Origin of the sequence: Citrobacter sp. S39 (assembly GCF_009495675.1) — a bacterium.
In the GTDB taxonomy this organism is placed as follows: domain Bacteria; phylum Pseudomonadota; class Gammaproteobacteria; order Enterobacterales; family Enterobacteriaceae; genus Citrobacter; species Citrobacter freundii.
Genome location: NZ_CP045556.1, coordinates 169058 through 223170, shown reverse-complemented (window position 1 = coordinate 223170; position 54113 = coordinate 169058). Strand labels below are relative to the sequence as shown.

The window sequence follows — 54113 nt, the reverse complement described above, 5'->3', positions numbered from 1 at the left end:
CTGCATGGTTTCTTCAGCAAGCGGAGTGCCAACCTGCTCAAGAACATACTCCGCGACATGCGGGGTGAGAATGAAGTCGATAAACTCCGGCAAGGACATGCTGTTCAGGCTCGGTAGCTGTCTGGACAGTGCATTCTGGTAATTTTCCACTTCACCCAGTTTGCGCTCGGGCCAGCCCACCAGCTCAGGGTGCTTTTCCTTAAGTGCGAGGCCGCGCTCCGGGAAACTGTTACTGATGGGGTGTCTGGCGAGGGTGGGGATCAGGAGATTCGCCAGAAAATCCACTTTCTCGTAATCAAGACAGACAGAATTCATATAGGTTTACCTCTTGCCACTGGCTATGATGTTCGCTTGCTATCTGGAAAACTCTACCAAAGCGGCTGGCGATATCTCATTGAAAACGCCAGCAGAATGCGGTCATTTCCAGCAGGAGTTACCCCATCTGATAACTGTCATAAGATGCCCCGCAGGCTTCCACCAGCGCATCCAGATCACCGGTAAACTCTCTGGCCCGCTTCATCAATGCACGGTGTAATTCCGCTGGTGGAATGTCATCGCTACTCTTCGCCGGGTATTCAACACTGAACGCGATGGTAAACGCATGGCTATACCACGGCCCGGCATTCTGGTTTTCAAAGCGGGCCATCAGCTGGCTTTCGGTTGTATCGGTAGCAAATGTATCGAGGTGGACGACATCGACCGGCACGTTGAGTGCCCCGGCAGTGGTTGATGCCAGCTGCCGGGCTTCGTCTCCTCGCTCTGGTGGTGCGCAGTAGAGACATTTCCCGTTCAGTACCACCAGCGTCTGACCGTAGGTCGTACTGACGATACTCACGGTGTTAGCCGGTTGCGGGTGTGTGGTTGCAGTGTGCTGCATGGTGTTCTCCATTAGGTCACTCACATGGCAACCAGCTTACCCGGCACAATTCAGCTGACGAAATCAGGACGGACTGGTGTATATCGTTCGCAAAATAAAGATATTTTTTATCATCAGCACCGGTAGTTACGGGGCAAATTGCAGGTATCCGGTACAATGGTGATATGAAGGGCATTACATGCAGAATCGTGTGGCCCGGCAGACGGATACCGAATATCAGCAGAAGGAACCAGGACAATGCAGGAACTCGACTTTGACCATATCCAGATAAACCTGAACCCGCGAGCGTGTGCTGTCACACCTATCCCGGAAGACCTGAAAAGGGAGCTGGCTTATCTGGGCGCTATCGCAGAGAGAAAGAAATTCGCGGCAAGCCTGATTGTTAATCTCTACAACCCGGACGTTTGCGGGGCGAATATGTACAAACTCACGGCCTATTGCCGTAACGAGTCATGCGATACCCTTCGCGATGGCATGATGACCCTGATACAGCTTTGTGCATACATGGAGTCACATGAGATCTATGGCGAGACGTTTGTCAAAAAGCTGATTAAACAATGGGAGTTTCGTAAGTAGTCTGCTGCTTCAAAATACCTTTCTGACAGGGCGCTATGTGCGCCCTTTTATTTTAAAAAAACGGGAAGGTCTTGCCCGGGTATTACCTGCTATTTTCAACTACCAAACCACAACGGCAGAAGAAAATTGACCAGTCGAAGCAATTCGACCAGGAGTTCGACATACAGGAAATGGAAGTCTTTCATAACAGTCTCTTCATATAATTGGCTCGACAAAATCGTTGCATCACGACGATCGCAGGTGTGAGGTTTGTTTTCTTCGTGGGGGTTGTCAGCTATCACGACATTGAGGCAGGCAAGCGCAGGTGTCACAGTTTCGGGTATATTTTATGCTGGTGGGGTGACCACCAGCTGCGGGTATAGTTACTTAATGGTTTTCAGGAGGGTGAACTTGGTTTTGCACCGGGTGCATTGCGCTTTCAGAGACCCGGAGCGCACCTGTTTCAGTTTCCCGGCGCACTGGGTACAGGCTACGTCCTTCACACGTTGTGCCATTCGCTCATCCACAGCGAGTGTTTTGGTCGGGTTATGCTTACGCTTGGGAGCCTTCAAAAGCCCCAGCGCCCGCAACGTGGCTTTGTACTCCCGGGTGATCCATTGACCGTCGCGCTCATAGTGCAGGCCATCCCCCATCATATCGCCAAGCTGTATCAGCCGCTGATGCAGCACTTTTTCTTCTTCAGGACTCATATACCGTGCTCTCTTTAAATTATTGAGACGGAACCGAGCCGATTGATACCTCATATGAGGCCACCAGCGTCTTTACTGGCGTTTCAACGAAGCTGACGCTCTGCTGAGTAGAGTCGAATGAGAATCGCGTCCAGCGCCCCACAGAGCGCGATCCTGAAGCTTTCGCTATGACCGTCCCGTTCGCGCATCTCCAGAAGGGCATCCAGCTCGTTATCGTCAATCGGCAGTGGCCCGGAACAGAAGGTTTTCACCATGTCAGAGGTGTCAGGGTTTATACCTGCAATGCGCAGGATATCGGGAACCTCAGACCGGTAGATCACCGGTCGGCCTGATGGCGGTGTCCACGTTATCGGCTCTATCTTCAGTTGCGGTAAGCCAGCACCGGCGAGGGCGTTATTCAGATCGTCTATAAGCACGACATCCGCTCCTGAAGGAGGATGTACGCCGAGGGCCGCAGGGATTTCGACAGAGATATTGTGCATGGCGTTTACCTCAGTGAAGGACGTGATTAACCAGCGACGGGGGGATATCGAGTGACCCGACACTCCAGCCATTGGCAGTTGTCGCAATAAGATCTGGCCGGAACCCACCCCAACCCGTCACACGGCCCGAATCGTTGACCACCACCACCAGCGGCGCACCGGTATTTTGTGTCAGGCGAACGAGATCTGCGTTGTCCACCAGCGGGATCTCATTCACGTCCACCCCAGCCAGAGAAAAGCGGGTAAGCGTCATGCGACATTTCGGACAATCAGGGGCAGTAAACACAGTAATTTTCATTGGGATAGCCTGGTGTATACGGGATATATTCATTATCCCAGCTTTCCGCTTCTGACGAAGCGTTGCGCGGGTAATCAGAGCGTAAGCAGGTAAGATATTGTTGGGGCCATCCTGCAACATCAGTTGCGCCAGTTGCCTGGCTATTCGTCGCTCTCTCCATTAGAGAAAATAAACCAAATAAGCAGAACGCCTCCGACCCACATTCCAACAAAGAGGCAAATACCGATCAGGTCATAGACGTATTGTGGGATTTCATTCATAACGCATCCTCATTAATAATTTGTATTCAGCCTTAAACCGGTCATTTCATTAACCGAATCCGGTCTATCAAAGCGCTACCCTGCGTTGCATTCAGCCCCTCGTGCCGGTGAGTCAGGAACAGGGCAGGGCAGTCAGTTGGAAAGAGTCGAGCGGTATCGTCCACGAAGGTGTAATGCTGTAGGCCGAACCGTTTAACGACCGCCATGCATTCGTGATAACGCACGTGGTTATTCACCAGCCCATCCAGATCGGGATTGAGTCCAGCAATCCGATCGCGTATACCCGCAGGGAAATGACTCAGCACCATCTCCCGGGGTACGCCGGTACGCCAGTTTGTGGAAAGGATAATTCCCGTCTGCGGGCATTGCGTCAGCACGTGATCCAGCACAGGCATAAACTCCAGTGACCCGTTTTCCGCCCGGTGGAGTACACCGTCGATGTCCAGGAAAATCCAGTGACGACGGGCATCTATTTCCAGCCAGAACTCGCCCGCAGAGCGCCGGGTCGACATACAATCTATATCGTCCTGACAGGTAAACCTGACTAACCACTTCTGTAATAATCGGAACATAGAGGCCTCTCGCGGTAGTTGACTATATGCAGAACCGGCAACCATCAAAATCATACGGATTCTGTTGCCATGAAATACGGCCACACCCGGGGCAATTCCAGCGAGTCAGCCCCTTTGACTGTCGGCGATTTTGGCGTTTCAGCCAGGCAGGCATCAGCAGACCGGCCCCCTGCGTCATTTTACGGCGGTCTATCCGCTCAACACTGAAGGTAGGGCGCTTTGCAGCGTCAGGGATGTGATGGGGTAACCAGACGACATCAGGTCTATCTGCCTGTGGTGAGTCAAAAACTCTGGCAAGGGAAAAATCCGTGGTAGTACCCGCATCAGCCAGCCAGAACAGATCGTTTCCGTCCCATTGGCCATTAACGAAGCCGACATATTTGGTGGCGCTTTCGGAGAGAATGGTTTTTCCCGGTACAAACTGATGATCAACATGAAACACGAGATGGCGGTCGACTGCATCGGCATCAACCGGCAGGTCAAACTCCCGTCCCGTATTCCATGCGCGTTGTGCTTCCTCGCGGGTGTAAACCCGGGCATTACGCTGATCGGTGCTGTAACCTCTGCCGTGATGGCTATGAAAAGCGGTATTGCTACCAACGGTGTCACGCAAGCTGACCAGATAAAAACGGTCTTTCATGAAACACTCCAGAGGATGATGGCAGGAAAATAGCCCGGCGCGGCGGATACCGACACCGGGGAGGAGGGGTTAGCTTTCGATTTTGCTGACGTTTACGGTGTCATCGTCGTTACGCTTTACACCCAGCATGGTATCGCCATCGACTTCGATAATGCCGTCAAAGTAGTCGGTCATTTCGTCATAGCTGACTTCATCAAGGTCATCCAGCCGGTAGGAAGAGCCATCCGGCAGAACAAACTGACCATCCAGCGTGGCAAGGTCATACGCCAGCGGGGTAACCGTGAAGTAATACTCATCGGTGAACCAGACCGCGCCAACCACCAGTGGGTGAGAAATGTGGAATTCGACGGTGTTATAGCCCTGCGCTGCGATTGCATCCAGCAAATCAATGAAGCCGGGCATCGTATCGCCATCCCAGCCATCAGCCGATAAGGAAGGCTTGAGGTTATCCCAGTCGCTCAGACTGAAAAACACTGTGCCCTCACCGTCATCGCTGATATGGGATGAAATGTACGTCGCGCTTGCTTTTGAAGCCATTGCAAACAGGAAGTCCTCATCGAGCACGTGTTTGAGGGAGGTTTTAAAAACCTTGTCAGTGCCTGCTGCCGGGATAATCGCTAACATGAAACACCTCAGTGGTTGTGTTGGTCTGTTTTTATTATCGAACGACTGAGTCTGCTGACGAAGGAAAAAAGGGGACAAAAAGAGGCTGTTTTCTCAATAAAATCAGAAAGATTGTGACGGCCCGAATTCAGATGAAACGGGCGCAGACGGGGGGTTATTTGCTGGCGGATTCGGCTTCGTAAATGACTTCGTCGGCCCAGTCTCGATCAAATCCCGGCATCACCGGTAATGCTGCAACGACATCGGTAGGGAGGGCATCAATATAATCGCGCATGGCTTTTGCCACTTCCAGCAGTTCATTTTGCTTCATCATTTTCTCGCTCATTATCTCTGTCAGAAACCATCCAGCAGGAAGTCCACCGCACTTTTGATAGTGTGCCGGAACGGAGATGCGTCCATGACCGCCTGACCGAGCTGCTTCACGCGGACTGAAGCCATTTCATGCGTCATCAGGATAACGTCATTCCCTTCCACCTGTATGACCGGAGTTAATCGCGCAACCGGGGCCGAGGCTCCTTTTTTAAGCCGATGAAGGGGGATCACCAGGCGGGTATTTAACTCGCCAATGATGTCGCTCTGTATATCCAGCAGGTAAGGGTATGCCTGGCTGTTGCCGGGATTGCGGTAAACGGTATATTGCATTATCAGAACGTCCTGTATTCGTCAGACAGTAACCCATGCTCTTCAGTGATGCGGTTCAACTCCTGAATACCAGCACGATTCTGTCGTTTCCATTCTTCCGCTGCACTGGCCTTCAGTTTGCTCTGAAGCGCTTCTGCCAGCGTGGCGGACAAGTTAATCCCAGCGTCTTTTGCCTGCTGTACGAGCATTGGCTCAAGGGTGACACTGACGGTTTTTTTCTGGCGAGCAGCTGTAGCCTGCATGTGTCCTCCAATAAAAAAGCACGTGTCGATTACACGTGCTTTAAGTATGCGCCCATTTTATCCCACCAGCAAATTTGTTTGCCTCCGAGAGAGTCTACTGCGTCAGTTCAGCAGGTCAGATGGCCTAGACCGCAGAGGCTACGTTTTTCCAATCATGATAAGCAACACACGCCTGTTTGGCAGGTTGGCTGCAACTTTAGCTGCTTTATCAATGCTTTGTGCTGTATACACTACCCCTCTTTCTTTCAGGTTCTCCGCGTTCTGACGCAGCGTTTCCTCTGAAAAGCTGGACGACTCATCAATGCCAACTGGGCCGGGCTTTGCACCGCGCAAACTGAATGGCACAGGGCCATGCCAATCATTCTTTACCAGTAACAGTCGGGCATCAATGATCCGTCCTGGTAGCGTTCTTTCGATGAGGTAACTTTTTCCGGTTCCAGTGCTGCCAATCAGGCAAACGGTGTAACCGAAACGCAATGCCCATCGAATGATTAGAGCCCAATACCGCGCCCGGAACGCGGAAATGACAGGCATTTCACCTGGTCTAAATACCGCTGCGAAAAGACATGAATAGCTATATTTCTCAGCGTTACAATCTTTCATAAAACTTTATCCAGTGATGTGTTTTTGGGGAATTTTCTGCCCGCCCAGCAGGTAGCTGGTGTATCTGAAGTACATAACATCTTGTAGTTGCCTCTGACTATCTCTCTGGATATAGACTTATCAAATTCATTTCTATCCATATCAAATAGCCAGTAGAACCCATCAGCATAGATAATTGTGGTTCGATTGGGATCCGAAGCTACGACGCGAGCATCCGTAATCAAATTCTCCTCATAGCGCAAAGGCGAAGCGGAGAAAAAGAATATTATTAATACGAACCAACTCCCTATGAAACACGGTAAAACATGTTTTTTGCAATCCTTTAAACCATCTTTGTTGCCTTTCATTTTGTAGTCATAAAGACCAAGCAAAAAAAGTAAGAAAGAAAAAGCAAACCCCAGAAAAACGTGAGTATAAAACTGATGGATGCCGTCACTCCATGTAATACTGATACTTCCAGCATTTGTTCTTTTTGTTGTTATTTCTAATACGGAAATGAAAATGGCTGTTAACTGACTAAAACAAAATATTTTTATGCTTAATTCAGACTTAAACGCTTTGTTATATACTAATACAATCACAAAAAGTATTACGATTACAAAAGCTGTAATCATAAACTCACTCATCATCATGAGCACACTGTTATTAATACTGTAATTTATGTTCATCATCACTCCTTAATTTCACAACTTTTCATCATTTTATTTGAGAATTGACAGGCTTATCGAGTAGGGGGTTTAGCGTCCTTGAATATGTTCGCTCGTGTGGCGCTCACTAGACACCAGATAACAGAAGAAAGCAGAGCAAGCATTGCGTAAACCATTCGGAAGTTTGAATCCCACTTCGCGGTTACTATTGATTCATCGACCGCCTCGCGAACGCAGGGAGATTCGATAAGTGTCGGGGGAGTCGTGGATTGTGGCTCTTCGGTACATACCATTAGTTTGCCGACCGGAGCACCATCAATGACAGCCCTGGCTGCACTAACCAGATGCGCTGAAGGTGAACCTGAATAGTTCATGCAGATGAACGTGATAAATAAAGCAATCGCCGGGCCGGAGACCAGAGTGAAGAATGCGAAGCTGCGGCAGGCCGTAGTATGGCGATGCAAATTAGCGAGAAATGTCATCATGATTTGTCACTCTGGGTTTTAGTCGTATCCGACTCGGTGTCACATCGCTGGAAAGCTACTTGAGGAGGAATTTGATCAACCCCGGTAAAGCAATATTTCAGGGATAGTTGCTTTTTTCCCTCATCCAGTCCAACAAAAAAGATATCGACCGGATCTTCATGAAGTAGCTCTTTTGAGAGCCGGTTGTAGGCCATCCAGCTCCCAACCATATCGACCATTGGCTTAAATTTATCAGTTGCGTTATCTGTAGGTTTAAATGGAATTACACGGAAAACATTCCATCGTGAGCAACGAACCAGCAATTGAGCATCACTCTGAAAGACGTCCAGATCAGTGTTATTTGTCAGGACTTTACACAGCGACTTGAGATCGTTACCCCTGACCTCCAGTTGGCTGAAGCTTCTATAATACTTTTCACATCCAGTTAAGTGCTGAGCGTAGCACTGCTTCAACAGTGTTGTGTCGTTACTGGCCTGCAATTGAGTATCTTTCGCCACATAGGCATCACTGATAAGAAAATCGGGATAGAGGTGTCCCTCCCATAGCAGTTTCTCGGCGATAGCGCCCCCCAGCACCACCACCAATAAGATAAAAAAAATTGGGAACGTCTTACCCAGAGGTATTTTCATAAATCTCACCAGTCGTTAATTTGAGGTAAATTTGCTTTCCAGATTCAGAATGCATTTTTCATGTGCATACATGACGGCGGAATCATGGCCGTAATAGAGTTCGCCATTTTCACGCTGCCACTCACGCGCTTTTCGGGTACGGAATGCTTCTGACATATGTTTTCCACACAACTCACATGGCCCGAAAAAGTCGCTGCTGCGGCCTGTTGATTTTGTGAGTCTGACGATATTGCCTGTAGGTCTACCCATACTGCCCCCTGTGCTGCTGGCATTGACCGGCTGTCTGCCGTGCTAAATGAGTGGTTATTTATCCGCGTCATCATCGGATTCTTTCGGCACGAGTTTTGTATAGCTAAATGTCATATCAGAGGGACGGATCCCATAGCGCCACGGCTTTCTGCGGTAGTTAACTGCCTCGCTTACCATCCAGCAGATAAGAGCGATACCCGCCACTATCAGGTAGCCTTTGAGCAACAGCGAGTCCCATTGTTTAATGGCATCATCGGCATTCACCACGTGTCGCTGGCATTCTGAGGAGCGGAACGCGGCAAACACTGCTTTCTCTTCAGGGCAAACCATGACCGAGGTGCTGGTGGCATTTCCAACCAGACTACGGGCCTGATCGAGGAAGACCTTGGATGGTGAACTGGTAAGAACTGTGCAGAACAGAATGAGCAGTAACGCAACTGCCGGAGCAGTGACAAACGAGAAAATGAATGCCTGCCCGGATTTCCATAAAACGTCGCTGATGTAAAATTTCATGTCGGTGTTTCCTCTTATCGGTATTCAGGCCCAGAGCAGCCCGGGGCTTAATTTATGCTGACTGGAGTCCGCCAGATTGTTTCTCTTCAGCGCGGGTATTCCAGCGCGTCACAGCGGCTTGTTCGGAGTCCTGAAACGCCACCGTGGCCTCACAGGAATTGCAGCAGGCGCGAAAATTATTCGAAATCTCCCGAACCCGGATAGATGAACAACCGCAGAAAGGGCAGGGCTTGACGTTATCGTGTCTCATCGTATTTCCTCGCTGGTGGGCTTTATCCACCGAAGCTATTGAGCCGAATTTCAGGTTCATCACCGAGCTCGTACATGTGTCCCATTTCGTTCATGATGGTGCTACTGCCATTGAACCAGGTAACCATGCATCGCCAGTGCTGACTGCCGTTTTCACCCCAGCGGCTCACGCCCGCAGCATCCATTTCGTCTTCAGTGATAAAGAAATCCGCGCCCGGCAGTTTCTCGGCATCAAGGCAGATCTCAGGCTCAACGACGAAGCAGATACCGTTGCTGTTCATGACGTACATACGCCGCTCAAGGGTTTCAGTACTGACAATGACCTGCTTATCAGAAGTAAGGTGTGATTTAGTGACTTCCATGCGAATCAGGTTCTTTGCATTAGCCTGTCCACTCGCAAAAACCATTGACGCATTGCGAACCATTAACTCAGCAGCTTCTTCACCGAAGCTACGAAGGCCCATCAGTGCAAGCAACTCACTACATTCGGCTTTACCGAGGTTGCCAGTAGTCAGATTAACCACGCCTTGTAGAGTGCTCAGTTCAACCGGTTGTGACCGGAGGATGTCGCGAAGCAGTGTATTACCCGCCGTGCCCGGGTCGCTCCAACTGGAGGATTCGGGACGCTGATTTTCAAGAAATAGGGCGCTTTGCAGTAAAGCCGCTGGTGGCTTTCCGGCAAAACTCAGTTTTACTCTGACCGAATCGAATGGGTGCATGACGGCGGTTTCTCCATAATATCGTGAAGCTAAAAACTGTTTTAATCCTATTATCCCACCGGTCGACAATTGACGAAGTAATCGGGTATGAAATGGACACCCCTTCGATAATTCACATATAGCGAAGCCTTTACGCCTTTGTCTTATCCGCAGGCTGGGGAATGCAATAACTTAAGATGGTGATAGTTTCCCCACGCTTTGCTTTAGGCGCGGCACTCTGGCATTCATCATAGGTTTTGTAGTCAGGTATTTTCTGAGAGGTGACACCACTTGGATTAAGACCACTTGAATAAAGCCCAATCACGAGAACTAAAGTAAACATGTTATTACTCCAGAATGTATTGATGGAAAGTAAGTGAGAATGCCATTATCCATTTCTCCTAAAATCCCGAAAAAACTTTTCAAGAAAGGTACTTTTCGGTTACTTCAGCGTAAGCATACTTAGATCGCAAAATGAGTGAATAAATAACTTTGCTCTGCAATTGTTTTTGCTGAACTTCAAATTAATCAGTCATCGATTTCATCAGGCAAGTGAAAAGCTGAGACGTAAAGCTTGCCATCATGAAAATCCAAACCATCTTGGCAGTGATAATCGGAAATTCGAGAGTGCCAATATAATAAATAATAATTATCAATCCCCCCAAGGCCAGACATCCAAGGAGACCTGCTGCTGCCTTTAGGAAATCACTGCCTTCAGGATTCTGGAATGTGAATCCAGTTATAATCAGCGAGGAAAAACAAGCGAACAAACAAGTTCTATACAAAGGCCAGTCCCCGGATATAACATTTTCTCGAATAAGCACTGCCCATATCAAAAATTCAATGCTGAAAATAATCAGCGGAACTGCGAGCACACGAAATGAAAGTTTTTCATATAAAGTGGTAATAATTGATGTCATAGCAAACCCCGCTTGCAATATTCAAATTAATTTTCGTGGTTTTTACCTGCTTTTAACAAACGCGTTATTTCATCAGTAAGGCAGAAACTTTTCCCAGATGATGGTTTCCCGATAACCACAACGTGACCAGTACTTGGAGTTCCCTCTACTTTAAAAAATGCAAGTTTTGCATCGATAATTTTATTTTTCATTGCATCGGTAACCTTGTATGACGTGGGGGTAAATTTTGTGCGTTAATGTTCAATGATAATATTAATCGCGAAATACTGTATCTATAGGGTCTGTTGATTAAGACTATCCCTCTTGAAGTAAAATACAATCATCATTCCTATCTGTATGGAATAGGAAGCCAATTCAGCATATGTTACATAATTGCTTGTGATGAAGGAAAAACCTCGCGCGATTACAAGTAGGAGTATTGATGCAATAAACACTAAAACCCAAACGGTAAGCATTCCCAGCACTGAAAGAAAGTACTCATATTCATTTGGGTCGTAAAATACAAATGCTGTTGAGAATATTGCAATAATACATAACGGAAGTGATGTAGCGAGTTCCGACCATTGAAGGTCAATTTTTCCAACCACCAGCAATGTAGAAATGACAGCGTACTGTATAGCCGATAGAACTGTTACCGGAATCGCAGCTCGAATGAACTTAAAAACAGAATGTTGTGTTTTAGCCTGGTTTTTCATGTGTTACCACCTGTCATTTGTTTCGAAACCAATCATAACCAGAGTGATAGATTTCAGAGTGAATAAACCACTACAAAACGCCCCCATTTATTGCTGGACATCATCCGCAGGAGTGGCATAAAACTCACGACCTGACGCGCCGAGTTTTTTCTGAAGCTTCTTTGTTGCTTCAGCCTGACTTCGGGCCTTGAAATAGAACGTCCTGATAAAATCCCCATTGTTGTAGTTAACGTCCTCTGGATTTGCCCATTTCTGCATAGCAACAAACCGGATAGAAGGCTTCGGGATGGTTTTCACCTCGACATACCCCCGGCCCTTGCAGCGAAAACACACACCGCCTTGAACGTGCCGGAACGCTCGGATCTCACCCTTACCACCCAGACAGCGTGGGCATTCAATTTTATGCATAGCAACCTCTCGACTGTTGATTAACGAATTTCGCGCCTGAAAGGGGGCAGGGATGCGAGGATGTCTTTCCCGTAGGCTTTTGTCTTCAGGCGTTTATCCAGGATAGTCACCGCGCCGGTATCGCTCTCTGTGCGGATAAGCCGACCAACGGACTGGGTCAGTTTGAGGCAGGCCTCCGGTATCGAGATTTCCCGGAAAGCATCACGCCCGTTTTTCTCCAGCCACTCCGTCAGGGTCTGGCCCACCGGGTCGGTCGGAACGCTAAAAGGCAGCTTGGCAATGATGACGTTGTTGCAGTACACGCCAGGCAGATCCACCCCTTCACTGAAAGAAGCCATACCAAAGATAATGCTCGGCTCACCACGGTCGATTCTGAGCTTATGGCGCAGCAGTATTTCCCGTTTTGGAAGTGCCCCCTGTATCAGCAGAAGCGGTGAAATGTGTTGAGGCATCGCCTTGCTGACTTCTTCCATCTGCCTGCGGGAGGCGAACAGCACGAGGCAACCCTGAAGCCGAAGCACCAGTTTGGGAAGGAGTTCGATGATCTCCGCCGTATGTTCTTCATGATTGGTCGGAACCGAGCGCATACGGGGGATGAACAACACGCCGTTGTTCTGGTAATCAAACGGGCTGCGGGCCAGCAGGGTAGGTGTATCGACTGGAAGACCGGCCTGCTCCAGGAATGCGTCAAACTTGCTAAGGGAGCGGATTGTTGCCGAGGTCACAATGGTGGCATAAGCCTTCGACCAGAGCTCGGATTTCAGGTGTTCGCCCGCATAGACCGGACTGCAATTAATCACCACTTCGGTGCTGCGTTTAGTACGACGGACGTTAATCCACCGGGCCATAGGCATACCAGAGACGGTTTTATTCCCGCAGTATGAGGCCAGAGCCTGATGCATACCCGCCAGGCGATTTGCCAGCTCGCCGACAGCCATCTTTTGAAGGGCCAGTTCTTCCTCGCTGATATCCCGCCCGGCCTCATCTACAATCGCCGTCATTTTCACAACGATATTCTGCATCTCGTTTACTGTCTTTAACCCAGGCTTAAACAGGGCCGCAATATCTTCAGGAACGAAACCTTCCGGGAAGCGATAGATGTCCGATTCCGTGCCATTTGGCATTTCGTGATCGTTTCGCCAGTTCAGGGAGCGTAAAAGTGTCCCCCGCAGCTCACCGAGCTCATCACCGGCATGGCCCGCAAGCTCCACCAGCTGCTGCACGTGCTTTTCCATAGTCCCGCCGTAGGACTCTGGCATGGTCATTACCATGTCGAAGATTTCGCTCATGAAATGCCTGCTGGCATCGAGAGAGGCGGAGGTCGCAAAGTGGTTAATTGCTTTCTGCGGAACGTGGTGACCTTCGTCGAACACATAAATGGACTCTTCCTGCGGGGGAAGGATAATACCGCCTCCCAGTGACAGGTCAGACAATACGATGTCATGGTTGGCGATAACCACATCCACCGACTCCAGCAGGGCGCGGGCGAGGAAGAACGGACAACGGTGATAATGTGGGCAACGCTTTTTAGGGCACTGACTGCCAATAGCATTGACCCGACCCCATACCGCCTCATTGATCTCATCAGGATAGGAATCACGCTCTCCTGTCCAGTGACCACCAGCAAAGGCCTTGCTGATATCCTCCACATCATCGCGGATGTAGCCATAGGCATTCATCTCGCTTTCCATATGAACGTCACAGCGCATCTGGCAGAAGTAACGGCTACGGCCCTTCGCCATCGCATAGGAGAAGCTCAGGCCCGCTCTCGCCTGTATTTCTGGCAGATCCTTGGAGATGATTTGTTCCTGAAGCGCAACGGTTGCCGTGGAGATGATCAGCGTCTTATGCTTTTCCATCGCCAGGGGGATCAGCGGCAGACAATACCCGAGTGTTTTCCCTGTCCCCGTACCGGCCTCAATAACCCCGACGCGATACTGCTCCTCAGCGGGGGTAGCGTTAACGACTGCGCTGCAAAACGCCATCATGTCTACCTGCCCGGCACGAGGGGACAGACCCTTTGCGTCCAGGAAGAAGTGATAGGCTCGCTCAGTCATTTCAGCGGCAGTCATCCGGGGTTTATTGTCTGGCATATCCGTACCTTGTCCTCTGCTGCTCAGGAGGCACAGCCCGGCAGCGGCTATCGAAGTCAGGTACATCCTCATGCTGGTGGATGTACCGGGTTCATCAGTCTTCCAGTGAATGGCCTTTAAAGCGTCTCACATAGCGTTTAATTTCAGTTTCGGCCTGTTCCAGTACAGCTCGGTTGCAGTGCTCAAGAACACAGTAAGGCCCATGTGCTGGCCCGCCATCGCTGGTTTCGCAGGCATCAAGCTTGAGCCGAACGGAGGCATCGAAGATAAATTGGGTGATTTTCGCAATGGAGATCTGGTCTTTGTCTTCCTGCTCTTTGGTGTCGATGACATCGCCGTTATACACGTCGAAATCGAGCCGCAGGCGGTAAACTGTGTCGATTGCCATAATCGGATCCCTTCAGAGGATGTCGTAGATGACTGGGACGCGGCCACGTTCTACCTGTTGATTCAGGGTGCGGAAACCACCGTGATCAACGATGTAGAATTCACCCGCCACGGCGGAGCGATGGAAGTCGGCGAGCTCTTCAGTGCCAAAGACGAAAACCGGGGTTCCAGAGGGGACGGTCATGCAGGCAGTTTTTCCGCCATAGCCGCGAACCGTAAAGGTGATTACCCCATCCGCGCTGGTGGGCAGGAAATCGGCGAAAATCGAATGAAAGGCTTTATTCGCCTTATCGCTGAATACGTCGGTCAGTGTCTGCATGATGCGCCCCGTGATCTCGTTTTATGTTGTACTGATACCAGTACAACACGGGCCCGGCAGGTGACGAAGGCGATACGTCGGGTATTATCAGAATGAATATGTCGGTCTGAAATGGTTTATCAGTGAGCCATCAGCTCCGGCCCCGGGACGCGAATCAACGGTCGTTATGCTGTAGCACCTCCACGAACTGTCCGCAGCTGTCGCAGCAGTACTCATTGGCGAACCTGCCATCGTCTTTCCAGTTGTTTGCCCCGCAGCGGCAGAGCAGTACACGTACCTGAGAAGGGCGGATGCGAGCTTGACCGAATTTGGTTGTCCACTGAGGCTCGCCATCAAAGCGAAAAGAGTCAATGCGAAACCTGCTTTCGCGTTCGTAGGTGTTGAGGTATTTGAAGTACAGCTCTTCAGAGAGAATGGCATCGGTCATCGTGTATTCCCTGTCTGGCCCCGTGGAGGGTGATTTGCGGCAGAGTGTTGCGTTGCGAAAACTGCCAGGTTGTCGGAGCCATTACACCACGGGTCATACAGGTCACGAAGGGGGTTACTTACCAGCCAGCGCTTTCTCTTCCCTGGTAGCCAGGCGCATTTGCCCGAAACCTTCACGGATCAGCAACGGCTTTTCTTTCTTCCAGCCCTTAACGACGGACTCACCGAAACGACGCGGGGCGTTACCATTCCAGGTGGCTATGACGTGGTTATCATGGACTTCGACAATCACGACCGGGTGGACGACAACTGTTTTAAGTGTGGTGTTGCCCATATTTACCCGGCTAACCGACCAGACACTCATCCCGACTTCCAGCTGGCTTATTTTCATCTTCATTTCCTTCTAAACGAACGTAGTGCGCCACGGCGTAATGTCGTGACGCACATTACCATGCCCGGGGCTTATCAGAACATAAGCCAGGTGGCGTTACCGGCAGTATTTCTGGACTGGTAGGCTTTTGCCTGCGCGTGAAGCAGCTTCCACAGCTGACGAAGTGTAGCAGCATGATTTTCACCACCAGCATTAACCCGCAGTTCGCCGATCTCGCGGGTAACAGTGAAACAATTCCGGCTCTCATCCCAGCCTGAATGTTCACGCGCTTCCACCACCAGATCATTAGACGTATCAGGGCCGGTCTTTGCTGCATTCAGCACGAACTCCGTTTTAACAGTAATACGGCTGGCGTTATCCGGCGCATCCAGAAAGACGGTGAACCCCTCAGTTCGGCGGTCAGTTATACGACGGCTCCCCCAGGAGGTGATCCCCCTCTGGACACGCATCATTGAAAGAGCGTGGGACTCGGTTGCCTGCACTGTGCGATACAGGTCGGTCAGGGAAGAAAGGCTGAAGCTTTCAGGGGCAGTCTGGATAGCGTCGGTCATGGTAGATCCTCGGTTATATGGTGTGTTTTCTGGCTTCAGTAGCTGTCGTTTGCCACGTAATAGGACGTGCCTGGATAGAAGTAGCGGTAATCCGGCTGCATGTCATTGGTGATGACGGATGCTTCTTCCCAGACCCCGCTGGTGGACATAAACTCATCTGTCGTTTCATTCTCCAGCCGCATATAGCGTTCAGGAGCGCATTCCGCCCAGGCGCGTTTCACCGTATCCCAGTTAGCGTACTGGCTGATTTCAATATTCAGGGGCGCATTCTTCTCAGGCTGGTTACGGCGGGAACTCAGCACGAAATTCAGCTTCAGGACGATACGACTGTCGTTGTCAGGAGTATCCATCCAGATCTGGTATTCAGCCGTAGGCCGGGATGACTGGTTTTTGCGGCCCCACGAGGTGACACCGGTTTTAACCTGGACTATCGAGACTTTATGCGCATCAGTCTTGCCAACGCTGGTCATCAATTCAGACAGACTTTTAAACATGGTGCATCCCCAGTGATTATTGGTATGTTCGTTTTGTTTACTTATTAAATCACTGGTTACCCGGGTGACGAAGTCAGAGCCGGGTAAAAAAAGGACAAAATTTGCGGATTAGTGGCTGGTGGTGGTATTGGCCTGCGGGACAGGGCCATCGAACAATTTGTCAAAAAATTCCACGCCACGCTGGTACACATCGCGCAGCTCCATATCTTCACGCTCGGTCAGGCCCATCTTATTGAGCACGGCAAGGCCGGTACGAAGGCGAGGAATCAATACGGTTTCCAGATAGATCCTGCGGCCCGCAATAATTTCCGGGGATGCTTCATTGATGTAAAAATCAACGGTTTTCGTGATGCTGAAGTGCTTTACTTCGCTCATCGTCTGGTACTCCTCAGAATGATGTCATGATACTCGGTTTGATTCAGGGGAGGGGAGCAACCCGGGCAAACAAGCCCGGGCGCAGGCAGCAGTTATTCGAGACCCAGTGCAACGTGATCGCCATCATCAGAAAGGCGAATGAATAGCATCTGCGTACCGCCGCTCAAGCCGAACTGGAGATCCCAGCCTGGGACAGAAGATGTCTCGCATTCACGCACATCGATGACCTGGTCACGGTAGAGCAAGAAGCGTGTATCAGACTTGTCATCTTCAGCGACGTGGGCCATCTGATCAGCAAATTTGTCTTCGAGGTCGAACCAGCTTTCCAGCCAGACCTTATCAGAGACCAGGCTGATACCGCAGGCGGATTCCGCCGTGCCGGTCACAGCCTCAGCGACTGGTTCTACAGAAGTCATATTAAATACCGCATCAACTACCAGTGCCTGCTCTGAGGTCGCCGGGTAGATACCTTGCAGATAAACGCTATTGCCGTTCACTTCGAAGCCGTCTTCAAGACTGATGTCGTCATGATCAACGTCATAAACATCCGCGAGGTTGCGAAGACAGATCAGGTTGGCTTCATCTTCGTTCTCCGCTTCAATGCGCATCAGTGGCAGTTCGCCACCACTGGAGTCGGATTCATAGTAGTGAACGTAGAATACATTTTTCTCTTTGCTGGTGGTCATGGCGTTGCCCCGTGTTGTTCGTTTTGTTTACTTATAGTCTCACGGGGTATTCAGGTGACGAAGGAAATCGGGCATAAAAAAGCGGGGATTTAACCCCGCCAGTTTTGATATTTATAATTATGCCAACATGTAGTTCCAGCGCAGTTATTACTTAGGCCTTGGGCCTTTTCGTGTATTACTTTTTTCTGGCTCTTCCACCGACTCTTCTGCTGGTTTTTCCACCGACTCTTGTGTTGGCGTTGTAGTGGCTGCGGCTGCTGCTGCGGCAGTAGCGGTTGAATCGTCATAATCAGTGGTAGCAGTAACATCACCCGATTCAGTCATATGGAGAGTGACAGTGACAGGTTTGCCATCAACAGCAAAATTGAGACTAACTGAACCTTTCATCTTCAGTAAGAGTGCGGCCCGGGTATATCCATCGGAAAGTTTTAAACCAACAGAAGCTAAAGCATCAGCAATTTTGTTATGAATATCGTTGCTCATTTTCATTCCTTAATGTGTGTGTATTAGCGGAATATCAAATCATAAGACTTCAACTGAAAAAGGGTCAGAAGTGAAAAGTTATTTTCTATACGTATGATGGCACAGGAAGGTGGGGTGACGAAGAAGAATAAGCAAAAAAAAAGCGGGGTATTATCCCCGCAAAACTACACACAGCAATTCAATAAAACAACTTCCAGGGGGGCGATGCACACATCACAACTTCGGTCTGTCAGACGGGAACCGGCCTTGGGCGCTTGTATCCCATTTGACGAAAATTTGGTTTTAAAACCGGTAAATCGTTACTCTTTCTTCCTGCTACCCCGGTCTATCACCGGGGTAGCGGAGTCCGCCATTCTCGGCAGCGCCAGCTGATCAGATTACATAGACTCAGATTTAAAGTTACGCGTTCGCATATAACCTCCTTAGTGTGGGCCGGTTCACTGGATTGTGAATTGTCAGTAACGCTAAATTTGTAGACTTCAGGTCTACAGCCTGGCTTATATAGGCAGGCGCGGCAGTTTTTTAAGAGTTTGAACGTAACGAGAGCATTTACATAAATCCTCCTTTCTGTAGCTGACCAGATTTAACGTCTTTGTCTATTCAGTGAACCATACCCTATTCATGTGACGAAGGTTTCTGAGTGTAAAAATACGTAATAAGCAACGCTATTATCGCTAATTCTAAAAATAGGGCGAATTAAAATACCGGCAAAACGCGGACGTTTATACCGGTATTATTTCTGAGCTGCTGGTGCAATATCGCGAGGTAAGCTGTAGTCAGCGCGGCAGGTACTTAACGGCTAGGCTTGCTGGTGGTTAAGGCCTCATCCTGCGCCAGCAACGTGATCACATCCCCGGCAATCTCCGGGCGGATACCAGGCGATTTATGCGCGGCATGGGCCGCGACAGCCAGCGGTCTCCAGTTGAGTGATGCTGCAATACGTCTGATCTCTTCAATAACCCGGAATGTATCGCTCTCCAGCGCCAGACCCGCACGGGCGGTATCGAAAGATACGCGCTGCGCCGAAGTGAGCGGCGAGTGCTTCTTCAGTTCTGCGGTGATGATACGCTGCGCTTCAGCACCGATTGACGCGCCACCTTCGACGACCCCGGTTAAACCGACGAGCTTACCTCCATCACTGCGGCTATTATCGTCTTTAACCCTGGGTGGCGGGGCCAGGGCGGTCAGATCCACGTCCTGCTGTAAGAGCTCCAGCAGGTCAGCCAGCATATCGGGTTTAATCACACCTTTTAAACCCGCTGCGCGTTTCGCTAGGCTGACAGGAGAACGGCCCAGGCGGGCGGACATCGCAATAAGGCAATTAGCCAGAACAAAGAGGTCATCAACCCCAATCAGTGGCGCACACTCTTGCCTGAACGTCTGATCATCCCGGAATGCAGGAGCTGGTGGGGCCGGTTTAGGCGTTTTGGCCTTTGCCTGCGGCTTGTCATAACCACGTAGGGCTTTTTCTGCACTGTCTGAAACCTTACGGATGCTTTGCGCCAGATCATCACCACCTGCCAGGCCTGCGGTCAACTGAAGCATATAATCGAGCCTGCCGAGCATGTCAGGGGAAGCAAGCCCGGTCGCTATCTTCTGGCTGATGTCGTTAAGGTTGCTGAGTATACCACCGGCGATTTTAGACGGAGGAGTAACAACCGCCTGGACATTATGGCTGGTATGAATTTCCCGCGACACCAGGGTGAGGACTTTGCGCCAGTCAGGTTGTACACCAGCATCAAGCGTCTCAAGGTGGCTTATTGCATTTCTCAGGCTATCCCATCTGGATAGCTGTAGAGGGTCACCGTTCTGCTTTCCTGATTTCAGCCACTGAACGAGGTAGACGAAGTCAGATGTAGCTGAGGCCACCAGCCCGGCAATAACGCGCTCTCTTGCTTGAGGCGTTGTAGGGTTAGATCTTCGCACCGGCAGACGGTCATTTTTATGTGCCGTTGGTCTTTTCATTTCGAATATCTCAACTTGGTTCCATCAACGATAACTCCGCGCCCGGGAGCCAGACAGCATGAAACAATGTATTTACCATGTTTGATAAAAGCGCAACCGGCAGCGCCGTCAAAAAAATGCTATATGACAGCGCTGGTTAGAGCAGAAAGATTCAGGGAGGTTTTACATCTACTCTCGATCATCTGTGAGGAAGAGATGCAGTTGAGTCACAAAGGCATCGAGATAAGGGGTATTTCTGGCATTGTCTGCAAAGTTCATTTTGGCATTGGTGTCGTCGTATACATGCATCCAGCCGCTGTTTCTGGCAATACGACGTACATCAGTATTTGCCGGGTAGAGTTTCCCAATAGCTTCACGCAGACCTTCAATTTCTGAGATCAACTGCCGGGCATTCGCAGCAGGCTCAGGAGCCGATGGGACGAGAACCCGGAATTCAGCGGTTTCCGGCTGCATCTTAATCACTTCAATGACTTTGTCCCGGGCAACGGAATTCCATTCAGTAGTCATGCCGTTGTACTGGTTTCGGATGCGGAACTGGTAAACCGGCTGCTGTTCGTTAACAAGCAACCAGGCATCGGCAAGTGCAAGATAGAACGAGACAGGCCGGTTTATCATCTGGTGTTCCTGAAGGGCTTTTTTATAGCTATGGACATCTTCAGGAAGGACATCAGTGATACTGGAGGTGAATTTTAGCGGATCCAGTGGACAGACCGGGCCGATAACCCTAAGCACAGCAACAGGATTATTACCATCATCAGTAAACCAGAAGTCATTTTCTGGGCCGATATTGAGCCTTACATCTGCGGTCTGATTCTCTGCGAGAACGGCCTGCACCCGACGACCGTTCTGCCACCAGCGTGGTGTACCTTGCATACATACCTCGTACAGGAAATTAGCCCGAAGCCCACCTGCTGGTGGGCGGTCGGAACACAAGTCTACTGAAGGTACTGCTCTGCCTGAGCAATACGAGAAAGAGTACCGGCATTCGGTTCAATCATCTGGATACGTCGGCTGTCCTCCGGTAAACCGGCAATAAGGTGCTTGTCGGTATATGGGGCATCGTCATCCCCGAGCATACGGCGGATAGCAGATAAATCGCCGGATGGAACCGGGTATACCGACTCAATAAAGAGCTGGTCACCGTGAGGATTCTCCCACTCATATGGGGTTTGGGCGGAAGCAGCAAAACCCGAATCATTCAGACGTGCGAAATCTTCAAGCGCCTGGAGGCGGGCCGCAGATTCATCGGTAGCGTAGATTAGGATCATTCGCGCCGTCTCAGGCGATGAGCAGAACAGCAAAATGAGAAATGGCAGCATGTTATAGACTCCTTCAGTTTGCGACTTGTTGAGCTGGCGGTGTGGCTACGCTAGTGAGTTGCTTAAGGCGAATGTTCAGCTCATGAATTACATCATCGCGTTTGCGCCAGCTGGTGGATGGTAGAGCCAGGAGCGCTTCAGCTTCGGACACGGAGAGACCGGCCAGGTGAGCTTTCGATGAAATCTCTGCGTTATATAATTGCTTCAGCACAATCAATGAGTGCTGGGAGGATGCAGCCATCATCATGAAATGGCGAAGCACCGCACAATAGATTTGAGTAGACATATTAAGCCGCCTCGTTCAATGCGTGAGGTAATGATTAATGGCATGTTCAACATAGCCAACAGATTTACCCACCAGGTGTGCAAGCTGCTGCACATGATGATGGTGAACTTCACGGCACGGGCCAAATGAAGTGGTGTAGCGATACCAGAGGCTGCGGCCTACAGAAAAAAGTTCTTTCTCTGTCTGCGGGCGAACTGGATAACAAACAGGACGTGCAGATGTAGTGCGACGAACGTTATTTCGTACTTGATGAATTGCAGTATTCATAAATCACCCCGCGTATGTTTTTCGTTTTGTTTACTAACTTCAGTTAAACACACGCTGGGTGGCTGACGAATAGAAAATCCATAAATAAATGAGCTAAAGATTTAAGCTCTTTATGAAAGAATTATTCTGGGGTTGGAAACCAGATAATGTCCGAAATAGGCTTATTGCCCGTCAGTAAAGCGAGGCTGGAATGCAGTTCTTTAACGACCTGCTTATTATCCTGCGTTTGCTCAAGTGCGGTTATAGCCTTTAGCAGGGTATTTGCCACAGATGCTTTAGCATATGCCTGCGGTGAGCCGATTAGCACCTGACGCATTAGCTCCGCATTGTTAGAAGCCAAATAGCCTTGCTCCTCGGAAATTCTTTCTGCATCGGGTGCTGAAATAACCAATGCGGCAAGTTCGTGATCGTTTGCATAGTTGATAACATCAGATAGCATTTCGAGAGCTGTGGTATCTGTCATGATAAAGCCGTCAGCTACCCACTGAGGAGCAACATCGAAGCGAACTACCCAGGAATAAGGTTTAACGTTTGACATACAGAGACCTCATTAAAGAGAGATATAAGCGTCGGGATTTTCTTCAACAGAAAGAAACTCAATATCTTCGAGATGCATTCCTGCATTACGAATGCCTACCTCGGATAACCACGACAGTATTGTTTCATGATCCGGTTCACCAGAAAAATCAACAAAGGCTGGAAGAGCCCAGTCGGGTGTATAGCCAGCGCTATACATTACAGTGGCAGTAAAGCGCCCAATGTGGGGAATTTTGAAAAGGATGGATGCCTGCTCAGGGGTATTAATTACCATGCCGTGATGATAGACGACATCCCAGTTTACCCCATGCTCCCCTGTATTTCCTCGATAGAGATGGTGGCGGTCAACGGCCCAAAGGACACCTTCGCTATCCAACCAGCAGAAATAATTATTATCTGGGGATAACGTGATCCCAAGGTTCATTAACTCCGCCACCAGCAAGCAAGGGTTAATATCAGTTACAGTTTTAATAATCGTCAGCCCCATCTCGGTTCCGGTAGTAACTGTCAGTACCTTGGAGGCACTGATCCAGAATTGATAACCTGCTTCTTTAGCCTTCGCGATTAAATTAAACATTGTTGCTTCCCATTGAATGGCAGTTAGGTCAATAACAACATGAGGCTGGTGGGTGACAAACAGGGAATCTGACGATATTTCAAGAAAGAATTTAGCGATGAGAAATGCAGGGGGAACAATATGGTCTGTACTTGCCAGCGCTTCGCTCGGCCAACCCCTCGACAGCCCGAAAACAAGTTTCGGTCTGCCTCACGGTTATCTACTGACAAAGGCGGGGATTATTCGGGGTACTGTATGAACTACACAATTTCAATCGGAACAAAAGAAAGCAGCAACCCCTAAACAAATGATTGAGAGTAACCAGAAAAAGGCGAGTACTACTACAGCGCTTAAAGATAGTGGAACGGTTTTTGATAGCATAACGCCCATACCTACACCAAATGAACATAGTGCGATAGATCCTAATTTCAATTTGCTCTTATACGAAATTAACATTGGCTTCTCCTCAAAATAGGTGTGGTGCTTGCCAGCGCTTCGCTCGGCCAACCCCGAGACAACCCGAAAGCAAGTTTCGGTCTGTCCCGGGGTTCCGGGTAACGGCCAGACTTACCGCAGATCTTCTTTAGCGTTAATCATATGACATATGAATAAGAATTAATCACGATACAACTGGATAAAACTCTCCACACGGGTTCCATCACAATAGCTCGGCCAGGCGTTCATCACAGGTAGTTCTTCTGTTGTGAATCTTCCCAGTGCGAGAGCTACAGAATACCAGACCGGGAAAATCGTATTGGCTGATGTCATATTCCCATTGTTGATTAACTCATAGAGTCCGCGTCCATTAGCCCATGCACTTTCTGGTGTATCACCGGCAAGGTAGTTATCCACCCAGATGGATGGTGACAGAGCCTGACCTTTCGCCAGTCTCGCTAACAACTCGTACCACTTCAGATATTCCGTGGTTCGCAGTGAGAGAATCGGGATTCCGCCACGTCTTAACAGTGCTGCCGCAGAACGTGAGTCTACCGGTGCGGCAATTCTATCCAGGTGGTTACGGGCTTGCTTTATCCGTGCTGATATTCCCGCAGGGCTCACTCGGGAGATGTATTTCTCCACCGTCTCAGTAGCTTCAGCGATATCCGGGGCCAACGAACCATCAACATGGAGGGGACATAAAACAAGGCCGGTATCATCGTGAGTCACCCAGGCAGAATTGTCAGTCGGGTTCCTGACGATAGACAACGACTCACTTTGACCCAAGATCGTTAACCTGAATGACTTAAGCCTTTCGGCTATCCAGCTGCCTCCATCACCAAAAACCTCAATGCGCTCGTGACTCATACCGCATCACCTCTACAAGTGCTTTACATTCAGACCTAATCATAACGGCTTCCCCGTTCGGAACAAAATCAGGGCATAGCCAAACCATACTCAGGAAATTTACAGATATGTCGATCTACAAAACGCGCTCAAAACGCTCAGGCGCGTTTTAATCAATCCGATCGTGAAAATACCAGGGGGATAAGCTCAGAATCGTTCTGAGGCGATTCTGGCGTGGTTTTATCCCAATAACGGATCCTTTTGCGAATACAGATCGGTTTACAAGGGAATTTGGCTGGTATGAGACGGAGATGATCCACTTTGATAATCTGAGCGATAATTTGTTAATGGTTTCGTTTTGTTTACGCGTGTATCGGGAGGGAAGTTATTCCGAACGAGGGTATCGACTTCATATTGTCCGTTTCGATAGCCGATCACAATTTCTAAGCGGTACTCGCCGCGACAAAAACCCCCGGAGGAAAACCATGTTGGTTATTCACTTTTGGTTTTCCCCGGCGATTAAAACCAGGGCAACCTCCGGTTGCCCATAAAAACCCCCGGAGGAAATTCATCTTTCCTCCGACATCGTGCGGTTTGATTATTACCATGCTCAACCTCCCGATGTAAAAATAGAGAAAACCGACGCTATCGCTTCCGCTTTGTTTACCTTCCATATTCGCGCCCGCGAAATAGTCCGCTGCATTCCCACCCGATCATACCCGGGCGAAAACACTCGCGATCATATTGCGATCATCCTGATTCATTTCCGCCGCGATAAGTCCGCTATCGCCTGAAGGCTCACTAACAGATCGCCTGAAGGCTCACTAACAAAAATACCAGGTCATCGCCTGGTATTCATGTATATCCGTTATGTTTACTCCAGAGCGGTTTGTATTTCTAAAGCTGTTTTCTTAGGTGAGTTATTCGAAGTGAAAGTGCCTGCCGAATTGCACGGTTTTTTCGTAACTCATCACGCAACCAAATAAGCTGACCTTCATACAGTTCGATAAGCGCAAGTTCTCGCTGGCTTGCATCCTTAAATTTCGCTGGTGGATATGATTCGCCTTTGTTGAGAGGTAGGTATTTGGGAACGACACGATCAATGCCTCCACCAGCTTTGCGCAAAGGTGTCAATCTGGCCCAGCGGATCCTGATAGTTGTTCCTTGCCTGGTTACGTTAAAGCTGTACCGTGCCTTCTCGTCATCAGCAATAGCTTTGTCCCAGTATTCCTCCCGAAGACTATTGGCCTCGTTAAACAGAAGTTCTGCGGCTGAATCAACCGCATCACGAGCCTTTTCCAGATCATTGATGTACCCGACGAGTTGCATAAAACCACCTCGATGTTTTTTGATTAGGACTTAACCCCAAAAAAGAGAATCTCTATTATTACGCCAGAACTCTATGTTTCTGGAGAAAGAGAAAACTCCTTTTCAGGTTCGATTTTTAGTTTTCAGTTCCAAAACAGGAAAGATTGATTCTCCAGTTAAGTATCTTTCTGGGTGTTCTCATTTTTTGCATGTTTCTGGAGAATACAATGGCAATCTGGTGATTGAGCTATTAATATCTATCTGTACGGGTACTTTTATCAAGCCATTTTATTTTAATCAAGCAGTTTGCCAATCTCTATATGATATGGCAGAAAACTACGTTTCTGGGCATTTCTGATTTTTAATAGGTTTCTGGGGAATATAATGGAAACTTACTTCCCCTAATGTAGAGGCGATTAACGGGATGACGCCCACCGCTGCACAAACCTCTTAGTAAACGATTATGTAGAGTCGCTATATGATATGGCAGAAACTTATGTTTCTGGCTTTTCCACTTTTTGTTACCTTTCTGGAGAATACAATGGCAAACGCAGCTGAAACTTCCATCACCTCCCTCCGTCTTCAGGATCAATCCTAAATCACAGTAACTTCATAGTGATTTATGTCACATTTTGTAGGTATATATACTAGTTTGAGAGAGTTTTTTTGGGGGGGAAGTGAAGGGGAGATATGCATATTTAAGTGAAATTATAACTTGTGCTTAAGTAAAATTTTCACGAAGTGTACCCTTGAGTAATCGCCACAACATACCTTAATTCACCTCACCGAAGCATGTGTTTTTAGTATATATACTCCGCGAAATCCCCAGGCGGAAAGCCAATCTAAATGTGTTGCCCTCATACATTACCACCTAATTTCCTCAGTCTGATTTAGGTTAGGGGTTAAGGTTTTTAGGGCCGGATTTAGCCATATATGACGTCCAGTTTCATGCAGCATTTATGTACATATCTGACATTTTAAACGTCCGTATCTAGCCATTATTAATGTCAAAAATGGGGACGTTTTGCCGATAAAAAAAATGGTAATCGATGATCGTTTGAATACCATGTTACAACTTGTTAACGGTTAATTCCCGACGTTGACAGAGGGAGGCCACCTTTCTTTACGTTAGTGCGAACCCCTTTTTGGCGCTCAAATGTTATCGGAGTGGCAGTAATTCATTTTTAACTTGCAGGGTTAACGAATGAGCAATGACAAATTGGTTGTCTGCGGAATTGATATTGGATACAGCAATGTAAAAATTGCTGTAGGGGATTCAGCGGATGACAAACCCACAGTCAGTATTTATCCGGCCTACGCTACGAATGAGCCAGTAGATGATGTGCGGCTGGTAAAGCGTAGCTGCGAACATGAAGTGTTGGTGTACCCAGGAGGTAAAGAATGGCGGGCTTTTACCGAACGCCCCGATGCGCGTGAGCTGCATGACCGTTACCACATGACAGAAATGTACCTGGCACTATATCTGGCCTCACTGGATAAAATCACTGCTAAAGCAGGCAATGAAATCGACCTGGTAGTAACTGGTTTACCTGTCCGTCTTGCTAATGAAAGTGAACGCGCGAAACTGACTGCGAGGCTCACCGGTACGTTTACTATTGCGCCAGGAAAAACAGTGACTGTTAAAAAATGCCTCGTTCTTCAGCAGGGCGTTGGTGTCATCAATGACATCGTTAACAGACCGGGCCTTATCAGTCAGGAAGAATTAGAGAAGTCGACCATTCTCGTGGTTGACCCTGGCTTCTTCTCGATGGACTACATCGCCTTTAAGAGCGGAAGCAGGGTATCAGGCTCTTCAGGTTCATCATTAAAAGCAACCAGTGCAATTATCGAAAGCATTGTGAACCGCCTTAATGCCGATAACCCGGAAGAGCGAATTGATGATCTACCAGAAATTATTGAAATCGCTCTCCGTAACAATGAGCAGTCTTTCTTTAATGGGTTCCGCCACATTTCCCTACGTCCTCTGCTTGAAGAAGCTATTCCCTCCATCGCCAGTGATGTAGTCAAAGAGTTGCGAAAATCGACAAGGGTTCTCGGGCCAGTCCATATCATTGCAGCTGCCGGTGGTGGGACAAGGTTCTACGAACAGACCATACGAGAAGAATTCCCCCGAGCCAGGATCGTATCGAGCCCGTTGCCTGTTGCCAGTAATGCCATTGGTTTCTGGAACTATGGCGTTGACTTGATGCTTTACGGCGATGATTGAGCAAAGGGGGTTTCATGCAAGTTCGAGTGACGATTAATCCAATACTGTTTCCAGAGCTGATTAATTATCTGGAATCAAAACAGTCTGGCCAGCGCAGCAGTTCACTATTGGCGCTGGCAAACCGAGCATTGCTAGCAGGTGACAGTTTTATACCCGGTATCGTCCGTGAGACTTCAAAAAAACGTAAATCAGAACAGAAGAAATCAGTCCGTGGGCCGAATACAGAAAATGAGACTGGTCTGATGACTAGTCAGAGAGACGGCCACTTACCCAAAGTAAATGAGGACACTGAACCAAAATTTCGTCACGTGGTTAGCAACGATATAGTCAATACAGGCCCGCCATTTTGTGTGGGCAGTGATATTCAAGAGTTCGAAGTTAAAGATGACCAGTTATCGACGGCGAACCTTACCAGTAAGCCTGAGATTGCTGGAAAAATACCGGATCCCAATCCTGGAGATAAATCGGGCGTTGGGGAGACAGGCGACAATCAAGATAGCGGCGTTAATGAAAAGGTTACACCAAGGCGTGTTCGCATAAGTTGATGCCGTTGTAGGGTTTGTGGGGAGGGGAAATGCAGATAGCAACGAAGAGTTTGGTGCTCGCTTTACTATGTGCTGCTTACTGCACGAGTACGAACGCCAGGCTTGTAGATCTTCGTGGCACTTCTTGGGAAAAGCATTCCCAGAAAGAGTGTGGCCTCGATCCGTACCTTCTCTACGCGGTGGCACTCACCGAGAGTAAAAATAATGCAGGAACCAAGGGGTATGTTGTTCCCAGCCCCTGGGCATTGAACAACTATGTTTATGGGTCGTATTACCCGACAAGTTATGAAGATGCAAAGAGAGCGCTAGCCCGCTATCTCTCAGCCACTCCGGTAACAGATATTGGAATCGTTCAAATTAATTTTCGTTGGAACGGACAGTATGTTAACCATCCTGAAGAACTCCTGGATGTCGATACAAACATCCGAATCGGGGCAAAGACTTTGTGTGCAGCCATCAAAGCTAACCCTGGCGATATAGAACTGGCGATAGGTGGATACAACACTCAAAACCCTAAGTTGGAAGGCAAGGCTCGTGAATATGGTCAGCGCGTATTACGCGTATGGAAGAGGCTTATCGAAAATGATTAATCAAAATTTGTATTTTCTACAGACTGCCATCTCAATTATTACCCGTGCGCAATCGTTGTATAAAAGCCCTTTTGAGTTAGCAGAAGGAGACCGGGAATTTTTGATAGAGAAATCTAATCAGGCCAAGCTCGCTTTATCGATGGAGAAGTATGACTTGCCCATCTTTAATATCTGTCATGATCCCGAGCGCAAGATATCTACTGAGGTAGAAAAATTCGTTCGTCATGACTCATACATCCTACGGCTTGCCCTGCTGGTATTCAGTGTTCGTGTTTTCATTAATACGGGGACTGTTGCCCAAACGTTCTACTGGTTTGATAATGAAAAAACCGTACAGCTTGTCGAACGTATGGATGATGCACAAACAATCGATGCAATCATAACCGGCAAAATATATTTTAAACCTATTCGTCCATTTGCCGATTTAGTAGATTGTGACTTCAGTACAGTTATTGGAGCCCCCAACCCAACCTTAGAATTAACAGGTTACTTACAGTCGCGCTATTCTCATTGGAGTAATTGATTATGAAGGCTGCTCTTGTCCGGGATGAAGATAAATTTGCTTTAACACAGAAAATGGTAAAATTAGGATTTCGTAGAAAGATCATTGTGCATTCGCTTAATGCAAGTGACCGTGTTATTGATTTTTTGCGAAAAGAGTTCCATCTGAGTGATGTATCAATCGGACGACTTAAACATTCAGAGACGCTGCTCAATACGACACATAAAAAGGTTGAGGCAACCAATTTTATGAGCATCTATCTGCGTCGTTCGAAAGACCCAAACAACAGTGACAACATCGTTGATGTGGTGAGTGCGTTCGAAATCTACCGGGAACTAAACCTTAAATTCCGCCCGGAAGAAGCCTCGAAAATGATGATTGATGCCAACGAGGCCTGGACTCTTGCTCGTGATTTTCGAGCTGAAGAAATACGTATGGTAAGGTGTTACCGTTGCGATCTTTCATTTATTTCACCGCAGAGTTGTGACCGTCCACGGAAAAAACATATTTGTCCGTTCTGCTCTGATACAGAAGCTGAAAATGAAAGCTCGTAAGTGACTAAGTTAAATTTCATAAAAAAGCCCGTTTTAACGGGCTTTTTTATTGCCTGGATACTTCGTCACGTGAATGAGTCGGGTTAGTATTGAATAACAAACCTACTGGTGTCCCAAGGAAAATAAAATGAAGAAAATCTCTGGTCTTGCTTTGGTATCGCTGATGTTAGTTGGTTGCGCGGCTTCTCAACCACCAGCTATGCCGGTTGACAGCAATCCATCTGATGCTTTGAAATTTGCCCGAGCGATGGATTTACGTCAGATCACCGATGCTGGCGATCAATACCTTATCTATAACGGTTTCGCGTCCAATGGGCAGCTTGTCCCTCTCAAAACCCCGGTTAAGGCTGGTGAAAAAGGTGTAACCAACCTGGGAGGTAATGGAGTGGCCGATGTGGCTGCGGGCTTCGCGACACACACATCTTTCATCCCTGTGCTGTCTGTTTTAACGGCCCAACAGCCTACTGCTATTGTTGATGGCGTGGTGCGTGTCGCGTCATGGAACGGTAAATCTCAGGAAGATAATGAGCGTGAGGTCAATGCGATTTTCTGGAAAACACTAACCCGGATGGATGGATACAAAGTTGGTGGGATGTGTGAGGGGAAAGGCGGTGCTGTTGAAAATGCAGTTCGTCGGAAAGCGACGAACGGTGATTGGGTATCGTATGCTGATATAGCTCCAACGTTGCCGAAACCACCTATCAGCACCAGCGGTCAGGTGACATTCATTATCGGTAATGACTGCTTCAACCTCTATGCAACACGAGCCTCTAACGTAGGTCTGGTTAAAGAAATGAGTAAAGAACTGGGTGCTCAGCGGGCTCTGTTCTTACCAGGCTCTCCTGAACATGAACCAATGGTATTCAGTGACGGTAAGCAATACCTGTTCAGAAAGTAAAAAAAAAGCCCCGACATAAAGTCGGGGCTTCTTATCCTGCAAAGCTATTGAGTTTTCAAAACAGCCTCTGTGCTAGATTTCGCCGCATCAACATCGATACTGTCAACACCGCTCTGGAATCGCTCCAGGGAGTTCTGGCGAGATCCATCTATATTCAATACGTTTCCTTTACCGGTTATCTTATCCAGATTTATTTCCGACGCTTTAGGTAAAAGTTTCGCCTCGTAAAGTGAACCAATCCACTCTGACAAATCGAGTTTGTTAAAATCAATCCGTCCAAATTCTTCTAACGTCAGTGGTCGACAATCCGGGTTCTTTTTATCCCCCCAGCCGATACCTAACATTGGTCTCCCTTGTTCCTGAATGATGCGACCAATCTGAGAATCAAACGTGCAATAACTTGACCGTTTCTCGATACAGACACCCAGAAACTTTGTTTCACACCAGCTGGATATATGCACGGCCAATTTTGTTTCTTTCTTAACGGCAAGCTTAAATTCATCAGGAGTACAAGCCCAGATGATGTTGACCAGTATATTAGCAATCTGGTACGCCATGTAAGCATATCCAACCACGGATATTGCCGAAACAATAGTTGACGACAATTGAACAGATGTAGCCAGGCCAGACGATGTTACGGCTGCGCCACCGCCAGAGGCCGCACTTTCAAATATCAGATTCGTCGCAGCAGGGCCGAAGGTATCAAGAGTCCATTGAGCAACTTGTTTCGTCAGCGCTCCTATAGCCTGATTCATCAAACCGGACAAACCTGCTTCTGTAGCTTGCTGAGCCGCTTCAGTACCTGCCGACCCAACCAGACTGTTGAAAGCGGAAATAGCTGGTCGAGTTATTGTATCGATGGCATTAGTCATAAGTTCGGAACCCATGTCAAAAATACCTTTTCCCTGTTCGAACATACCGGCTTTTACAGAGACAGCATCAGCAATTTTTAGAGTGTAGTAGGACAACTGCAAATACTGAATCCAGCTGACATCTACGGGCTGATCACAACAATCCACCCATCCCCCCATCGCCGATTTACATTGTGCAGACTCACCTTTAAAAAGAGTGCAGGAACGGTTGGTTTCGTCAGTATCATCGCCACACTTCATTTCATTCAATGCGTAAGTTGCGGCCTGAAGAGTTGCAACTGCTTTGTTGAAATCGCCGCTTGGTTCAGCAGAAGGCTGTAGGCAAGACCCATTAAGGCATTGCACAGCGCCAGGACAAGTATAGGTATCGGTGGAGGAGGTATTGGGTACAACGACATCCGTTCCGCAATCCCATACCTCGGTTGCCTGCCAGCACCCATTTTTGTCACCCTCCGCACCTGTTATGCAAGTGGACTTAATGAATTTACATGCAGTGTTTGCATCGTACTGCTTGCAAGTATTGTTAACGCCACCGTCGGTTCCGCAGTTGGAAACTACCGTTGCAGACTTACAGAAAGGTGAGAGACCTCCGATCGGCGGCTTAGCAAGCTGGTTTTCGCAGATACGTGCGCCATTTATGGTTGCGCACCCATTTGCATCAGGAATGACTGTCTCGCGGCAGGTTACCGTGTAATTCTGGCAATACCCGGCGTTGATGGCCTTCAGCAACGTATCGAATTGTTCAGGTTTATCAACAGTCCAGGCGTTATCCGAGATAATTTTGTTTGGGTCAAAGTAAATATAAATGAGAGCATAACCTTCGCCGCTGCCAGTCACTGACACACGGTTTTTGAAATTAAGAACGCCATTTTGGGGGGTATTTCGGATTTGTGCTGTTACATCTACATTAATCGACTGATCCCAGCTTGTTTTTAATTCACAGGCTCCTGATGTCTCTGGCGGGAAGACGTTTAAACCTTTTGGCCCTGCCCAAACCAAACTACCCCTATCTGTACCACCGACATAAATCTGCATGTAATCATCCCATTTAGCCCTGATGATCTTGGCGCTGGTAACTGCCTGGGGATTGTAGACAGTGACGGCCATTGCCTGTTCAAATATTGTGCAGTTGCCGTCCCAGTAGTTATCACCGACAGTCCCGAGCCAGAGTTCGATGCAGTTAGTGCCGCAAGAACCGATGTTCGCCGCGCCACTATAATGCGAGAGCATACCGGCAACGTAAGGATGGTAGAGGGTGAATGTGCCGCTGACACTTGTGGTACGGGTACATTCGCGATAATCAGGGATATGGTTGACGGTGTCCTTATTCGTCATGGTCTTGGTCATAGAACAATCACCAAGATCTTGCATGTACTTATCCTGATTCTCCAGGAAGTCTTTATGGCCATCAAAGATGGAATCATCAGGTTTAATGTTTGCTGTAGTTTTCGTTGAGCCCACCAGCGTTCGGTAAGCTTCGCCGCGCAGTGAATTTTCGGTTTTCAGATTGGCGTTGGTTGTATTGCCCAGTTTTAGCGTGTTGCTGTCATCTCCGTAGGTTCCTTTCAGGCTATCCAGTGAAGTTGATGAACCTTGATTTGGATAAGCAGAGTTCAAATCAACGGCCTGGCCTTTTCCATACTGAACCGTACCATTTGACGTAGCTGAAACTTGCGGCAGTGTTTTATAGAAATTAGTGGCAGATGTAACGTTTTCCTGGGTCGTTGCTGAAAAGGCATACGGCACGTAGGATACAACACCAAGGTGACATAACATCGTTATTGTGCAGAGTGGTCTGTAAAACCATTTTTTGCGGAAAAGGTTTTTCATTCTATGATCACCTTTGTCGTGGTTACTGATTATGAAATCAGAGATCTCGGTAACTAAATTTCGTCAGCCAGCATTTCTATGCGAAGCTACTAAAATGAAGGATTAAGCAGGCAGCGTATTAAACAGACTGGTTTCAGACAATAAAGAAGGACGGCAAAACGAGGGTGTTTTCAGCGTCTTGAATATTACCGACTGGAGGTACTTATGGACATGTTTGGTATTACTGGCCTTATCCCATTATCGGGGCCAAGCGATTCAGATTATGGTGGTGGAAATGGTAAGAGGGGACGTGGAAAAAATGGCAGAACGTTCAAGAGCAAATGTGAGCGTATGTGGGAGTTTTATATTCTGCTCTATTCTTTACTGAGCCTTCCTGTCGTATACATGTTCGTGACCACATAAGAGCCCTGCAAGATTGCAGGGCTTTATTGCGAATCACTTACTCGATGAAATTATCATGTCGTCATTTCCACCACTATGACCTCCATTGTTCTCTTTATTACGTGGATGCACAGGTACATACTCCTGATGCGACTGGGTTGCACGTGCAGGTGGCGGATCACTGAACATTGTACCTCCGTTATTTGAATCACTATGACCACCAGCGCCTTGGGTATTAATGTTTGTTGTCTCAGACCCACCATAGTTTGAGTTCTGGTTTAAACCATTATGACCTTCAGCACCTTGGGCATTAACGGTCATTGTCTCAGCCTCGCCGTATCCCTGGTTGTGGGTTCCCATCGCGTAAGGGACGCCATCACCCACAGCAGAACCTCCATTTGATGCCTGATGCATCCCTCCAAGGTTGTTGGCCATGCCACCGGTGTTGTATTCGTGGGTTTGGCGATCGGTATTCAGTGCAGTAGTAGCCTGTTGAATAATGGAGCCATCATTGGCTGAACGGTCTAAACCGGCATTATCAATACGGGCTGCAATACCACGGGCAAGAGCAGTATTTCCGCCCATAACCGTTCCATTGTCATTTTCACCACCCGTCGCGAGTTGAATACGTGCCATCATGTCACTGCGGGCCTGGGAAAGTTGTTGCTCAGACGCTCCAGCTTTAGTCATGGCGTAGTAGTTCACAATAGAATCTCGCGCCGCTTCGCGGTTTGCATCTCCACCAAGCGGAATTTCCCCAGCGATGGTTCTGGCCTGATCATGTACCTGTTCATATACCGGGCTTTCTTTGAACGCATTACTGACATGAGAAACGAGTTTATTAAAATCGCCAGTAATACCGCCAAGATTATAGTGGTTGTTTTCGAAATCATTTGCGGCGGTGTTACCCGCTTTCGTCATGACTTCACCCTCATTTCCCTTGTGAATTTGCTCAACTGCACCGCTATTCTGTCCCCCGACAGTATTAACCTGGCCTTGCCCATAACCATCAGACGATGACGCATGTGCTTCACCAAGCGCTCCGTAAGATCGGCCTGTTACTGCATTAACGGAGTTGCCAACGTCCGCTGCACCAGCAACTGCGCGGCCACCAGCGCTTTCAGCTCCACCACTCACGCCACGGTATTGCTCAGATGCAGTTGTCGTCAGTACTGGGCTGGAATCAGCGTTAATGAACCCGGCTTTGGCAGCTACTGCACCGGCAACACCAAGTTCACTGGCTGCTTTGAATTGAGCAAAGGTATGCGCGTCTTCGTGAGTCATACCTAAAGAGGTCAGGCTCGCTGCATCACCGGCGATTTTGCTGGACAGTTCCGGGTGCGCCGCGAGGGTTTGAGTCAATGTTGCTTGTGCATCATGATTACGACCAATGGCTGTAGCAAGTTGCGCAGCATTCATTGTCTGGCCCATTGAGGTACTTGAAACGAAGGAGTTTGCTTCCTGGAAGTTCTTTTGTGCGGACTGCATTCTTTGATTTGCCTCAGCAAAAGAACGAGTCGATTGAGAACTCTCACCTTCTTGCGATAAGGACTGGTACATCGCACTTGCTGCGGTATTGACGATGCGTGACTGGGTCGCACTGTCTATTTTGTGCGACGAGGCGCTGTCTGTAGAACCGTACTTAGCACTGTTGTCATTACTCAGGCCACTGCTTTCTGCCTCTGAACGTGACATTCCACCTTTAACACCAACACCAGCACTTGAACTTCCCGCACCGCCACCGACACTCACATCACCTTTGGCGATAGAGACAAGCGCCTGCATATCAGAAATACCTTGTTCTTTAGCCACAGAACTGACAAGGGCACGATCTGAGCTGCTCAGGCTGGCAAATGCTGCATTGGAAGCGTCACTATAAACTTGCGAATGTCCACCAGAATTCATGTTACTGGCCACCTGGCTAATCATTGCTCCAGATTGGGCAGTCAAGGAACTGGATGCTGAATCTAGTTCTTGCTTAGCGCTGGACAGGTTGTGAGTAGCGACCTTTTTCATGTCAATGGCAGGGAGAGTGCCAGAAGACCCACCCATGATAGTTCCTTGTGTTGGGTTAAATTCAACATCGGAACCACGACTGTTTATCGCAGGAGCGTTGGTGACATCAGGTGCGAGAGTTTTAGTATCGGCAGCTGAAGGTGCTGCTGCTGAGCTTGCAAGAGAGTTAAAGGCAACAGAACTGCCCCAGACAATGAATCCACCCAGGGCCGGGATCATCGCGTATAAATTACCAGCAAGACCTATACTTTTTTGAGTCTCAAACAGGAGCTGATAAAGCTGAGCAAAGCTAAGTCCGCCAGAACCCGAACTGACAAGAATTTGGCTTGACGTATCACGGATACTGTTTAACACATACATGTTGACGACCGCTGCGAGGGGAAGCCAAGTCCATGTCCAGATGATAACGAGGAAGTACTTCATCACCAGTCGCAAACCCATAATACCCAGACCGAAAAGGAAGGCCATAAATGGTGCGAGTGCGTATATTATTCCCTGGAAAATCGGCATAAATGAACCCATCCAGCTCAAGAATGATGAACCAGAAGAAGACCATTGGAATGCCTGTTGAGTCATGGTTTGGGCGCGAGTTACAGCAGCAGTACCACGAAATGAGCTTTCGAGTCCGTACATTGGCAGTTCCCTGAAATGAGGGTACATGACCAACATCAATTGGAAATCACGAATATCAGTGCCACTTATGTTGAAGAAATTCAGTACTTCCTGGGCTTTTCCTGAACCTGAGCATGGCGCACCACCGCAAGTGCGCCCGGATGCGGTATAAGAGCTGGCAAAAGCTGAGTCCAGGCTAGAAGCGTTCTGGGTAGCGAGTCCTTTAAGTTTCGTGTACGCGTCAGAACAGGTATAAAGTGAGCCCCCATTTGAAGATTCTTCAGTACTGGTAGACCAGCCGCTACGTACATTGTCGTAAATAACAACCCGCTGGAAGGAATCGTTCGAGGCTAGCCCTGATACACCTTGATTAGAGCGATACATTGAAGCAAAGGTTTTAGACCCACGAATAATATCGTTGCCTACGCAGTTCTTCACATAGTTTGAAACGCTTGCGTCCAGATCACCGTAAGCACCAGTTTGACCCGTCCAGCGCATTGGCGTTTTCAATGTGTCGTATAAAGTGGCCAGAGTGAAAAGGGGATCCAGAGACCCATACTCAGTCATGCTTGGGACAGAAAATGCCTGCTCCATCTTCTCGGTAGTTGCATACCCAACAGTAGACAGTACAGATGCGGCAACGGCTAATCCCGCTGGTACATTATCAACAGCACGAAACTTACCCGTTGTAACATCTTCAATGTTGGTGCGCATCGATACACTGAAAAACAGGTAATACATCACGACGGCCACACACATATGAGAAAGGGATAATGATTTCCCGGCTGATATAGCAGCAGCAAGCACGACACAAATTACACCAATGAGTGCTGAAATCCTAAACAAGGATCCGTAAGTGCCATCATTCAATAACATGGCAACGGAATTGAATATATTATAAATAAATTCAATGTTGCCAACAGTATATACGTTCCATTCACTCATATTAAGTTACCTTGTTAGAGCGAGCCATCAAGAGAACCTTCAGATTCATAATGAACCTGCGGAAGCGTTGTCATATAGTTGCTGAATGATTCAGGTATACGGGCCTCGCCACCATAACGGGATATCATGGCGTTATAGGAGACATACAGATTTTGCCTTGCCTTTTCGATTAGCTCTCCAGCATCCTTATAATAAACTGACGCCGATTTATCATTTTCCTGCTGGAGCCGTGCGCCGGTCGCAGCAGCCGTAAGCATTTCGCTGAGGTAGTTATAAGCAGCTGAATAGGCTATGACAGGAGATAGTTCACGTATATAGGAATAAGATGCGGCTAAATCATGACGTGCAATTTGAGTCGCTTTACTGGTAGCACCAGCTACGTTGTAGTAGTTTGCTTGCCGTAATTTAGCATCCCCAGGGTTTGAACCAGTTCTGGCCGAGCTCAAATATCCGTTATCGATAAAGAAGAGTGTGATATTGGCAGCGAGACCTTTAATTATTTTGGTCTGTTTTTTGGGATTCTCACAAGTACTAGTCTGACCTGAACAAGACCAGAAATCGAAACTATCATCACCATTTATAAAAGAATCCAGGACATTTGAAGTTGCGAGTGGAGCAATCCTAACCACACTCTTTTTAGCTGACCCATCTTTATCTGTACCCAACTGGCTACCGACGATGATGGTGCCGGTCATAGACATAATAAGTTCTTTTTGCTCATCTTCGGAGCCGATGAATTGATTACTAAAGCTACCATTCTGGAGCAAACACCACACAATGTTACCGTAATCGTCACATGCCTTTCTTTTCCCTGCCTCTTGTTTTTGTACGTCGGGTGCTTTACCACCACCCATATTGCCCCACATGGCTTTAAATTGGTCTGAGAGGCCATCAGAGGACAGCTGAGAAGATACAGCAGCCTTTGCACTGTCACCAAATGCAGAGGCAGTGTCGACTAACAACCCCTTCGCTAACTGACACGAATTTGCGGTCAGATCGTTCATCTGCTGGATGATTGCCTGCATTTTCGAAATAGCATTATCCAGAACGGCATCCATAGCGTTCAGGGCCAACTGGAAAGCTAGACCGGCAGCATTAGAAGCAATATTACGTAGCATCTGGACGAACTGATCAGCGTTGATGAACGAGAATGACCCGCCGAAAAGGTCTATCCCTCCACATCCTCCCGACGCAGAAGGGAGACTAATACTAATAGGTGTCAATGTACGGAGCTTATTACGTAGAACAAATCCGCCACCGGTATATCCATCACGTGTAACGCTCTGATAATCACCGGGAGCTGTAACATTCGACATAGAGCCGAACATACTGTCTAGCTGAGTACTAATGCTGGTGGCCTCGCATTGAAAAGCTGTCAACCCGGAGAGGCAGATAGAAATTGCAAGAATGTTTCTACGGAATACATTCTTTATATTATAGTTGCGCGAAATCTTCATTTTTCCCCCGGGTTATTAGCATTTGGGTTAGGTGTCGAACCGTAGCCAGCTTTAGCTTGTATATATTTGATAAACTCATCAGGTTGTTGAGTTAGGTCTTTAGGCATGTCATTCAGAATGTTTGAGTCGATATAGCCGGTATCGTTATATGGCAAGGTGCTCTTATATTGCTGGTCAGAAATGATCCCTGCATCGTGGGCAATAAGGACTGTTCTTGAAATTAACTGGTCTGCACTGATAGGCCCAAATGAGACAATGCGTGTTGTAGATGGCGGGATTGCCAGAGCTATCGCAGGTGCGTTTGATATTTGGAGCTTTGATGCCTGGCCAGAATCAGGCCTCCAGTCCGGGTAAATATTCCCTGGAAGAGGTTTACCATCAAGTGAAATTGGGATGACCTTCATGTCTGTCATGAAACTAAACGTATTCATAACAGAAGCTTGCTTTACGCATATGGAGCAGTTTTCCCCACGGAAGAAGAAAAACAATCCTGCTTTTGTCGCTACGTCTTTTATGACCGTTCTCGAATTGTTTTCAGCTTCATTCGATTGATCCATTGCCCCAAATGTTGAGGTTGAGCGGCGGCTATTCTCATCTATGAGGGGGTCGGTAGAAGTAACCAACCTAGCCATATCAGTAAAGCGGCTGGCTTTATCCAGCATAATGCGTTGGGCCAGAAAATATGCCCTAACGTTTTCTTGGGTAGGATTGTCGATGGCCTGGTTGCGTAGTTTCTGAATGTTTTCATTAAACCAGGCTACGGTGAACGGAGCCGGGCCGGGCTTTTCAGTTGCGGCAGGTTCTGGAGTCGACTCCATAGGTGTTTGAGCAACCTGTTTAGGCGTTTCTTGAGGCGGTAAAGTCGGCGGAGGAGGTAACTTCACTGGCTTTTTCTTCACTGGCTCAGGTGGCGATTTACGCCAGAACCAACCTTCCTCTTTTCCATTCAGAAATGCCTGACCACCAGCGAGGTCGTCACTGGTGGTCTGAGGGGATTGAGACGTTGGGGTGTTACCCTCATCCGCAAGAACTGAGGTAGAAAAAGCAAATCCCACTAGCAGGGGAATAATGATTTTAGTTAAAAATTGATATTTCATCGGAATTACCCTCGGAAATTATTCTTGCGATAGACTCCGTCCAGAAAAAGCTATTTTTTCCACTAAAGACCCTTGCACTTTCAAGTTGGCGAGTTAATGCATAATGCCTATATCTGACCTGTCCTATACGTTTGGCTACACTATCCGACTTAACACCAATTTCGGAGCAAGCCTCATCGAGAGTCATGCGTGTTCCATATTTACGCAACAGCTCATCAGTAACTATGTTCTTAGGGTCGTCGTTAACTAATACCGCAGGGATTTTGTGTGCTGGCATAAGCATTGCCCTGTTATGAGAACATTTAAGTGTCTTCATAAAACTCCCTTATCAGAAATACGGACGGCATTACGATTAGTTTGCCATATGGGTTAAAATAACAAGTTCAAAAATGGCAACGTTTTGACTGTAAAAATCAAAAGTAATTTTCATGTGCATCCGTTTTGTTTACATGATTTGAAATCAGCAAATACAAAAAAACCCAGTCCGAAGACTGGGTTTTTCTGTGTTAGCTAATTAAAAGAATTAGATGCTTTAAAGACCAAAGTTATCTTTAAAATGGCCTTGGTTCTTCCAGGATGAATTCTCCATCACACAGCATTCAAATACTGTATTCAGGCCGTCATCTGGAAATTTAAGGGCATCGTTGCCTATACGAATGATGTTACCGATGAGTTCACGGGCTAACTGAGAATTACGCAAGAAACGCGTAAAGAACTCATTGCTGATATGTTTGCCCAGGTTATAAGCAAATTCAAGCAACGTTGCATCGTTAGCAGTCAGCACCGCACCAGATTCAGATGCGTAATAAAAAACATTCTCTTGGCAACCGAGGTTTTTCATTGCGCGGAGAAACAACATTTCTCCTTCCATATCCATAAGGCGAAAAATTATATCAATATCAGATTCATCGTTTACGACAGCACCGACAGCATCATAAAGTACGGCAGCGGGAGCTTGTTCAAACTCATCACGTTCGTAATTCATCAACATACGGTTTTGTGCGTTATTAAAGCTATCAATATGATCTGATTTAGCAGTAGTTGAAGTATACATGAGTGACTCCTTAGAAATTTTCTACCAGACAGTTTGTTCTTTCATGAAGTCAGCCTCATTCGCTATAAAGCGTTTTGCTTCATTCATCGCCGCATCGAAATGTTTATTACCCAACTTACGTCCTAGATCAGTTATCTGTTCAACAAGAAGAGCACATTCAGGGTGAGTAAATCGTCCACCACCTTGGCAGTAAGTTAAACGAGTAACCAGCATTAATGCCTTCGACTCATTTTGTGTTACATGAAAGATGGTTTTCTGAGTTCCTATCCCTCGTTCGTTCAGAATATTAATGGTATCCATATCGGCGAGTAGTAACCTTAAGTCCTGCAAATCTCTATCGATTGAATGAGGTCGCAATGACATATCGCCAGACACAAAACCATAGATATCCTCGGTTTCAGAATGAAACATATATACCTCGATAAATTAAATGAATTAGAAGATACCCGGCTTACACCGCAATAGAGCATTAAATATCTGCTCACGAGCCTCAGAAGGATTTACTTGTTTTGCAATTCCTTCAATCCACTCATCAACCGGCAATCGGGTAAAATGATGGTCTGTATTGCGAATCCTGATTGCAATGACAGCCCAGTGAGCGAGAGCATACTGAATATAATGCTTATCGCCTTGTGCAACTTCACCGCGTATTCTGGCGGTGCGGTTGTTATACTCTATCAACGCGCAGCCACTCATACAGACTCCAGTTATTAATCTATATAGTTAAAAGACAATTCCATCATCAATCGCCGTCAGGCTTTCGATCTTTGAAATGTCGATGAAGTTAAATCGTCGTACATTGTTTGCAGTAATAATCCGACCGTCATTAAGCTGAATGATCTCACTTTCTTTATCAGAACGTGATGGCCATGAAGCGATAACAGAGTCTTCAGTAATTACATAATGCCGACTATTTGATATAAACAAAATGCATGGGATATCCATTAAATGAGACTCCAGACATTCAGTCTTTAAAGATTAAAATTCTGTAGTACCAATCCATACATCATTAATATATGCATCGGCCCCAAACTCAACACCACAAGGCTGTACTTTATCCAGGGTTTCGAACGTCCATCCTTCTTCAGGAGGCCATTGGAAAAGCAATGGCGCTCCATCCAAATATTTTATGGCGAGAACCCCATGACGAAGAGGTGCGAGGATATCTGTTTCACCGGGTCTCACTTTAACCCAATAATGAATCATGATGTCACCTTTATTGATTTACCCGAGGAATGAATTGGGTTTGGGTGGTTATATCAGACATGAGTTCATAAATCTTGTATGGCCACCAATTTGAATCCATATCACGGAAGAAATGAACCTCAGTGATATCGGGACACATCGGATGCCATAGGTTAAAAACCATAAGTTCAGATGCCTCAACCTCAATGAACTGATTGATTGAGGTTTTCCTGAACTCATTCGTGGAAATAAACCCTATTAGATCCTCCAATTGATTAAGCAATAAACCCGCTTGTAGCAGTTCAGAGGAACTATCGAAGTCATGTTTTAAAATATTCATGTTAGTCTCCAGCGTGGCACGAAAAAAACGCTGACCGAAGTCAGCGTTTGTATTATTACAGAGGTTTATTCTTAAGCGGCTTCGCAGCCTCTTTAGGATAAGTGTGATAAAACGCTTTTCTGTATTTTTCGTATCCAATACGTTGGGATGCAACATGTTCCATATTAGTGGGAGCAGTAAAGTGATGACACGCAATCAGTCTTGCTTGTTTTGCCAATTCACTTGACCACTCGTGCAGGATTTCCATCCGGGTTTCGAATGGATCAAGACCCGCTATTTTGCAGCAACTCGTAAATGAACATAAGTCTTCCTGATTTTCTTCCGAACAAATCCAGAGGATTTCATCCACACGCTGCTCACCAGTACTACGGTATGCAGTCATGATATATATACTATCCCGAATTATTTCGTAAGCCATCTTTGATGAAAAACGAAGTTCATAATTATGTTCTGAATCGGCTGATATCAGATCATATTCACTTTCAGTGGCATCGAAAATACTCATGAATGAGAGTTGATTTTCGTGAACCACTTTAGATTTTGCGGTTGCAGACATAATGATCACCTTTAAAATAAATTAAATTAATTTAGAAAGCTAAAACGGAAATTAAAATACAGATTAAGACATGAGAGCTTTACGGGTTACTTCAAAGAGTTTGCTACGTAAGGCAGAAACAGAACCGACAGAAACACCGGTATCACCAAAAAGACTTTTCATCATGCGGTCACTGGCATCACCGAAACCGATGCCAATAACGATGATGTCATCATCTTTAGCGCTTTGTATCATCGCTCGCGCAGAAGCCATATCATCAGGCTGGCCATCAGTTGCTATAACCAATACATGGCGATCCGCTTTAGCTGACGTCAGGTCTGCAAGTGCAGGCCATAACGATTCGCAAAGAGGAGTACAGCCTTGCGTACCAATACCAAACTGATGAGTTCCTATAGCTGTCCGTAAAGTTTGCTCCCGTCCTTTTAACAGACCTACGCTATTATGTGCGGCGTGTGGGAAATGGTATGCCGAGGTAGTTACCCCCTGAATACCATCGAGCGCATACAACATTGATACAACAGCGGCTTCAGCCTCTTTAACCGACCGGCTCATTGACCCGCTAGAGTCCAGCAGGATAGTAAAAGCAGAACTGACATCTACTGCCTTGGACTTATGTTTAAAAAGACGCGTATTGCCCAGCATGGCACTGGTAACCAGTCGAGAATCAAGCTTACGACCAGTTTCACGATGTGTTCTTCTCACCGCTCTTACACCCTGTAACAACCCATGAAGTGATTGGCGTAACCCGGTAGCCATCTGCACCCCTAAACTTACGGATGCATTACCGGTATCGTGCCGCTTCGCAGGTGCTACTGAATATGGAGTAGGTGAAACGATACGTTGATGCGGGGGTACTTTGTCTTTGATTAACTGATTGAGCTTATCTGAAGTGTTCTGTCCAGTACGGCCAAGGTCATTCGATGTGGTTCCTTCGAAAGGGTCTTTACCGCCCTGGGACATGTTAACGACAGAAGCTTCACCCGAAGCATTTGAGCCCGGTTGGGAAGCTCCGGCTTTGTTGTCACCAGAGTCGGAAGCAGGAGTATTACGATTAGCTGACGTTGACGATGAGTTATCGTTTTCATCATCGCTATCGTTTTGCCCATGTTCTTTATCTGGTGCGCCACCGGTATTACCATCAGGATCTGAAGAAGGCCCATTCTGACCGGCTGACGATGACGGCGAGCCGCCATTACCGCCTGAACTTACAGTCTGGCCATCCCCATTTTTGTCAGAACTGTCGGATGACTGGCCCGGCTCTGACGAACTGTCATCGCCTTTGCTGTCACCATAATCAGCGCCCTGATTATCATCCTGCGGAGGTTCTTCTTGCTCATTAGTTTCGTTAAATGCATCTACTGCGAGGTCATATAACCGACATGCAACTTCAAACACCTTTTTAATCGAGGTTGCTTGTACTGCTTCAGCCATAACCGTCATAGCTTTGTCGTACAGCTCCAGCCCGAAGATGCGTTCAAAGTCTTCACGCACTTGCTTTGTTGGGATAGTTAAACCGTTGAAGCGGTTCAAACCACAAGTAAGCAGGGTATCCAGAAATACCGATGAAGCTTTATCACAGGATTCCGCTTCTTCACTGAACAAAAAATGATTCAGTGAATTGAGATACTTCAATGTACCTGGATAGCGACAACTCATCGCACGTTCAATGCGCAAATCTTCGCAAAGATTGACCAGGTGTCTAAGTACCTCAACGTTGTATTTATCCGACTCCATATGCTCTTGAATGAATATCTTAAGATCACCAAAATCAGTGAAACGGATATGTGCTGCTTCATGTACGGCATACCCTAATAACGGATTTGCCAACATTTCAGCGTCCTTGAAGAATGGAAGGTTAATAAGAAAACCAGCACCAGTCTCCGTAGCATATGCTTCATTGCCGCCAACAGAAACATTAAGACCAATCTGAGAGCTTAATGCACGTGCGACAATAGGAAGGGAATTATAAATACCCATATATACCTCACAATAAATTTAAATAGATTAATTAGAAAAAAGGCCCGGAGTGGGCCTTTTATTTTTAAAACACCATTATTGTTTCGTCATCATCGAGTGAAGACGAAATTACAATTTCAGGCTCTTTTCCATCAATGACTTTTTCAGAATCCAAACCCGAAATAAGAGCTGAGTCTGGCAGAGAGCGGGGTACAATCGAATCACCGCCCAAAAATGAATCATCATCGACCATAACCGCACTAAACGCCGGTATTACAGCGTCATTAACAATTCCATGCTCCTGGGTATCGGACAAGTCGTTAACGTCAGTATCAGCCGACGTATTAACCGGTTCGATTGCCAAAGACGTATCAGCTGAACCATTGATTTCTACCAGAACAGATGGGGCTTCAGCGAGTGAATCAACGCTTTGCAATCCGATCGGATCTTCTACTACCACAGCAGATGCAAACGCATCTGTATGCGGAGGAGGAAGCGTTTCTACCTGAACCTGAGTTGCCGAAATGGCCGCTAAAGTCATGGCATCATCATCTCCAATAAGGTTCATTGAAAGTGATGGGTCAATCGCATCGTTACCATCTGTAGTACTGGCTGATGACAGCAGTTCTACAAACTGTTTTGCATGAATTGGGTCGCGTAGGTTATTGAGGAGAGAGAGAATGTCGTTATAAGGTTTGCCCGTCACTTTGCCGGTTAGCGGAATGTCTTTCATTACCTGATTAACATAGTCGCTAAGAGACTGGACGCTTGGTGCGATGAAAGCTAGGGAAGCGAGTTTATCGCCGCAGCGGCGTAAAGGATTTAGTGTGTGCTGAGAAAACGCATCGGGGTTCCTGTTTTTAAGGAAACCTTCAACAACATCAGCCACATCCTCATAAACTTCATCCGCTAAACTTTTAACTTGCCCAGTTAAACCATCCTGAATGACACTGTTACCATAAGGTGTGATATGAATCGCAGTAAAGCCAAATTGTATCTGGCTATCCATATAAGACAAATCGATCGCAGCATCACGCAAAAGTATAGAGCGATACTTTTCTTCAAAAGAATTAATCCAGCTATTAAAATCAGCTTTCATAAATTCCTTTTTGTAATCGTAAAACTCGCCCTTAAGTACATTCAGTTTACCAATTAAATCATTAACCTTGTCGGCTGGAATTGCATAGCCTCCCATAAATTTAATACCCGCTTCAAGACATAAAGCGTGAGCTGAATTCTTCTTGCGGGTAAATGGATTGATGAGTTGTGGGTCAATGATTTTCTTGCTACCTAATGAAACAAGTACATCAGGTGGCAAATCAGCACTGTTACCAAGATCTTCTCTTTTCAGCTTACGACGACCACTAATACTGGTGATATCAGAAAGAGAAACGAGAATAAGTTGTTCCAGAACCTGAGTGGCATTGGATTTGATAGTCATGACATACCTCATTAATTTAAAATTGATTTAAAAAGAATTAAAAAACCCCAAGCGGGGTTTTATTTAAGTGCTTCAGAACCGAATACAGCTTCAACGATGAGATGCAAAGATTTTTTATCATCTGCTGATGCACGATTACCAATCTGATAATCGAAAGCTGTTAATAATGCACGTGGCATCTTTGCAGCTTTCATCATTGAGTAGCGGTCAAGCCAGGCCACCAGCGAACGAGTTGAACACGTTACTGATAAACGAGTGTCGGGAAGAACACCGTCCGGGAGTTTTGCACTGTTAGTATTGACACTAGTGTCAATTTCACCGGTGATATTCTTGCCTACAAAAAGACCGCGAATCATATTCGCAACGTCAACAAATTTCTCCGCGACTTTGGTGTCGGGGATATATTTGGTAATCAATTTAGTCTCGGTTTCTTTTGGCATATAGTCAGCAGTGATAAACATATAGCGGTCAAGGTTGGCCACATTTAATGTTTTCACACCGCCATAAACGCCAGTAAAATCGCCCTGACCAATTGAGTTAGCCGTTGCAACAAATCTGAAGTTCGGGTGCTGTTTAATTACCTCGTTGGTTTCAGGAATAACTAAATTCCCTCCTTCGAGGATGGCGTTAAAGGCATTGGCACAGGATGGGTCTAATTGATCGTACTCATCGAGTAGGAAAATCAGTCCATACTTGTACGCCAGCGTCAGTGGGCCATGAACAAAAACAGTCTTGGTATCACCGGTCAGTTCATTACACTGAAGCCGGAGACCGCCAATGAGATTGTTAATATCCAGGTCTTGTGAAGCTGTAGTTTTCATGACAGGCCAGTTAAGTCTTGCTGCTACTTGTTCGACAACACTGGTTTTGCCACAACCTGTTGGGCCAGAGATCCACAGAGACTGATTTTGTGGATAGTTAATCCACATCAGTACAGATGAACGCAAATACGCTTCAAAAACATAGTCGTCATTCTGTTTAGGCACGAATGCACTAAATGGATTGGCTGAGTCAAATCCCTGGAACGGTTTAACTTTATCCATCTGATGATCTGGAACAACAATACCAAATACAGAAGGGTGGACAGGTGTAGAGCGCGCCATGATTTCAACAGACAGGTTTGCGAAATTAGTAGTCATGATATACCTCATTAAATTAGATAGATTTAAAAATTAAAAATTAATTAAGAAGAATGATGTTATGCAGCAATATCAGCACGTACTAAATCGACATGCTTATAATTGCGGCTAACACTGCCACTGTTATCAACACTGGTAACCTTTGGTGCATACGTTACATAAGAAACGATGCCTCTGGCTCTCAATGCAGAGACCAGAACAGGCATAAAATAGGTTTTGGCATAAACAAGTACACCATCAGCCTTATATTTATTACAGAGTGATGTAGCGATTTCAGCAAATTCTTTAGCTTTATCGGTCATAACATCTTCTGAAGGACAGGTATTAAAGGTCAACAGTTCACGTAATGCGTGTGATACTTGCTGATCGACATCAATAACGCCCATTTCCCGTTGTTCTGGGGATGCAAGATATGCAGTCATATTTACAAGAAACATGATCAGACTCCTCATTTAAAAAGATTAGTGAATTAGATGAATTAGGCCTTGCATGAAGGCTGAAGTTAGGTACTAGTTTCAGTTTGGGAGTGACTGAGGCACTTGTTGTTGTCTACGTGACAACAAAACACCTTTTTCGACGGACAAAAAAGCCTGCCGCTTATGAGAGCCGCAGGCTATCGAATTTGTTTAGGCGAAAGAAATCCTTGTGAATACCAGGAGGTATTCAGGAGTGGCTTGAGCGCCGAATTTAGAAGGTGTTTAAAGGCAGTTGCCTGAAGTTAAGCGGACTAAGCCGCTATTTAAAGATAATAAAGGATGTGTAATTGGTCAAGCAAAAAAAAAGCCCAGTTTTAAACTGGGCTCAATAATTAAAAAACAACGTATTGTTGGGCTGAGTCTGTCTCTTCTGCACCAGGAGATACCAGTACGGAAGTGTCATCCAAAGGAATGTAGACAGTATCAGTCAGAGTTGATTTATATTCATAGGTACTTAACGAATTTCGTACCGATGACTGACCGTAACATTCTGGATGATGTTTGGGGTCAATAGATAATTTATCGCAGATTCGTTTGTAGCTCGGTTTTTCCGGTACGCGAGACTGAAGAAAACGAAAGCCAAAGCCATCGATTCTAACCAGCTCGTTATAGGAAAAGCCAATAGAAGCACCTAGACCCTGGATCAATAAATTGACCGCGTTCTGGTATTCTTCGAACTGCTTTTTCTTTAAAGCCAACTCTTTCTCCATCTGCTGCAATGTTCCAACTTGTCTGGCTATGTCTACCACACGAGCTTCGAGGTCGTCTGGAAGCTTAAAGCCTTGTGTCTGAGACATGATTTCAGGGTCAGAGATAAGCAAAATATCTTTTTCCTTATCAAACGGTAGAGCTGTTTTTGTCTGAACCTTATTCCAGAAGTATTCGCAGGCAACCTGGACTCGATAAAACGCTTTCTTCGAAGGCATAATTTTAAAGACCTTGGTCTGGTCAGTGGCCGACCAAAACACAAGATACGCCTGGGGTGCGCCTGTTGTCAGCAGCTGGTGCTGAACTTGCCAGTAGTAATAACGGAATTCTGGCGATTTGGTTTCAAGCTGAAGAATAGAAAGATGTTTGCTCTCGCAAAGATTCTTTATCTCAAGGATTGAACCATCGTCGAACTGCCCATCCAGCGAAGCAATCATGTAAGGATACTTTTTGTTCCTTACACAGAAAGGCAGGGCGATTTGTCCAATCTCTTTTTCGCAGTAACTTCTGGCAAGTGCTTCAAGCTTTTTACCAGCATCAACCTGTTTAATGACAGAAAGGTCTTCTGCCTTAATCAGGCCAGCGTATTGCAAATAGAGTTCGTAGGGCGTTTTAGTTGCACCAGCCTCCTCTAACAGAATAGGGGAGCATGTTGCTGTCACACCAGTTTTACGCCATTCGAGCCATTCCTTTGAGCCCTGCACAACATCAACGACTTCATAAATGTCAGACATAATGATCACCTTAAGATAAATTTAGAAAGTTAAACCGGCAGTTTCCTGCCGGATAAGTTAAGCGGCCAGAAGATCTTCAATAAGACCTTCTACCATTTCTTTTAGAGGGGGAAATGTCACATTGTTGAGAGCGGCATTGAGCCTCACAAAATCAGATGTATTAACAGCCTCAAGATATAACTTGTGTATTTCCATTGATTCGGCTTGGACTTCACCGACCCATTTGGCCGCGTCGGTTTTAAACTCACCCTTACCCATTTTTTCGATGAAGTTAAGTACTTGAGTAAAATCGAAGCTACCTACTGCGTTAGTTAAATGATTTTTGAGAAGTGACCGACGGGATTTTTCTAAAGATAAGCGAGCGAATGCCAGCTCACTTTCATTCAGATCGAAACTGCTTTTTGCATCGTTTAAAATAGTTTCGTATCCAAGCGTCTTTTCTGCCCGGCTTACTAACTTTTTAATTCTGCGTTCAGCCCATTTTCTGACCCCGGGATGCTCAGACATTTCTTCATTGGACTGCCCATTGGTTTCTCCGGGTGGAGGGAGAATATCATCAGCCGAACCATTTACGTCAGCTGGAGGTGTATTTCCCTCAGCCGTATCGTAAACATCGGTTGGTGTATTGCTCTTGATGTCCTGCTGCTCGGTTGAATCAGGTTCTTCAGGGAGCTTATTAAACTCACCTTCAATAACTTTATCATCAGACTTTGCAGTTCGGATTGTAGTATCCGTATTACCAGCCGTCCTGGCTTCTTGTCTAACCTCCATTTCAGCTTCAGCAGCTGCGACGGGTATTGTTGCTGTACGGAAACCTTCACCACCAGCAGTGTTCAGATATTCAATCATTGAACTCAGGCGAGTACGGTTACCAGGAATTAAGTGTATGGTCTGCTTAATAGCTGACTTGAGCACCATCTTCCAAGGGAACTGAGTCCACGGTGAATACTGCCGTTTCTCCACTTTTGCCCAAGATTCGGATTTCGCCCGAGATTGAGCTAAATCCTGAAGGTCAATGAAAAATACCAGATGACGTCCATCCTTCATTAAATAGTCGACATAAGCCCCCCTGAACATGCCTCGATCTCCTAAAGCACCCTGATCGGTGTTTGTGAGAACGAGTCCCCCTTTATAAGCAAAGGGGTCAAATTCGTGGTCTGGGCTGGAACGACGACCATTGGTTTTAAATGAGTCCTTTTCAAAAACTAATTCAGCCACAATGTCTTCGCATAAACCTTCATCGGTGGCCATCCTGCTGAGCCCAATATAGGACACGTCAAGAATGACACGACCATCGCGTGGAACCAGGTAAGCCTGCTTCTGCGCCGGGTCAAGAGTAAGGCCGCTACTTGCAAGCTGAAGGAATGCTGTTTCGAAGGACTTTGGATTATTAACTGCTATGTCAGCCAAGTAGTTATTATTGTTGACAATATGTTTTGCAAAAACGCATTCACGTTCGAATGAGATGTGAGGTGAACTGGAACCTGCGGATGCAAACATCTTTTCGAGCGACAACATATGTCGAGCAATGCTGTCTATCTTAACGACAATATCGGTGTTCCCTTTATTGTTGTTTGAGAATGAACCAGAACTACGTGATTTATTTGAGTACATATATACCTCATTAAATTAAATAAATTATAAGATTAAAAAAGAAGAAGGTTGCTGAGGAATCAGCAACCAGTCATATCAACCGCGAACTGATGAATATGCGTTAGTTAAAGTTACTTGCCCGGAGGAGCTTAATTTTTCATTAAGTTTCATACGAGCTACAATAACGGCTGCTGTCGAATTATCGGCTGGCAGATTTGTCCAGGCTTGCATGTTGACAGGGTGCTTAGAGGTTGCGGCTTGCGGACGTGATGTCTGCACGGCTCTATTCTTAGCATCCAGCTTCGGCGAAGCTTCTGGTATCTTCTCTACTGAATTTTTATTGTTGTCTGGTGATACAGACTCTTTTCCAGGGTGCAGCTGCTTTTGCTCGGCATATACTGTTCTCCATTTTTCAGAAGCAGTTCTTACCTCTTCATCAGACATTTTCTGCCACTTCATATCGTCCTTAAGTTTTTGCGCTACTTGAGGGGATAGCGAAGTGACGGTTGATGTAGATGGTGGCTTTACAGTTTCATTTGCACGGGTATCTATTGATTGACCAGTCTGAATGATTCGAGCCATGAAAACATGAAACTCAGTCCTCATTTGGTCAATACCATGTTTTGTATAACGGAATGATCGAGCTAATGCTTCGATATACAGTTCGGTATTCATTTGAATATTATCGCGTAGAAAATCCGCGACTTTACCAAATGCTTTTATCGAATAGAACTCGGTCTGAGACTTGCCGCTAATGGACATGTCACAGCGCAAACGGAAATAAATATATGAATCTGCATTGTTAGATGCAGGCACATATTTAGGTTCTATCGCAACAATACCCTTTGCTCTGGATTGCATAGTTTATACCTCATAAATTTTTAAATTAAAAAAGTTAAAATGATTTAGTGCTATAGGCACAAAAATTAGAAAGATTTGTGAAGCATCCAGTTAGAGTGCTGGACTCACTGTATCCTCAACAAGAGGAAAAACACCTTTTTCGACGGCGCAGAAAACACGATGCATGATGCACCGTGTGTCGAATTCTATGGGCGTAGGGAAGCCGTGCGAATGAACTTATTCATTCAGGGATGGCGCGTTGCCGAAATAAAGAGTGTTAAAAGAAGTTAAGCGGGATGCCCGCGATATAAGATTATGATACGACGTTTGGTTGGTCAATCCAGAAAAGAAAAAAACCCAGCTTTCGCTGGGTTTTTATAGGGAGGTTTAGCATAACAAGCGTTCCAGACGCTTCCATGTTTGGATTGCCATGTCGGTTGAAGCATCTGATATCTCTTTATAGAGATCAGTATTTCGCCGTTCATAGTAACCTGGAAAGGTGAGCCTATGCAGGCAATCATCTAACTTTGAAAGATCTCCAAAGTCGTGAGCGCCTACATTGATTTTTGCTCTGATTGCCAGTATATCTCCCTCTATTTTCATGAGCTCAATGAGCTCATGCATTTCGAAGAAAATATTAGACTGATAACGACCAGCATGTTCTTCGCATTCGATGCTATCGCATACGTCACATACTTCAGCGTTACAGGAATGATAACCGCAGTGATTACACGTATAAGAGAATCTCTGGTTTATTGCCCCTGCAACACAGTCTTCATAAATCCGATGTCGGCAGTCTTTCCCACAATTTTCACACTCTGCAATCATTGTGTAATCATCCAGTTCCATACCACCCGGCTCAATGCTACTACCATAGACAATTGTCATAATATACCTCATATATTTAAAAGATTAAAAAGTTAAGGCTTATAGCCTGAATTAAGAATATTTTAGCTTTCGGCGAGTACTTGCATAACCCAAATGCCGCGACGTTTTTCGTTAAGGAGAGTACGATACCCTGTAACCTTACCGCTTTCGTCAAACACTTGTGCTTTGTCGGTTCTTACTTCAGACTCTTTCCAGACTGAAACAATATCACCAACTTGTGCTCCACAAGTCTCAACAGCATTTTTGAGCCCAACAGCCCAAATTTCATGGTCTTTCCCACCACTACGTATTGTGACTAAATACGATTTATCGTTATTAGGATCGTGTTTCCAGTTTTCGAGACCGTGGTAAACAAGCTTTCCTTCAAAACGATGGTTTGCATATTTGGCTTTGTCATTATTTGACCCAGCCCGAGAAACACCTTCAACCATGTTTCCATTAGTTGCTTCATTAGATTTTTTCCCAGACTTGGTAAAGAATGAATTATAAATAACGAGTAAAGCAACAACTACACATACAGTCGCGGTAACAAAACCGAGACCAGTGAACAGTAAACCGCGTTCCGTTATAAAAATTGCCAGCCAGATTGGGCCAAGGAATCTGATATATTCGGCACGGTAATACACAGCACCAAAAAATACGATACCTGCCATTAATGAGATTGGGTCAGACATAGATCACCTATAAATTTAGAATGCGAAAATTTAGCTACCTAAAAGGTAAACTAAACGGATGTACACAAAACTGCACATCTGTTGATTCGCTGGAGTTAAAAGGATTAACAATTTTTTTTGTTTGGGATTGAGAACCAAAATACCCGTTTGGGTAAGCAAAGAGACATGTCAGGTTTAACCTAAACACATCAGAGATGCTCGGGCCTGTAGAAGGCGTAGTTAACCCGGGAGGAGGTCATCCGGTGGGCGCTGGTTGAGCGCGAAATTAACTAGGAAGT

70 protein-coding genes (1 of these 70 cut by a window edge) are annotated in these 54113 nt (G+C 46.6%); 7 read left to right on the top strand and 63 right to left on the bottom strand.

Going from position 1 to position 54113, the window contains the following annotated elements; all coding sequences use genetic code 11:
* Both GFB57_RS24290 and GFB57_RS24285 read right to left on the bottom strand, forming a co-directional pair.
* Positions 1 to 315, bottom strand: partial view of a hypothetical protein gene (locus GFB57_RS24290; protein ID WP_007372296.1) — the 5' portion only. 27 nt of this gene lie to the left of the window's left edge; the window shows 315 of its 342 coding nt (coding positions 1–315); its start codon is at positions 313 to 315; the stop codon falls past the left edge of the window.
* A gap of 118 nt (positions 316 to 433) precedes the next feature.
* Positions 434 to 877: a hypothetical protein gene (locus GFB57_RS24285; protein WP_007372295.1), complete on the bottom strand. Its 444-nt coding sequence runs from the start codon at positions 875 to 877 to the stop codon at positions 434 to 436.
* Positions 878 to 1114: 237 nt separating this feature from the next.
* Here GFB57_RS24285 and GFB57_RS24280 point away from each other — a divergent pair, with 237 nt between their 5' ends.
* Positions 1115 to 1453, top strand: coding sequence for a hypothetical protein (locus GFB57_RS24280; RefSeq protein ID WP_007372294.1), 339 nt, complete (start codon positions 1115 to 1117; stop codon positions 1451 to 1453).
* 362 nt (positions 1454 to 1815) lie between these two features.
* Here the strand turns inward: GFB57_RS24280 and GFB57_RS24275 are convergent, their stop codons facing one another.
* The 40 genes from GFB57_RS24275 to mobI form a co-directional block, all read right to left on the bottom strand.
* The gene (locus tag GFB57_RS24275) at positions 1816 to 2142 is read right to left on the bottom strand and encodes a hypothetical protein (protein ID WP_007372293.1); all 327 of its coding nucleotides are present in this window, start codon (positions 2140 to 2142) and stop codon (positions 1816 to 1818) included.
* An 83-nt stretch (positions 2143 to 2225) separates the two neighbouring features.
* Complete coding sequence (locus GFB57_RS24270) at positions 2226 to 2624, bottom strand: hypothetical protein (RefSeq protein WP_007372292.1); 399 nt, start codon at positions 2622 to 2624, stop codon at positions 2226 to 2228.
* A gap of 10 nt (positions 2625 to 2634) precedes the next feature.
* A complete protein-coding gene (locus GFB57_RS24265; RefSeq protein ID WP_016241556.1) occupies positions 2635 to 2922 on the bottom strand; it encodes a hypothetical protein in 288 nt (95 codons plus the stop codon).
* A 301-nt stretch (positions 2923 to 3223) separates the two neighbouring features.
* Positions 3224 to 3694: an HAD domain-containing protein gene (locus GFB57_RS24260; RefSeq protein ID WP_007372290.1), complete on the bottom strand. Its 471-nt coding sequence runs from the start codon at positions 3692 to 3694 to the stop codon at positions 3224 to 3226.
* Positions 3695 to 3776: 82 nt separating this feature from the next.
* A complete protein-coding gene (locus tag GFB57_RS24255) occupies positions 3777 to 4394 on the bottom strand; it encodes a hypothetical protein (protein ID WP_007372289.1) in 618 nt (205 codons plus the stop codon).
* Between the two features lie 69 nt (positions 4395 to 4463).
* Positions 4464 to 5018: a hypothetical protein gene (locus GFB57_RS24250; RefSeq protein ID WP_007372288.1), complete on the bottom strand. Its 555-nt coding sequence runs from the start codon at positions 5016 to 5018 to the stop codon at positions 4464 to 4466.
* Positions 5019 to 5172: 154 nt separating this feature from the next.
* Complete coding sequence (locus GFB57_RS24245) at positions 5173 to 5331, bottom strand: hypothetical protein (RefSeq protein ID WP_016241558.1); 159 nt, start codon at positions 5329 to 5331, stop codon at positions 5173 to 5175.
* Positions 5332 to 5351: 20 nt separating this feature from the next.
* Complete coding sequence (locus GFB57_RS24240; protein ID WP_007372286.1) at positions 5352 to 5660, bottom strand: CcdB family protein; 309 nt, start codon at positions 5658 to 5660, stop codon at positions 5352 to 5354.
* Between the two features lie 2 nt (positions 5661 to 5662).
* The gene (locus GFB57_RS24235) at positions 5663 to 5902 is read right to left on the bottom strand and encodes a type II toxin-antitoxin system CcdA family antitoxin (RefSeq protein ID WP_007372285.1); all 240 of its coding nucleotides are present in this window, start codon (positions 5900 to 5902) and stop codon (positions 5663 to 5665) included.
* 138 nt (positions 5903 to 6040) lie between these two features.
* Positions 6041 to 6505, bottom strand: a complete 465-nt coding sequence (locus GFB57_RS24230) for a hypothetical protein (protein ID WP_008786596.1) — start codon at positions 6503 to 6505, stop codon at positions 6041 to 6043.
* Positions 6502 to 7176 (bottom strand): hypothetical protein, encoded by a 675-nt coding sequence (locus GFB57_RS24225; protein WP_008786597.1) that lies wholly within the window; start codon positions 7174 to 7176, stop codon positions 6502 to 6504. The genes GFB57_RS24230 and GFB57_RS24225 overlap by 4 nt, the downstream gene beginning before the upstream one ends.
* A 457-nt stretch (positions 7177 to 7633) precedes the next feature.
* On the bottom strand, positions 7634 to 8266 hold the full coding sequence (locus GFB57_RS24220) for a hypothetical protein (protein WP_007372282.1): 633 nt from the start codon (positions 8264 to 8266) through the stop codon (positions 7634 to 7636).
* A 15-nt stretch (positions 8267 to 8281) separates the two neighbouring features.
* Positions 8282 to 8422, bottom strand: a complete 141-nt coding sequence (locus tag GFB57_RS24215) for a hypothetical protein (protein ID WP_007372281.1) — start codon at positions 8420 to 8422, stop codon at positions 8282 to 8284.
* Positions 8423 to 8569: 147 nt separating this feature from the next.
* A complete protein-coding gene (locus GFB57_RS24210; RefSeq protein ID WP_008786599.1) occupies positions 8570 to 9028 on the bottom strand; it encodes a hypothetical protein in 459 nt (152 codons plus the stop codon).
* A 52-nt stretch (positions 9029 to 9080) separates the two neighbouring features.
* Positions 9081 to 9278 (bottom strand): Lar family restriction alleviation protein, encoded by a 198-nt coding sequence (locus tag GFB57_RS24205; protein WP_032155220.1) that lies wholly within the window; start codon positions 9276 to 9278, stop codon positions 9081 to 9083.
* A 22-nt stretch (positions 9279 to 9300) separates the two neighbouring features.
* Positions 9301 to 9996 (bottom strand): hypothetical protein, encoded by a 696-nt coding sequence (locus tag GFB57_RS24200; RefSeq protein WP_007372278.1) that lies wholly within the window; start codon positions 9994 to 9996, stop codon positions 9301 to 9303.
* A 130-nt stretch (positions 9997 to 10126) separates the two neighbouring features.
* Positions 10127 to 10318 (bottom strand): hypothetical protein, encoded by a 192-nt coding sequence (locus GFB57_RS24195; RefSeq protein WP_016241560.1) that lies wholly within the window; start codon positions 10316 to 10318, stop codon positions 10127 to 10129.
* A gap of 181 nt (positions 10319 to 10499) precedes the next feature.
* Positions 10500 to 10895 (bottom strand): hypothetical protein, encoded by a 396-nt coding sequence (locus tag GFB57_RS24190; protein ID WP_024196081.1) that lies wholly within the window; start codon positions 10893 to 10895, stop codon positions 10500 to 10502.
* A 26-nt stretch (positions 10896 to 10921) separates the two neighbouring features.
* Positions 10922 to 11086: a hypothetical protein gene (locus tag GFB57_RS24185; protein ID WP_007372277.1), complete on the bottom strand. Its 165-nt coding sequence runs from the start codon at positions 11084 to 11086 to the stop codon at positions 10922 to 10924.
* 81 nt (positions 11087 to 11167) lie between these two features.
* Positions 11168 to 11590 (bottom strand): hypothetical protein, encoded by a 423-nt coding sequence (locus GFB57_RS24180; protein ID WP_024196082.1) that lies wholly within the window; start codon positions 11588 to 11590, stop codon positions 11168 to 11170.
* A gap of 87 nt (positions 11591 to 11677) precedes the next feature.
* Positions 11678 to 11998 (bottom strand): hypothetical protein, encoded by a 321-nt coding sequence (locus GFB57_RS24175; protein ID WP_016241561.1) that lies wholly within the window; start codon positions 11996 to 11998, stop codon positions 11678 to 11680.
* 20 nt (positions 11999 to 12018) lie between these two features.
* A complete protein-coding gene (dinG, locus tag GFB57_RS24170) occupies positions 12019 to 14091 on the bottom strand; it encodes an ATP-dependent DNA helicase DinG (protein ID WP_016241562.1) in 2073 nt (690 codons plus the stop codon).
* Positions 14092 to 14185: 94 nt separating this feature from the next.
* A complete protein-coding gene (locus GFB57_RS24165) occupies positions 14186 to 14479 on the bottom strand; it encodes a hypothetical protein (protein WP_007372274.1) in 294 nt (97 codons plus the stop codon).
* A 12-nt stretch (positions 14480 to 14491) separates the two neighbouring features.
* Positions 14492 to 14797, bottom strand: coding sequence for a hypothetical protein (locus GFB57_RS24160; RefSeq protein ID WP_016241563.1), 306 nt, complete (start codon positions 14795 to 14797; stop codon positions 14492 to 14494).
* Between the two features lie 154 nt (positions 14798 to 14951).
* Positions 14952 to 15224: a hypothetical protein gene (locus tag GFB57_RS24155; protein ID WP_007372272.1), complete on the bottom strand. Its 273-nt coding sequence runs from the start codon at positions 15222 to 15224 to the stop codon at positions 14952 to 14954.
* A gap of 114 nt (positions 15225 to 15338) precedes the next feature.
* Positions 15339 to 15614: a hypothetical protein gene (locus GFB57_RS24150; protein ID WP_007372271.1), complete on the bottom strand. Its 276-nt coding sequence runs from the start codon at positions 15612 to 15614 to the stop codon at positions 15339 to 15341.
* 74 nt (positions 15615 to 15688) lie between these two features.
* Entirely contained in the window at positions 15689 to 16165 is a 477-nt protein-coding gene (locus GFB57_RS24145; RefSeq protein WP_007372270.1) for a hypothetical protein, read from the bottom strand.
* A gap of 35 nt (positions 16166 to 16200) precedes the next feature.
* On the bottom strand, positions 16201 to 16659 hold the full coding sequence (locus GFB57_RS24140) for a hypothetical protein (protein ID WP_007372269.1): 459 nt from the start codon (positions 16657 to 16659) through the stop codon (positions 16201 to 16203).
* 108 nt (positions 16660 to 16767) lie between these two features.
* Positions 16768 to 17034, bottom strand: coding sequence for a hypothetical protein (locus GFB57_RS24135; RefSeq protein WP_007372268.1), 267 nt, complete (start codon positions 17032 to 17034; stop codon positions 16768 to 16770).
* Positions 17035 to 17126: 92 nt separating this feature from the next.
* A complete protein-coding gene (locus GFB57_RS24130) occupies positions 17127 to 17720 on the bottom strand; it encodes a hypothetical protein (protein WP_007372267.1) in 594 nt (197 codons plus the stop codon).
* A 147-nt stretch (positions 17721 to 17867) separates the two neighbouring features.
* Entirely contained in the window at positions 17868 to 18203 is a 336-nt protein-coding gene (locus GFB57_RS24125) for a hypothetical protein (protein ID WP_007372266.1), read from the bottom strand.
* A 792-nt stretch (positions 18204 to 18995) separates the two neighbouring features.
* Positions 18996 to 20168 (bottom strand): hypothetical protein, encoded by a 1173-nt coding sequence (locus tag GFB57_RS24120; RefSeq protein WP_007372264.1) that lies wholly within the window; start codon positions 20166 to 20168, stop codon positions 18996 to 18998.
* A gap of 168 nt (positions 20169 to 20336) precedes the next feature.
* Positions 20337 to 21041: a hypothetical protein gene (locus GFB57_RS24115; protein WP_007372263.1), complete on the bottom strand. Its 705-nt coding sequence runs from the start codon at positions 21039 to 21041 to the stop codon at positions 20337 to 20339.
* 62 nt (positions 21042 to 21103) lie between these two features.
* A complete protein-coding gene (locus GFB57_RS24110) occupies positions 21104 to 21487 on the bottom strand; it encodes a hypothetical protein (RefSeq protein ID WP_047715713.1) in 384 nt (127 codons plus the stop codon).
* 13 nt (positions 21488 to 21500) lie between these two features.
* Positions 21501 to 21773, bottom strand: a complete 273-nt coding sequence (locus tag GFB57_RS24105) for a hypothetical protein (protein ID WP_016241565.1) — start codon at positions 21771 to 21773, stop codon at positions 21501 to 21503.
* A gap of 15 nt (positions 21774 to 21788) precedes the next feature.
* On the bottom strand, positions 21789 to 22040 hold the full coding sequence (locus tag GFB57_RS24100) for a hypothetical protein (protein ID WP_007372261.1): 252 nt from the start codon (positions 22038 to 22040) through the stop codon (positions 21789 to 21791).
* 121 nt (positions 22041 to 22161) lie between these two features.
* Positions 22162 to 22578 carry a hypothetical protein gene (locus tag GFB57_RS24095; protein ID WP_016241566.1) on the bottom strand — a complete coding sequence of 139 codons (417 nt, stop codon included), beginning with the start codon at positions 22576 to 22578 and terminating at the stop codon, positions 22162 to 22164.
* A gap of 12 nt (positions 22579 to 22590) precedes the next feature.
* Positions 22591 to 23154 (bottom strand): hypothetical protein, encoded by a 564-nt coding sequence (locus GFB57_RS24090; RefSeq protein WP_007372259.1) that lies wholly within the window; start codon positions 23152 to 23154, stop codon positions 22591 to 22593.
* A 594-nt stretch (positions 23155 to 23748) separates the two neighbouring features.
* Positions 23749 to 24438, bottom strand: coding sequence for a hypothetical protein (locus GFB57_RS24085; RefSeq protein WP_009652897.1), 690 nt, complete (start codon positions 24436 to 24438; stop codon positions 23749 to 23751).
* An 876-nt stretch (positions 24439 to 25314) separates the two neighbouring features.
* Positions 25315 to 25746, bottom strand: a complete 432-nt coding sequence (gene mobI / locus GFB57_RS24080; protein WP_016241569.1) for a conjugative transfer protein MobI(A/C) — start codon at positions 25744 to 25746, stop codon at positions 25315 to 25317.
* A 1183-nt stretch (positions 25747 to 26929) separates the two neighbouring features.
* Between mobI and GFB57_RS24075 the strand changes: the two genes are divergently transcribed.
* The 6 genes from GFB57_RS24075 (at position 26930) to GFB57_RS24050 (ending at position 31041) form a co-directional block, all read left to right on the top strand.
* Positions 26930 to 27952 carry a ParM/StbA family protein gene (locus GFB57_RS24075; RefSeq protein ID WP_007372253.1) on the top strand — a complete coding sequence of 341 codons (1023 nt, stop codon included), beginning with the start codon at positions 26930 to 26932 and terminating at the stop codon, positions 27950 to 27952.
* Between the two features lie 14 nt (positions 27953 to 27966).
* A complete protein-coding gene (locus tag GFB57_RS24070; protein ID WP_016241570.1) occupies positions 27967 to 28497 on the top strand; it encodes a hypothetical protein in 531 nt (176 codons plus the stop codon).
* A 29-nt stretch (positions 28498 to 28526) separates the two neighbouring features.
* Complete coding sequence (locus GFB57_RS24065) at positions 28527 to 29087, top strand: transglycosylase SLT domain-containing protein (protein ID WP_016241571.1); 561 nt, start codon at positions 28527 to 28529, stop codon at positions 29085 to 29087.
* A complete protein-coding gene (locus GFB57_RS24060; RefSeq protein ID WP_016241572.1) occupies positions 29080 to 29610 on the top strand; it encodes a hypothetical protein in 531 nt (176 codons plus the stop codon). The genes GFB57_RS24065 and GFB57_RS24060 overlap by 8 nt, the downstream gene beginning before the upstream one ends.
* 2 nt (positions 29611 to 29612) lie before the next feature.
* Complete coding sequence (locus tag GFB57_RS24055) at positions 29613 to 30143, top strand: FlhC family transcriptional regulator (RefSeq protein ID WP_007372252.1); 531 nt, start codon at positions 29613 to 29615, stop codon at positions 30141 to 30143.
* 127 nt (positions 30144 to 30270) lie between these two features.
* A complete protein-coding gene (locus tag GFB57_RS24050) occupies positions 30271 to 31041 on the top strand; it encodes a hypothetical protein (protein WP_007372251.1) in 771 nt (256 codons plus the stop codon).
* Positions 31042 to 31085: 44 nt separating this feature from the next.
* On the opposite strand, the gene traN is transcribed toward GFB57_RS24050, so the two are convergent.
* From traN to GFB57_RS23945, 21 genes are all read right to left on the bottom strand, one after another.
* The gene (gene traN, locus GFB57_RS24045; RefSeq protein ID WP_007372250.1) at positions 31086 to 33743 is read right to left on the bottom strand and encodes a conjugal transfer mating pair stabilization protein TraN; all 2658 of its coding nucleotides are present in this window, start codon (positions 33741 to 33743) and stop codon (positions 31086 to 31088) included.
* A gap of 435 nt (positions 33744 to 34178) precedes the next feature.
* Positions 34179 to 37697, bottom strand: a complete 3519-nt coding sequence (locus GFB57_RS24040) for a conjugal transfer protein TraG N-terminal domain-containing protein (protein WP_007372249.1) — start codon at positions 37695 to 37697, stop codon at positions 34179 to 34181.
* 14 nt (positions 37698 to 37711) lie between these two features.
* On the bottom strand, positions 37712 to 39154 hold the full coding sequence (locus tag GFB57_RS24035; RefSeq protein ID WP_009653894.1) for a conjugal transfer protein TraH: 1443 nt from the start codon (positions 39152 to 39154) through the stop codon (positions 37712 to 37714).
* Positions 39151 to 40251, bottom strand: a complete 1101-nt coding sequence (traF, locus tag GFB57_RS24030) for a conjugal transfer protein TraF (RefSeq protein ID WP_007372246.1) — start codon at positions 40249 to 40251, stop codon at positions 39151 to 39153. The genes GFB57_RS24035 and traF overlap by 4 nt, the downstream gene beginning before the upstream one ends.
* Entirely contained in the window at positions 40229 to 40567 is a 339-nt protein-coding gene (locus GFB57_RS24025; protein WP_024196083.1) for a hypothetical protein, read from the bottom strand. Before GFB57_RS24025 ends, traF begins: the two co-directional genes overlap by 23 nt.
* Positions 40568 to 40783: 216 nt before the next feature.
* Positions 40784 to 41305, bottom strand: coding sequence for a hypothetical protein (locus GFB57_RS24020; RefSeq protein WP_007372245.1), 522 nt, complete (start codon positions 41303 to 41305; stop codon positions 40784 to 40786).
* A 21-nt stretch (positions 41306 to 41326) separates the two neighbouring features.
* Positions 41327 to 41716 (bottom strand): hypothetical protein, encoded by a 390-nt coding sequence (locus tag GFB57_RS24015; protein ID WP_016241575.1) that lies wholly within the window; start codon positions 41714 to 41716, stop codon positions 41327 to 41329.
* A gap of 24 nt (positions 41717 to 41740) precedes the next feature.
* Positions 41741 to 42001, bottom strand: a complete 261-nt coding sequence (locus GFB57_RS24010) for a hypothetical protein (protein ID WP_016241576.1) — start codon at positions 41999 to 42001, stop codon at positions 41741 to 41743.
* A 27-nt stretch (positions 42002 to 42028) separates the two neighbouring features.
* A complete protein-coding gene (locus GFB57_RS24005; RefSeq protein ID WP_007372244.1) occupies positions 42029 to 42250 on the bottom strand; it encodes a hypothetical protein in 222 nt (73 codons plus the stop codon).
* A gap of 33 nt (positions 42251 to 42283) precedes the next feature.
* Entirely contained in the window at positions 42284 to 42511 is a 228-nt protein-coding gene (locus GFB57_RS24000) for a hypothetical protein (protein ID WP_016241577.1), read from the bottom strand.
* Between the two features lie 10 nt (positions 42512 to 42521).
* On the bottom strand, positions 42522 to 42830 hold the full coding sequence (locus GFB57_RS23995) for a hypothetical protein (protein ID WP_016241578.1): 309 nt from the start codon (positions 42828 to 42830) through the stop codon (positions 42522 to 42524).
* Positions 42831 to 42885: 55 nt separating this feature from the next.
* Positions 42886 to 43386 carry a hypothetical protein gene (locus tag GFB57_RS23990; RefSeq protein ID WP_016241579.1) on the bottom strand — a complete coding sequence of 167 codons (501 nt, stop codon included), beginning with the start codon at positions 43384 to 43386 and terminating at the stop codon, positions 42886 to 42888.
* A gap of 63 nt (positions 43387 to 43449) precedes the next feature.
* Positions 43450 to 45363, bottom strand: coding sequence for a VWA domain-containing protein (locus tag GFB57_RS23985; protein ID WP_007372243.1), 1914 nt, complete (start codon positions 45361 to 45363; stop codon positions 43450 to 43452).
* A 64-nt stretch (positions 45364 to 45427) separates the two neighbouring features.
* Entirely contained in the window at positions 45428 to 46783 is a 1356-nt protein-coding gene (locus GFB57_RS23980; RefSeq protein WP_009653892.1) for a DUF3150 domain-containing protein, read from the bottom strand.
* A 59-nt stretch (positions 46784 to 46842) separates the two neighbouring features.
* Positions 46843 to 47922 carry a MoxR family ATPase gene (locus GFB57_RS23975; protein ID WP_007372241.1) on the bottom strand — a complete coding sequence of 360 codons (1080 nt, stop codon included), beginning with the start codon at positions 47920 to 47922 and terminating at the stop codon, positions 46843 to 46845.
* A gap of 59 nt (positions 47923 to 47981) precedes the next feature.
* Positions 47982 to 48359, bottom strand: a complete 378-nt coding sequence (locus tag GFB57_RS23970) for a hypothetical protein (protein ID WP_007372240.1) — start codon at positions 48357 to 48359, stop codon at positions 47982 to 47984.
* Positions 48360 to 48730: 371 nt separating this feature from the next.
* Positions 48731 to 49840, bottom strand: coding sequence for a lambda-exonuclease family protein (locus GFB57_RS23965; RefSeq protein WP_007372239.1), 1110 nt, complete (start codon positions 49838 to 49840; stop codon positions 48731 to 48733).
* 57 nt (positions 49841 to 49897) lie between these two features.
* The gene (locus GFB57_RS23960) at positions 49898 to 51454 is read right to left on the bottom strand and encodes a recombinase RecT (RefSeq protein ID WP_007372238.1); all 1557 of its coding nucleotides are present in this window, start codon (positions 51452 to 51454) and stop codon (positions 49898 to 49900) included.
* Positions 51455 to 51529: 75 nt separating this feature from the next.
* A complete protein-coding gene (locus GFB57_RS23955) occupies positions 51530 to 52294 on the bottom strand; it encodes a single-stranded DNA-binding protein (protein WP_016241581.1) in 765 nt (254 codons plus the stop codon).
* A 366-nt stretch (positions 52295 to 52660) separates the two neighbouring features.
* Positions 52661 to 53161 carry a hypothetical protein gene (locus tag GFB57_RS23950; protein WP_016241582.1) on the bottom strand — a complete coding sequence of 167 codons (501 nt, stop codon included), beginning with the start codon at positions 53159 to 53161 and terminating at the stop codon, positions 52661 to 52663.
* A gap of 62 nt (positions 53162 to 53223) precedes the next feature.
* Positions 53224 to 53835, bottom strand: a complete 612-nt coding sequence (locus tag GFB57_RS23945; RefSeq protein WP_009653893.1) for a hypothetical protein — start codon at positions 53833 to 53835, stop codon at positions 53224 to 53226.
* Between the last annotated feature and the right edge of the window lie 278 nt (positions 53836 to 54113).

Excerpts from the sequence above, each read along its gene's own strand:
- GFB57_RS24285 (WP_007372295.1), bottom strand. The coding sequence starts at position 877 with ATGCAGCACACTGCAACCACACACCCGCAACCGGCTAACACCGTGAGT.
- GFB57_RS24280 (WP_007372294.1), top strand. The coding sequence starts at position 1,115 with ATGCAGGAACTCGACTTTGACCATATCCAGATAAACCTGAACCCGCGA.
- GFB57_RS24275 (WP_007372293.1), bottom strand. The coding sequence starts at position 2,142 with ATGAGTCCTGAAGAAGAAAAAGTGCTGCATCAGCGGCTGATACAGCTT.
- GFB57_RS24270 (WP_007372292.1), bottom strand. The coding sequence starts at position 2,624 with ATGCACAATATCTCTGTCGAAATCCCTGCGGCCCTCGGCGTACATCCT.
- GFB57_RS24265 (WP_016241556.1), bottom strand. The coding sequence starts at position 2,922 with ATGAAAATTACTGTGTTTACTGCCCCTGATTGTCCGAAATGTCGCATG.
- GFB57_RS24260 (WP_007372290.1), bottom strand. The coding sequence starts at position 3,694 with ATGTCGACCCGGCGCTCTGCGGGCGAGTTCTGGCTGGAAATAGATGCC.
- GFB57_RS24255 (WP_007372289.1), bottom strand. The coding sequence starts at position 4,394 with ATGAAAGACCGTTTTTATCTGGTCAGCTTGCGTGACACCGTTGGTAGC.
- GFB57_RS24250 (WP_007372288.1), bottom strand. The coding sequence starts at position 5,018 with ATGTTAGCGATTATCCCGGCAGCAGGCACTGACAAGGTTTTTAAAACC.
- GFB57_RS24245 (WP_016241558.1), bottom strand. The coding sequence starts at position 5,331 with ATGATGAAGCAAAATGAACTGCTGGAAGTGGCAAAAGCCATGCGCGAT.
- GFB57_RS24240 (WP_007372286.1), bottom strand. The coding sequence starts at position 5,660 with ATGCAATATACCGTTTACCGCAATCCCGGCAACAGCCAGGCATACCCT.
- GFB57_RS24235 (WP_007372285.1), bottom strand. The coding sequence starts at position 5,902 with ATGCAGGCTACAGCTGCTCGCCAGAAAAAAACCGTCAGTGTCACCCTT.
- GFB57_RS24230 (WP_008786596.1), bottom strand. The coding sequence starts at position 6,505 with ATGAAAGATTGTAACGCTGAGAAATATAGCTATTCATGTCTTTTCGCA.
- GFB57_RS24225 (WP_008786597.1), bottom strand. The coding sequence starts at position 7,176 with ATGATGAACATAAATTACAGTATTAATAACAGTGTGCTCATGATGATG.
- GFB57_RS24220 (WP_007372282.1), bottom strand. The coding sequence starts at position 8,266 with ATGAAAATACCTCTGGGTAAGACGTTCCCAATTTTTTTTATCTTATTG.
- GFB57_RS24215 (WP_007372281.1), bottom strand. The coding sequence starts at position 8,422 with ATGTCAGAAGCATTCCGTACCCGAAAAGCGCGTGAGTGGCAGCGTGAA.
- GFB57_RS24210 (WP_008786599.1), bottom strand. The coding sequence starts at position 9,028 with ATGAAATTTTACATCAGCGACGTTTTATGGAAATCCGGGCAGGCATTC.
- GFB57_RS24205 (WP_032155220.1), bottom strand. The coding sequence starts at position 9,278 with ATGAGACACGATAACGTCAAGCCCTGCCCTTTCTGCGGTTGTTCATCT.
- GFB57_RS24200 (WP_007372278.1), bottom strand. The coding sequence starts at position 9,996 with ATGCACCCATTCGATTCGGTCAGAGTAAAACTGAGTTTTGCCGGAAAG.
- GFB57_RS24195 (WP_016241560.1), bottom strand. The coding sequence starts at position 10,318 with ATGTTTACTTTAGTTCTCGTGATTGGGCTTTATTCAAGTGGTCTTAAT.
- GFB57_RS24190 (WP_024196081.1), bottom strand. The coding sequence starts at position 10,895 with ATGACATCAATTATTACCACTTTATATGAAAAACTTTCATTTCGTGTG.
- GFB57_RS24185 (WP_007372277.1), bottom strand. The coding sequence starts at position 11,086 with ATGAAAAATAAAATTATCGATGCAAAACTTGCATTTTTTAAAGTAGAG.
- GFB57_RS24180 (WP_024196082.1), bottom strand. The coding sequence starts at position 11,590 with ATGAAAAACCAGGCTAAAACACAACATTCTGTTTTTAAGTTCATTCGA.
- GFB57_RS24175 (WP_016241561.1), bottom strand. The coding sequence starts at position 11,998 with ATGCATAAAATTGAATGCCCACGCTGTCTGGGTGGTAAGGGTGAGATC.
- dinG (WP_016241562.1), bottom strand. The coding sequence starts at position 14,091 with ATGCCAGACAATAAACCCCGGATGACTGCCGCTGAAATGACTGAGCGA.
- GFB57_RS24165 (WP_007372274.1), bottom strand. The coding sequence starts at position 14,479 with ATGGCAATCGACACAGTTTACCGCCTGCGGCTCGATTTCGACGTGTAT.
- GFB57_RS24160 (WP_016241563.1), bottom strand. The coding sequence starts at position 14,797 with ATGCAGACACTGACCGACGTATTCAGCGATAAGGCGAATAAAGCCTTT.
- GFB57_RS24155 (WP_007372272.1), bottom strand. The coding sequence starts at position 15,224 with ATGACCGATGCCATTCTCTCTGAAGAGCTGTACTTCAAATACCTCAAC.
- GFB57_RS24150 (WP_007372271.1), bottom strand. The coding sequence starts at position 15,614 with ATGAAAATAAGCCAGCTGGAAGTCGGGATGAGTGTCTGGTCGGTTAGC.
- GFB57_RS24145 (WP_007372270.1), bottom strand. The coding sequence starts at position 16,165 with ATGACCGACGCTATCCAGACTGCCCCTGAAAGCTTCAGCCTTTCTTCC.
- GFB57_RS24140 (WP_007372269.1), bottom strand. The coding sequence starts at position 16,659 with ATGTTTAAAAGTCTGTCTGAATTGATGACCAGCGTTGGCAAGACTGAT.
- GFB57_RS24135 (WP_007372268.1), bottom strand. The coding sequence starts at position 17,034 with ATGAGCGAAGTAAAGCACTTCAGCATCACGAAAACCGTTGATTTTTAC.
- GFB57_RS24130 (WP_007372267.1), bottom strand. The coding sequence starts at position 17,720 with ATGACCACCAGCAAAGAGAAAAATGTATTCTACGTTCACTACTATGAA.
- GFB57_RS24125 (WP_007372266.1), bottom strand. The coding sequence starts at position 18,203 with ATGAGCAACGATATTCATAACAAAATTGCTGATGCTTTAGCTTCTGTT.
- GFB57_RS24120 (WP_007372264.1), bottom strand. The coding sequence starts at position 20,168 with ATGAAAAGACCAACGGCACATAAAAATGACCGTCTGCCGGTGCGAAGA.
- GFB57_RS24115 (WP_007372263.1), bottom strand. The coding sequence starts at position 21,041 with ATGCAAGGTACACCACGCTGGTGGCAGAACGGTCGTCGGGTGCAGGCC.
- GFB57_RS24110 (WP_047715713.1), bottom strand. The coding sequence starts at position 21,487 with ATGCTGCCATTTCTCATTTTGCTGTTCTGCTCATCGCCTGAGACGGCG.
- GFB57_RS24105 (WP_016241565.1), bottom strand. The coding sequence starts at position 21,773 with ATGTCTACTCAAATCTATTGTGCGGTGCTTCGCCATTTCATGATGATG.
- GFB57_RS24100 (WP_007372261.1), bottom strand. The coding sequence starts at position 22,040 with ATGAATACTGCAATTCATCAAGTACGAAATAACGTTCGTCGCACTACA.
- GFB57_RS24095 (WP_016241566.1), bottom strand. The coding sequence starts at position 22,578 with ATGTCAAACGTTAAACCTTATTCCTGGGTAGTTCGCTTCGATGTTGCT.
- GFB57_RS24090 (WP_007372259.1), bottom strand. The coding sequence starts at position 23,154 with ATGTTTAATTTAATCGCGAAGGCTAAAGAAGCAGGTTATCAATTCTGG.
- GFB57_RS24085 (WP_009652897.1), bottom strand. The coding sequence starts at position 24,438 with ATGAGTCACGAGCGCATTGAGGTTTTTGGTGATGGAGGCAGCTGGATA.
- mobI (WP_016241569.1), bottom strand. The coding sequence starts at position 25,746 with ATGCAACTCGTCGGGTACATCAATGATCTGGAAAAGGCTCGTGATGCG.
- GFB57_RS24075 (WP_007372253.1), top strand. The coding sequence starts at position 26,930 with ATGAGCAATGACAAATTGGTTGTCTGCGGAATTGATATTGGATACAGC.
- GFB57_RS24070 (WP_016241570.1), top strand. The coding sequence starts at position 27,967 with ATGCAAGTTCGAGTGACGATTAATCCAATACTGTTTCCAGAGCTGATT.
- GFB57_RS24065 (WP_016241571.1), top strand. The coding sequence starts at position 28,527 with ATGCAGATAGCAACGAAGAGTTTGGTGCTCGCTTTACTATGTGCTGCT.
- GFB57_RS24060 (WP_016241572.1), top strand. The coding sequence starts at position 29,080 with ATGATTAATCAAAATTTGTATTTTCTACAGACTGCCATCTCAATTATT.
- GFB57_RS24055 (WP_007372252.1), top strand. The coding sequence starts at position 29,613 with ATGAAGGCTGCTCTTGTCCGGGATGAAGATAAATTTGCTTTAACACAG.
- GFB57_RS24050 (WP_007372251.1), top strand. The coding sequence starts at position 30,271 with ATGAAGAAAATCTCTGGTCTTGCTTTGGTATCGCTGATGTTAGTTGGT.
- traN (WP_007372250.1), bottom strand. The coding sequence starts at position 33,743 with ATGAAAAACCTTTTCCGCAAAAAATGGTTTTACAGACCACTCTGCACA.
- GFB57_RS24040 (WP_007372249.1), bottom strand. The coding sequence starts at position 37,697 with ATGAGTGAATGGAACGTATATACTGTTGGCAACATTGAATTTATTTAT.
- GFB57_RS24035 (WP_009653894.1), bottom strand. The coding sequence starts at position 39,154 with ATGAAGATTTCGCGCAACTATAATATAAAGAATGTATTCCGTAGAAAC.
- traF (WP_007372246.1), bottom strand. The coding sequence starts at position 40,251 with ATGAAATATCAATTTTTAACTAAAATCATTATTCCCCTGCTAGTGGGA.
- GFB57_RS24025 (WP_024196083.1), bottom strand. The coding sequence starts at position 40,567 with ATGAAGACACTTAAATGTTCTCATAACAGGGCAATGCTTATGCCAGCA.
- GFB57_RS24020 (WP_007372245.1), bottom strand. The coding sequence starts at position 41,305 with ATGTATACTTCAACTACTGCTAAATCAGATCATATTGATAGCTTTAAT.
- GFB57_RS24015 (WP_016241575.1), bottom strand. The coding sequence starts at position 41,716 with ATGTTTCATTCTGAAACCGAGGATATCTATGGTTTTGTGTCTGGCGAT.
- GFB57_RS24010 (WP_016241576.1), bottom strand. The coding sequence starts at position 42,001 with ATGAGTGGCTGCGCGTTGATAGAGTATAACAACCGCACCGCCAGAATA.
- GFB57_RS24005 (WP_007372244.1), bottom strand. The coding sequence starts at position 42,250 with ATGGATATCCCATGCATTTTGTTTATATCAAATAGTCGGCATTATGTA.
- GFB57_RS24000 (WP_016241577.1), bottom strand. The coding sequence starts at position 42,511 with ATGATTCATTATTGGGTTAAAGTGAGACCCGGTGAAACAGATATCCTC.
- GFB57_RS23995 (WP_016241578.1), bottom strand. The coding sequence starts at position 42,830 with ATGAATATTTTAAAACATGACTTCGATAGTTCCTCTGAACTGCTACAA.
- GFB57_RS23990 (WP_016241579.1), bottom strand. The coding sequence starts at position 43,386 with ATGTCTGCAACCGCAAAATCTAAAGTGGTTCACGAAAATCAACTCTCA.
- GFB57_RS23985 (WP_007372243.1), bottom strand. The coding sequence starts at position 45,363 with ATGGGTATTTATAATTCCCTTCCTATTGTCGCACGTGCATTAAGCTCT.
- GFB57_RS23980 (WP_009653892.1), bottom strand. The coding sequence starts at position 46,783 with ATGACTATCAAATCCAATGCCACTCAGGTTCTGGAACAACTTATTCTC.
- GFB57_RS23975 (WP_007372241.1), bottom strand. The coding sequence starts at position 47,922 with ATGACTACTAATTTCGCAAACCTGTCTGTTGAAATCATGGCGCGCTCT.
- GFB57_RS23970 (WP_007372240.1), bottom strand. The coding sequence starts at position 48,359 with ATGTTTCTTGTAAATATGACTGCATATCTTGCATCCCCAGAACAACGG.
- GFB57_RS23965 (WP_007372239.1), bottom strand. The coding sequence starts at position 49,840 with ATGTCTGACATTTATGAAGTCGTTGATGTTGTGCAGGGCTCAAAGGAA.
- GFB57_RS23960 (WP_007372238.1), bottom strand. The coding sequence starts at position 51,454 with ATGTACTCAAATAAATCACGTAGTTCTGGTTCATTCTCAAACAACAAT.
- GFB57_RS23955 (WP_016241581.1), bottom strand. The coding sequence starts at position 52,294 with ATGCAATCCAGAGCAAAGGGTATTGTTGCGATAGAACCTAAATATGTG.
- GFB57_RS23950 (WP_016241582.1), bottom strand. The coding sequence starts at position 53,161 with ATGACAATTGTCTATGGTAGTAGCATTGAGCCGGGTGGTATGGAACTG.
- GFB57_RS23945 (WP_009653893.1), bottom strand. The coding sequence starts at position 53,835 with ATGTCTGACCCAATCTCATTAATGGCAGGTATCGTATTTTTTGGTGCT.